Consider the following 44,095-nt stretch of genomic DNA (forward strand, 5'->3'; position numbering starts at 1 on the left):
TGAGTTTCTTACCCATGTTAGGCGATTGGTTTTGGATTTTGTGGTTGGACGCGTTCTCTCGGGTGATGAAGACCAGGTTCCGGACGATTCTGCCGCCGATCGTCTTGATGAACCTACCTCATATTATTTGTTACACCGGCATGATTTCGGCTTTGAGGAAGCTCCTGCCGGTTCATGTATCCTTTATGCTGTTTCATGTGGCCTTTCGGACAGGGAACTTGCCGACACTTGGGATATTGTCAGCTTCACGAAAGGAAGCGCCGGAGAACAGAACGGCGAAGAAGGAATCGCTGAAGAAGCGGCCGATTATGAATGTGAAGAAGAAAACGGCGCATCCGGAAGCAAGGTAAAGCTCAAGAGTTGGGTTCAACGAAAGCGAAAATCGCTCGGGCTTGAATCTCCAAATGGAAAGCCTGTTCCCCTGATCGACCGCGTCCATTGCCTGATGCATCTCTGGAAAGCAGGCGATCTGCATAAAGTCGATGAATATCTTGATGATAACGCCTTGAGGAAGCAGGAGCTCTTCAAGCGCTTTGTGCAGGCGCTCATCGAATTATCTCCTCGCGGCAGTGAAGAGCGCTCGCTTCTGGAAAGTTTGAGCAATCATATGGGGGCAAAGGGCGCAACGAAAGACGACAGGCAGGGAAAACTGGGGCTTCGGGATGCAGAATAGGGGGAGGTATGCCGTTTCAGACACCGATAACGGTCAAAGAAGCTGTTGAATCAATCCATCAGAAGAAGTATCTGCTTCCCGCAATTCAGAGAGAGGTTGTTTGGGAGCCGGAACAAATTACGCGTTTGTTTGACTCATTGATGCGCGATTATCCTATTGGTTCTTTCCTCTTCTGGCATGTTGACAGACAACGTGTCGGCAACTACCAATTCTATGAATTCGTTCGCAAATATCACGAGCGAGATAATCCGCATAACCAAAAAGCCAACGTTGATGGGCAAAGTGACATTGTTGGGATTCTGGACGGCCAGCAACGTCTTACAGCCTTGTACATCGGACTGAAAGGTTCATATGCGTACAAGGAACCGCGCAAGAGATGGGATAATCCTCAAGCCTTTCCTGTCCGGAAATTGTACCTTGACCTACTCAACCCCAAAAAACAAGATGAACAGAGTGATGGCCTTTATAAATTTGCGTTTCTCACAGATGAAGAAGCGCGGCAGGCGGACACAAATGTTTTCTGGTTCAAGGTTGGGGAAATACTTAATCTTCACGAGCAGTTTGAAGTAAACAACTATCTGATCGATAACGCGCTGATGAATCGGGCGGACCAGGAGCAGGCAAAATTCGCCAATAGAACGCTCTTCAAATTATGGAACACCGTTCACGATAGCACAATAATCAATTATTTCCTTGAAAGAGACGAAAGCCTGGATAAAGTGCTGAATATTTTCATTCGGGTGAATAGCGGCGGTACCGTCCTGAGTTATTCTGATTTGCTTCTCTCGGTAGCTACAGCCCAATGGCAGAATAAGGACGCCAGAGAGGTAATCACCACGTTTGTCGATGAAATAAATAACACAGGAGACGGCTTTAATTTCGACAAGGACTTCGTCCTGAAAAGCAGTGTAGTGCTTACTGATACCAAAGACATCGCATTCAAAGTTGATAATTTTAATCGAGCGAACATGAGCAAGATTGAAAATGAATGGGAAGAGATCGAACGAGCGCTCCGAGCTGCTGTGACGCTGGTCTCCGGCTTCGGGTATAGTAGAGATACCCTCACTTCCAATTTTGCAGTCATTCCCATAGCCTATTACTTGAAGAAAATCGGTTGTCCCAGTAACTACGACACCGCCGAAAGATACGTCGAAGATCGTAAAGCGATTCGCCGTTGGCTAACCTTTTCTCTTGTGAAACGGGTATTTGGCGGTACGCCCGATTCTGTGCTCCGGCCAGTGCGGGAAGTTATCAAAGAGAATGGACAGGCTTTTCCTCTAAATCCAATCATCGAGAAATTCAAGGGGGCGCCGAAATCTATAGTATTCACAGAAGATGATATTGAGAATCTGCTCCAGCATAAGTACACCCAAAAGTACACGTTCTCGGTCCTTTCGTTGCTGTACCCTTCACTGGATTACAGAAACAAGTTTCATGTCGATCACATCCATCCGCGCAGTTCCTTTACACCTGCCCGTCTCTTGAGACAGGGGGTTCAGGATAAGGATGTAAGCTCTTGCCTGTCGAATTACGACATGGTCCCGAATCTGCAGTTCCTGGAAGGTGTGCCGAACCAGGAAAAAAGTAATACCCCGTTTGAAGAGTGGCTTGCTCAAACTTGTGGTTCTGCCGACACGAAAGCCTCTTTTATGAGTCGAAATTATATTCCCAACATGGATTTGTCTTTGGCCAAATTTCCGAGGTTTTTCGAAGCTCGCAGACTTCTCATGCATGAAAAACTGAAGAGCGTGCTGATTGATGGTAATTGATGTGCAAAACCCGCATCTGCAGAAGGAGATGAAAGACTCATGAACAAGTTGCCTTGGAAGCCGTGGCACAAGGTTGTGAAACTGCGAGACGATTTGAAGAGCGGAAAGCTGACGCTGAACATGTTTGCCGCGGACCTCTATGAAGTTTCAATGCAGCGCGGGAAGCAGCCTGTCTATGAGAATCCAGAGTCCTTCTTCGCGCTCACGTATCCCACATATAACCTTCGACAGTTGGTCCGTGACGTCGTGCATCGGCTTGACGCCAAAAATGATAAGGCTGTTCGGCAGTTGGAACTGACCTATGGGGGCGGCAAAACCCACACGCTGATCACGCTTCGTCATCTTGTGCACGATCCCGATTCATTGCCTAATCTTCCAGCGGTTCAGGAATTCGCTCAGGAATTCGGACAGAAGCCGCCGAAATGCCGCATAGCCAGCCTCTGTTTCGATAAGCTCGATGTCGAGAAAGGGATGGCCGTTCTCGATCCCTCAGGAAACAAGCGGACGCTGCAACAGCCGTGGAGCGTGCTGGCGTACCAGATTGCCGGCGATGCCGGACTCAAACTTCTGCACGCAAAGGGAAAGGCCGAAGAGCGCGACACTGCCCCTGCGGAAAATCTTCTTTCAGAACTGATCGAGATTCCCACGAAAGAAAACCTCGGCATGCTCATTTTGATTGACGAGGTGCTGATGTATGCCTGTGAGAAAGTTGCGCAAGACGGCGTATGGCGGACAATGCTGATTAATTTCTTTCAATACCTCACGCAGGCTGCGACTAAAGTCGATCGCTGCTGTATCGTTGCCTCTTTGCTGGCGACGGACCCCGCAAAAAGCGATAGTTTCGGCCGTCAGTTACTCGGAGACCTTTACGACATTTTCCGGCGCCAGCGAGAAGAAGCCGTCGAACCGGTGGTAAAGGAAGACGTAGCGGAAGTACTCTGTCGCAGATTCTTTACTCCCGAATCCGTAAAAGACCGTGGAGCATTTCGGCAACATGTTGTGGCGGCGCTGAAAGGGATTCAGGCGGTCGATGAACAAACGAGAAAGCAAGGCGCCGAAGCGGAAGATCGCTTCCTCAAAAGCTATCCATTCCATCCCGATCTTACTGATGTCTTCTATGGCAAATGGACGACCATGAATCGCTTTCAGAGAACTCGAGGGGTGCTAAGGACCTTCGCGCTTGCTCTTCGTGAAGCCGAAAAATGGGACACGAATCCTCTCATTGGGCCTGCCATTTTCCTCACGGCGCCGGATCGGGAAGGTTTATCGGAAGCCACCAGAGAGCTTGTTACGGTGGCCGATACCGAAGAGTCGGAAGGAAAGAAACAGGCCTGGACAGGCATTCTTGATGGAGAATTCTACAGAGCGCGGCAGATACAGGATGAATCAGGCGCTCTCAAAAACCGTGAAATCGAGCAAGCCGTCGTGACCACTTTCCTGCATTCTCAACCGCCTGGAAATTCCGCAAAGACCAGAGACCTGCTTGTGCTTTTGAGTTCTGCTCGTCCCGATAAAATCGAACTTGAGAAGGGACTCTCCAGGTGGGCTCAGGTCAGCCACTGGCTTGACGATTCGCATACGGGGGTGGCGGATGGTCAGTTGCCGACTACCTGGAAGATGGGAAACCGGCCAAACCTCACACAGATGCACACGGTTGCCGCCAGAAATATATCCGAAGACGACGTAAGGGCTCAACTGCTCGATGAGATAAGTAAGGTCAAACCTTTAAAGGATGGCGCATCGGCAGCCGGAGCGCTCGTGCACGTCCTCCCTCTGAAACCTAAAGATATAGCTGATGATGGGGCGTTTCATTATGCGATCCTTAATCCTTCAGCCGCTTCGGATTCCGGAAAACCCAGTGCGGAGGCGGTGAGATTTCTGGATGAGACAACGGGGCCGGACAAGCCTCGTGTTTACCGGAACGCCGTCATATTGCTGGTTCCCTCACGTGAAGGTGTAGATTTGGCGATGATGCGAGTCCGGGACAAGCTCGCATGGGAAATTGTGAGGGAGGAAATAAAGAAACAGCAAAAGGATGGCAACATCGATCCCGCCCGGGCGCATACATTGCAGATATATATAGACAAGGCAAGAGGCCGAGTGCCTGAGGCTATCAGGCAGGCGTACTGCATAGTGGTCACGGTGTCGGAGAAAAATGACGCACAGGCTTTCAAAATTACTGTTTCCGAAGATTTTCATTTCAGCATCATCAAGAACGATAAACGCTCAAGGATACAGGATACGCCGATAACCGCGGAAGCGATTCTGCCCACCGGTCCGTATAATCTTTGGCGTCAAGGCGAGACATCGCGCAGAGTGAAGGATTTATCAGGAGCGTTTGCCCAACTGCCGCATCTTCCGAAAATGCTGAAAACGGCCGCGATTCTCGAAACATTGGCGGCAGGATGCGAGCAGGGAACCTTCGTGCTCAGACTGACAAGGCCTGATCATTCATTCCGTACCTGGTGGATGTCACGACCCGATGAAAACGCCCTGAATGATCCGGCGCTTGAGCTTGTTCTTCCCGAGGCCGCGGAACTTGCCGATCTCCCTCCTGGCTTGCTGGCTCCGGGCAAGCTGCCGGAACTTTGGAAAAACGATGAAATCACGCTGAAGCAAGCCTTGGATTACTTCAACGGGCAGAACGTGGTACAGGTTGATAGAGGAGACTATCAGGAACCTCTTCAGATACCAAAAGCTGAGACTAAAATAGTGAGTGATGCGGTCGCTGCGGCTGTCGAAAAAGGAGACATCTGGTTGATTTCCGGACCGGCCAGCCTGCTTGCCGAAACAATTCCGGCAGGCGTGCTGCAGGAAAAGTCGATCCTCTGCAGGCCTCCAGACTCTGTGCTTCCCGCGGAAATCCTGCCCGGAATTCTGCCGGATGCCTGGAAGAACGATAAAACGACGGCTTTTTCCATTGCTACCTCTTTATCCATGCAGAGAGGAAAGACGCTTCCTTGGAAAACTGTGAAAGACGCCATCTCGGCTGCCCTACAAGCCCGTTTTATAGAGACTGACGAAAAGTCCGGCGATTGGCCGTGCGATTTTTCCGCCGCCAAATCTGCTAAGTTCAAGGTCATCTCCGACGGTGGAAGCGCCGAACGACCAAAGGGAGGATATTCACCGGGCACAAACAAACTATTCGCTTCAGCAGAATTGGAGCCCTCCCAAATTCAGGATCTGGGCGATATCATCCATGAAATCCTTGAAATCAAAGCCAAGAATAATTTTGAAATTAAATTCAACGTGCAAATCGAAATCGGTGACGGCAAACAAAAACCACCTCCAGAAGTAGCCGAAGAACTCAACAAGCTGCTCAAGAATGTAAAAGATGATTTTCAATTGCAGTAAGTATTTGATATATATTTTCAAAGATCACCTTGTGCAAGAATAGGAAAAAGGGATGAAGTATTTCAGCGAAAGAGAATATGGAGAACGGCCGCGGACTGAGGAAGAGATTCCACATGCTGTCTGGGGCGGCATCGTTGCGCTTGTTGAGGAATTAGTCACCAGAGGAGCATTCGGCCAGAGCTTTCCCGAAGAGTGCCCGGATGGTCAGGGTATAATCGGCACTAATGATAGGACTTTGTCTCTCTCAATTCAAGCAGAAATTCCCGGATTCAGTTTTCCATTGAATGCTGATGAAATTCCTGATAATTTAGCACTCTTCGACTTTTTGGAATTCTGTCATTACCATGTTGCCGAACCTATAGAAGGAGGTTACCATAGTTTCTATAGGCATACACATCTTTCCTTCACATCGGGTGGTCAAGAAAGATTTCGTGAAAGAATAAACCGGATTTTTAGACGGAACGGTCTAGCTTACGAGCTTCGTGAAGACGGACAGGTGGAACGATTGGCTCCCCCTGTCATTCAGGAAGCCCTCTCAGGAAGTATTTTCAAATCAGGAGATAGTAAACTAGATGAGTTGCTTGAAACTGCCCGGATCAAATTTCTAAATCCAAATCCTCAAATAAGGCGAGAGGCGCTAGAAAAGCTTTGGGACGCATGGGAGCGAATTAAAACGGTTGAACCTGGCAAAGGAAAGAGAGATTCTGCCTTAGTCATACTGAATAAAGCAGCGACAGAAACTAATTTCAGGGCGCTACTGGAAAAAGAAGCTCGCGAACTGACAGAGATAGGGAACCGTTTTCATATCAGACATTCAGAAAAGGATCAGGTACCTCTCGAATCAGATAATTATGTTGATTACCTCTTTCACCGATTGTTCGCTATGATAACTTTACTGTTGAGGAGGAAATCGAAATGAGCGGAAGAAGGAGGCGAGTGATAATACACCCAACCATCTGGAGCAACGGCAGCGGAACATATGGGATTGCAATTCCTGAACGTGATCTGTGCCACTTTCCACGTCGGTGGACGAAAGTCTCTGTAGAAATTAATGGAGTTGTAGGCCGCTATCCGGTACGTTCTGATCTCCAGGATAACTTTTGGACTACATGTTCAGAGCTTCGTGGAGGAGCAATAGGCCGATGGGTAAGAACGGAGGGTCTGACAACCTGGCCTCCCGGGAATCCTCCGACAGTGCGCCTAGAGCAAATTAGGGATAATCATTTCCGCTTGACCAGATAAACGATTTTCTTGAGGGCAGTCTTTCTTAAATTGGGGTCAATCTTTACTCTTGATGTTTTGACGCGATGTGTTATCTCGAAGGGGTTCCGGGTTCCAAGTTCCAGGTTCCAAGTTCCAAGTTCAAAGTCGAGCCCTCACCTTAGTCCTCTCCCTCAGGGCGAGGAAATGAAGAGAGATTCTTTCCCCGGATCATGTCCGGGGTCAGAATGACACGCGAGGGGCGCGTCAGGGAAAATGCAGGCAGGATGCCTGCGCTACCATGAAAGGACAGTTTCAAGTTCAAGGTTTCAGGTTCAAAGTTTCGGGTTGGAAGATAAGAGAGATTCTTCCCCCGCGAGACGCGGGGTCAGAATGACACGCGAGGGGCGGGATCACGCCAAGGCGTGACTTCGGGGAGCTCAGTGTAGGCGCTTACGCTCAACGTGAAGAGGAAGATTGAGATGACCACGCGAGACGCGTGGCAGGCATGGCGGGACGCCGCGTGTTCTGGATTCCTGGCGGCAGCGGGGGCGCGACCCGAACGCAGCCGGGACATCCAGGAATGACGGCGGGGTCATTTATTTGGCGGCTTGCTCTATCACGTCGAAAATGCGTTTGCTGATTTTCGGATGCAAAATCTTTCCCGCATGAAAGGGAATGATGATCCTTTTTCCGTCCTTCATGTAGATTCTGTGACTGCCGCGACTCCGGATTAACTGGAATCCAGCTTTGAGGAGGAGGGTTTCCGCTTCTTGGGGAGTCAGACGCGGCTGTTTAGGCAACCTTTACCTCGATGGCGGTGGTGAGAATTTCCCGGCTAAGGCGCTCGGTGCGTTCGTCTTCCGATAATGTTTCCAGATAAAGCTCGATGGCTTCTCTTATGTTGTCGAGAACTTCCTCTAGTGATTCTCCCTGTGAATGGCATCCCTCAAGCTCGGGACAGTATGCAAAAAGACCCTGTTCGTCTTTCTCGACCACGACACTCACTTTATATGGCATTTGGTTCTCCTTCTTGCCACCGTCCTGTCTGTAGTGCAATCGCCGACATTCGTCACGCGGGTATCACGCGACGCATCCACATCATATCATTGGGAATAAAGAAAATCAAATGGGCAGACTGGAGCCCAAAGGGGAAAGAGAAAGACCGGAGCCGGCAGTAACGGCAGTTCAAAGTTCCGGGTTCAAGGTTCAAGGTTCAAAGTCGAGCCGAAGCGGCGAGAGCAATGGAAAATCGAAAATCGACGATAGAGAGGAGGAGAAGTTCTTTTCAAGAGCCCTCACCTTAGTCCTCTCCCGATGGGAGAGGAGACGAAGAGAGATCCTTCGGCTGCGCTCAGGATGACCCCGCGAGCGGCGCGGTCAGGGAAAATGCAGGCAAGATGCCTGCGCTACCATGAAAGGACAGTTCCAAGTTCAAGGTTTCAGGTTCAAAGTTGAAAGTCGAGCCCTCACCTTAATCCTCTCCCGATGGGAGAGGAGACGAAGAGAGATTCTTCGCGCTCGCTCAGAATGACCCGCGGGGCGGACGTTTCCGATAAAGCAGAGGTTAGTGCATATTTTCGTGTCGTTTCGTGCGCTTTCGTGGCGAACAGTCTTCGTCATTCTTTGTGCCTTTGTGTCTTGGTGGTTCGATTACAGTCTTTCGGGCACGGTCCCGCGAGGCGCGGGATGCCCCTACATTGGCCGTTTCAAAGAGAGAGATTGTATCTACGGCATAGTGTCGCGGCCCTTCAGCAATTCATAGGCGATGTTGTTTCTCTGTATCTGGGCGGTGCCCCCGGCGATTGTCCAGCCGCGCGCGAATCTGACCAGCCACTCCATCGGATATTCCTTCGAGTAGCCGTATCCGCCGTATATCTCGAGCGCCCTGTTGGTCACCTCGACCGCCATCTCATTGGAGAACATTTTGGCGATGGCCGTCTCCAGACGCGACGGGAATCCGTCCTCGCCATTGATGAGGGCGCGATAGATGAGTAGCCGGGCCGCCTCGATCTTGACTTTCATCTCGGCGAGCATCCACTGGATGCCCTGGAACTTGCTGATCAGTTGGCCGAACTGCGCTCGCTCCTGCGAGTACTGCAACGCCTTCTCGTAGGCGCACCGGGCGGTCACCAGCGACATGGTCGAGTTACCGCACCGCTCGGCGTTAAACGCCATCATCATTTTCTGGAACCCGTTGCGCTCGATGAGCACGTTCTCGGCGGGAACGATGGCATCCTCCATGAAAAGCTGATTCTGATTGATGCCCGCCATATTCGGCTCGGACTTGCCGATGACAAAGCCCGGCGTGTCCCGGTCGATGATGATGGCGCCGATCCCTTCAATTCCCTCGATCTCGCCGAACCGGCAGTACACCGCAAACGCCGTTGCGGTCTCGGCATTGCTGATGAAGCTTTTCGTGCCGTTTACTACATAATGGTCGCCGTTGCGGACGGCGCGGGTTGTCAGATGAGTCGCCGCCGAGCCGGCCTCCGGCTCGGTGATCGAGATGGCCACATGCCCTTCTCCCCGGCAGACCGGCGGGATGTACTTCTGCTTCTGCCGCTCGGTCCCGTAACCCGCGATCGCCCTGATCGGGCCGAAGTTGGCGCCGAAGATGCTTTCGGCAAACAGCGGGTCGACCCTGCCGACTTCCTCCATAGCGATGATGGCGTCGACCGGGCTGCGCCCGCCGCCGCCGAACTCCTCCGGAAGGGTCATTCCGAACAGGCCCATGTCGCGCATTTTATCCAGCAAGTTTCGGGGGATCGGCTCTCTGCCCTTGTCGCGGAAGCTGAAGGCGACGGGACGGATGTCCCTTTCCGCGAAGGCGCGCACTGTCTTGCGGAGCATTTCCTGTTCTTCGTTCCACTTGAAATCCATTTTCCAGACCTCCTTGCTCTTGGTTCGCCGCCGTCCTGGCGCGCGTATCACAAGGCCACCGCTTTCCAGCGGGATATCAATTGTTGTCGACAAGCGCTGTCATCAACCCGTTTGTCTTTCCGAACTGATGGTTTACCCTCCCCTGTGCGAGCGGAATTTGCCATCATGATAATCTATCACGAGCTTCCTGTAAACATTACATGCGATTTCCGAATACTGCTTTTCTTCCTCTGTGGCCTCACGGATTCTCTTCGCCGGAACGCCCATTATCAGTGAACCGTTATCGAATGTCTGGTTGTAGGTTATCAGCGAGTGCGCGCCGACAACGCAGCGTTCGCCCAGAGCCACCCCCGACATCACTGTTGAATTCATGCCTATCATGGTCTTATCACCGATCCGGCACGACCTCAGAACGCATCCGTGTCCCACGGTCACGTGTGCTCCGACGACGACGGGCGCGCCGAGGTCGCTGTGAATGACGCAATTATCCTGAATATTGGAATCCTCGCCTATCAGCACCGCGCCCTCGTCTCCCCGGATTACGGCGCCGAACCAAATACTTGAGCCGGGCCCTATCTCGACGTCGCCCCAGATTTGAGCTCCCTCAGCCACAAAAACCGTCGGATGAATTCTGGGTTCCATTCTTGGTGTCTCCTCCCGGCTCCTTGCGACACGTTCTGCAGTGCGAATATGGATCTGCGATGCGTGATAAACGATGCGAACCCGGCATATTTCGGTTCAACTCTTCAGCGATTGTCCGCCGTCAACGACAATTGCTGTGCCGGTTATGAATTTTGCCTCATCCGACGCGAGGAACAGAGCGGCATATGCGACGTCCCATGCGTCACCCATGTGGTTCATCGGAACGGCCGTATTGCGCATGCGGATCAAATCGTCTCTATCCATTCCTGTCCGCTCCAGAATGGCCTCGATCGCCATTGGGGTATTGATGAAGCCGGGCATGATGCAGTTGCAGCGAACGCCCCGGTGTGCGTACTGCATTGCGATATCGCGCGTGAGGCCGTTGACGCCCGCCTTTGACGCGGTATATGCGACATACGGATACGGCGCGCAGCGGACCGCCGCCAGGGACGAGATGTTGACGATGGCGCCGCTTCCCTGTTTCTCCATGTAAGGAAGGACGTGCTTGCACGTAAGAAACATGCCCTTGAGATTAGTGCCGAAGACCTTGTCCCAGTCCTCTTCGCTTAACTCGACCGGGCCGCCTCCCTCGCCGATACCGACGTTGTTGTGGAGGATATCAATCCTGCCGTAGGTCTCGGCGCATGTGTCGGCCATGCGCTTGCAGTCGGCCGATTTGGTTATGTCGGCGCCGAATGCAAACGACTCGCCGCCATCGTCATCAATCATCTTCTTCGTTTCCATGGCCGACTCGAGCCGGTAATCCACCAGCATCACCTTTGCACCCTCGCGCGCGAAAAGGATTGCCGTTGCCCTGCCGTTGCCCATGGTCTCACCGGGTGTTGAACCCGCACCGACCACAATCGCGACCTTTCCTCTCAAGCGTTGACACATGATTGTTTCTCCTGGAAAAGCTGTGCCTGATTCAGAGTCACTTGTTCAACTCCCGCACGGTGGGTTTGCCCGATACAACGTCTTTCGGGCACGGTCCCGCGAAGCGCGGGATGCCCGTACGAGGGGCATTTTATCAGGTTTCAATAATCCATGTGAATCTGTGCGCTTCCGTGGCTTTGAATTAGTTCAACGTTCAAGGTTCAAAGTTCAAAGTTGGAAGAGAGAAGGGCAGATAACAGTCCACAGTCTTCCTGCGAAATGCGGGATGTAAGACTGACGGTTTCAAAGGGGGATCCTTCGGCTGCGCTCAGGATGACCCCGCGAGGCGCGGTCAGGGAAAATGCAGGCAAGATGCCTGCGCTACGTATTGAAGATGGTTCCAGGTTCCAGGTTTCGGGTTTCGAGTTGGCGGGTGTAGATGTTGCAATCGGGCGGGTTTGAAACCCGCCCCTACAGATTCGGTGACCAAGGACTGGTGTGTCCTATGTGCCGCTTTCCCGCTCAGAAACACTGGCTGGTGCGCGCGATTATTGAATCCTGCAAGCCTTTGGACAGATCAACAAAATAGGCGCTGTAGCCGGCCACGCGCACCAGAAGGTCCTGATATTTCTCCGGGTTTTTTTGCGCATCCAGGAGCTTCTCTCGGTCCACCACATTGAACTGAATATGGCTGATGCCGAGATCGCCCCACGACCGGATGTAATCCATGAAGACTTCTTTCATGTTGCCTTCGAGCGCCTGCGGCAGGAATTTCTGGTTCAACAAATGATTGTAGGTTTTCACGGTGCTGATCTTGGAAGCTGATTTCAGTACGGCCGTCGGCCCGTGCCGATCCATGCCGAAAACCGGCGCAAGCGTCGAGTCGGATAACGGTGTGCCGGCGCAACGCCCTTCCGGAGTCGCCGGAACGGTAGCGCCAGCGGCGTAAGTCGCCGAGATGCCGCTGCCATCGCCCCGACACGCGTACCCGAAGCGCGTCTTGGCTTTCGCCATCGCCTCGGCTGTCCGGTGGTGAATCTCCGCCGCGACCGCGTCGGCATAGTCGTCGTCGTTGCCGTACTTGGGCGCATGCGCCATCAATTGGCGCACTTGCTCATATCCTTTCCAGTTCGCGGCCATCGCCTCAAGAAGAGTCTTCATCGAGACCTTCCTGTCTTCAAAGACGTTTTTCTTTATCGCGGTAATCGCGTCCGCCACATTTGTCGGGCCGATGATGATGCACATGTGGGAGACCGGCGAAGGATAATCGAACTTCTTGCACTCTTTTCCCTGCTCGATGCAGCCTTCAAGAAGAGCGGAATAGAATGGCCGCGGCAGATACTTTTCGTGCAGTGCATGCGAGATGTTTTCGAGGGCGCAGAGGCGTCTGGCGAAAAACTCCACCTGTGTTATGTAAGCGCCGATCAAATCGTCGACCGATTTGAAGGTCAGCGGGTCCGGTGTCCGCGCGCCCACTTGGACGTCGTCCGACCATTGGCTCCTGCCCTGATTCAGGGCGTACCAGAGAGCAAGCGGCAGAACCAGTCCGCCGTAGGCCTTGCGGGAGACATTCTTGCCCGGTATCTCCAGATAGACGCAGCCGGTTATCGCATAGTCGTTCGCGTCTTTTTCCGGAACGTCCCACTGCGCAAGCAAGGGCAGTATCGCTTTATCATTAAAGAAAGAGGGATAGCCGATTCCCGTCTTGATTACGTCAACCGCCTTCGACAGAAGCGCGCGCGGCGTGTTCTCATGATACCGCAGCGCGATGGTCGGCTCGGGCGACCGCATCATTTGCGCGCATTCCAGAACGAGGTAGGTCATCTCGTTCGTGACGTCGTTGCCCTCATCATCCAGCCCGCCGAGAGTGATCGCCTGCAGGGAAGCCACGCCCCCGTAAATAGAGGATAACGTGGGCGAATAGATCAAGCCGAGCTCATGGAATTTCACCCAGAGAAGCTGCAGCAGCTCGAGCGCCTTCTCGCGCGTGATCTTCCCGCTCTTGAGATCATTCTCATAATAGGGGCCGAAAACCTTATCGAAGCGCACGCCGATGCCCAGAGTGGAGTATTCGATGTAACGAACCACATGAAGCAGGAAAAAGGACTGAAGGGCTTCATGCAGGGTCCGCGGCGGATATTCCGGAACTCGATCGCATATCTCCGCGATTTCCTCGAGGCGCGCCTTATGCTCCGCGTCGGCGGCCTGCGCCGCCTTCTTGCGAGCGAGGTCTCGATAGCGGTGAGCGTAGTTGATCACAGCCTCAAGGGCGATAACGACAGCCTGAAGGAAATCCTTTTGATCGACATAATCCAGCGGCACCGTGCGATCGATCTGCGCCAGCCTCGCCTGTGCTTCTTCGATAAGACCCCTGACGCCCACCCGAAAGACTTTTTCGTAATCCGGGATTCCCAGCTCCGACCAGTGAGACCACGTCGCGGCGCCGCTATCGGGAAGTCTCCATGCCCCCAGCACCTTGCCCGTGAACGTCCTCTGTTGGATATCGCTCATGGACTTGCCGTCCCAGTAGGCTATCAGTTCATCCAGCGTTTTTCGGCCGGCATCGTCCAGCAGGGTCCGGCCCTCTTCCTCGTTCACGATCCGCCTCACCGAGCGCCATGCCATGTCTATTCCGAAGTAGAGGCCGTGCGGGGTGGAAACATTATTCCCGACGATCCGCTCATGATCCTGAATATACAGTTCCATCCTGGAGAGAATCCGTTCGAGCGCCCTGGCGCGGCGGATGACCATGGGCCGGCCCTCGGTCTCTTTGTATGACTCTGTCAGGAGAACGGAGCGCTGCAAATCGATTTTGATCTCCGGGCGGTACATGCCCCTGTCTGCGTCCTCTTTCCTGCCGCCCTGTCGTATGTTGCGCACCGCTTTCTTGGTTATTTTCGACCTTATGTAGTCCGCGCTTAAGGCTGGAGACATGATAATCCTCCTTGGCTTTGCCTGCGACTTTGATGGAGGCGCCCTTATGAGCAGATTATACGCGGCTTTTGAATCGCATGCAAGCAGAGAAAGATATAAGAACACCTTCAACGGCAATTCCTCCGCGTTCGGCCATTTGACTCTTATTTGTATCGGAAGTAGAATTGTTTCTCATTGACAAACGTACCAAGCCGAGAAGAGACGAGAATGGATATTATGGATATCGAGGATGGATACTAATGACCGGACTCCGGAAGTTTTCAAGGAAAGAAGCGCTATCGATCATGGGTGCATCTACACTCTTGCCGTTCTTGTTGAGCGGACAGAGGCAGGCATCCGCCGCAGATTTCGAGGCTAAATCTCCCACGCATTTTGTGGATGATTATCTTCCCGGCGCCGATTCCCGTGTCGAACTCAAGAATGGAAGGTTTATCGATGTCTATAACGGACGCTATCTTGAGGCTGGAACCAGCATAATCATCGAAGGCGGGAAAATCGCCGAAATATGCAGCTCACAGAATTCTTCTGGCTCCGCCGGCGCCGCTTTCAGCATCGACCTGAAAGGCAGAACCGTGCTTCCGGCGCTTTTTAACACGCACTGTCATATCGGCATGACCTTTCCGTCGCGCGTGATGAGCTTCCAAGACTTGATGCTCACCCGGAAATATCACGAACGGCAGATAGCCTTGAACATGAGCGGATGCCTCGCCCACGGCATCACCAACATCCGGGACGCCTGGCTGCCGGACCTGCGACTGACGAGGTCGCTCAAGGAGAGGATTTCCCGCGGTACGATGCGAGGCCCGCGGATTCTGCAATCGGTGGTGGTCGGTCCGCCGGAAGGATACCTGACCGGACATGTGGGCTTCATCGACGGGTTCATGCAATTGCTCCTCAAATTTCCATTTGTCGATTATGAGGAACCCGAGGCCGGGGGCGTGCTGTTTCCGATTGATGCAAGCGAGCAGCAGGTCAGGGATGCCGTGAACAGGGCGGTGGACGAGCGCGGCGCCGAATGCATCAAGATTGGAGAGCAGCGCGAGAATATGATTGATTACCAGCCGACTTTGACGATCATGACAAGGCAACAACTGGCAGCCATCGCAGATCAGTCGCGCAAGAGGGGCCTGAAAAGTACGATGCATCATGTTTCCGTGGAATCGTTTCGCCGGGGAGTGGAATGCGGAGTATCCTCGCTTGCTCATGCTCCGTTTGATGACAAATTGACTGAGGCCGATATCCAAATGTTTAATGCATCGGACTGCTTTTTGGAGCCAACGGCGACCGTCGCATATGATTTATGCTGGAAAATCAAGGATGATCCGGTATCTGATCATCCTCAAATGGATTCGATAACTCGTTTCAGGGCCGCCAATCTTTCGGAGCTTGCCGACGAATATTGGGCGAACGGATTGAGCCGCAGCGTGAAAGAAGCCTCCGCCAGAATTGCGGAAGGAAAGCTCAAAAGCCTGGGCTTTTTCGATGTCACGGATTTCTACAAGTATTTTTCTCCCGTGATCGTGAACGGCGGTGAAAATGTGCGCATGCTGTATGAAAGCGGAGCCATTATGGCGGCTGGAAATGACGGCGGCGTTCCCATGGGCACTCCGGCCATGATTGGACATGAAATCAACATGCTGGATTTTACGTTGAACAACGATTCCGGTCAAAACAAATTTCACGGGGCCGACGCCGTCAGAATAGCCACCATCAACAGCGCACGCGCGCTGGGGCTGGAAGATAAATTCGGCTCGATCGAGGCAGGCAAGATTGCGGACCTCGCAATAGTCGACGGAGACCCTCTTGAAGACGTTCACGTAATCGGCGCGCGAGTCGCTGCCCTCTTCATGGACGGCAAGCTCACGATAAATAATTGCAACCTTGAAGTTGAAATTGGCGATCGACCACGTTCGCTGTCGCAGTGATATTCCCCCAGGAAGCGCCTGGACACCATTTCAATTTAATCCATTTGTTCGTCATGTGTTCCATTTAATTTCCGCAATTTCGCAAACGCACCAAGTTGATGATTTCTTGCTAAAAGAGCCGAAATATGGTACATTAAAGCCTTGTAAGGGTTTTTTTGTCAAAGATATAGAAAGAAAAGCAGGCGATCAAGATTTGCTGATGAACGACGAGTATAATTTCCGGGAAATCGAGCCGAAATGGCAGCGATATTGGCGGGAAAACAAGCTGTTCAAGATGGATGAAAGCTCGCCAAAGCCGCCGTTTTACTGTCTGATGATGTTCCCGTATCCGTCGGCCGAGCTGCACGTGGGCCATGGGCGCAATTACATCATCGGCGACGTTCTGGCGCGTTACAAGTTCATGAAGGGCTTCAATGTGCTGGCGCCGATGGGGTGGGACGCCTTCGGGCTTCCGGCCGAGAACGCCGCGATCAAGAGAAACATACATCCGGCGGTCAGCACGTGGGAAAACATCCGCCGCATGAAGAAACAGCTCACGAACTGGGGCGTCGAGTACGACTGGGACCGCGAGTTCGCCTCGTGCGAGCCGCTGTACTGCAAATGGACGCAGTGGCTGTTCCTCCAATTTTACAAGAAGGGGCTTGCATACAAGAAGAAGGCGGCGGTCAACTGGTGCCCATCGTGTGCGACCGTGCTGGCGAATGAGCAGGTGATCAACGGCGAGTGCGAGCGCTGCGGAACCGGCGTGACCACGCGCGACCTGGAGCAGTGGTTTTTCAAGATAACCGCGTATGCCGAGGAACTGCTCGACATGAGCCATCTCGGGAACTGGCCCGAGCGCGTCAAGACGATGCAGAGCAACTGGATCGGGAAAAGCCACGGCGTGACCATCCAGTTCAAGGTTGCGGAAACCGGCGAGCCTGTCCCCTGCTATACCACCCGGCCCGACACCGTCTTCGGCGTTACCTATCTGGTGCTCGCGCCCGAACATCCTCTCGTCGAGAAGCTGACGCGCGGCACTGCGATTGAGAAGGAAGTCAGCGATTTCGTCGAGCGCTGCCGCCGGCTCGACCGGATCAAGCGAACATCGGCCGAACTCGAAAAAGAGGGCATGTTCATCGGCAAGCATATCCTTAATCCGGCCAATGGCGAACGTGTTCCCCTGTGGATAGCGAATTACGCGCTGATGGAATACGGGACCGGCGCGGTCATGGCCGTTCCCGCTCACGACCAGCGCGACTTCGAGTTCGCAAAGAAGTACGGTTTGCCGATTCGCGTCGTGGTGCAAAAACCGGACGGCAGTCTCCATGAAGATACCATGACCGCCGCCTACGAAGATGAAGGCGTCATGGTCAACTCCGCCCAATTCAACGGCAGGCCGAGCGGCGAGACCATCGAGAAGATCGGCGTCTGGATGGAGGAAAAAGGCATCGGCACGCGCACTGTCAATTACCGCCTGCGCGACTGGCTGATCTCGCGACAGCGCTATTGGGGCGCGCCGATCCCGATTGTATATTGCGAGAAATGCGGAATGGTCCCCGTTCCCGAGGAGCAGTTGCCCGTCTATCTGCCGGAGGACGTCGAGTTCAGGCCGACCGGCGAATCTCCGCTCGCGCGCAGCGCCAAGTTCGTCAATACAACGTGTCCCGCCTGCGGCGGACCCGCCAGGCGCGAGACCGACACAATGGATACCTTCGTCGATTCGAGTTGGTATTACATGAGGTACCTCTCGCCGCACGACGAGCAGAAGGTTTTCGATTCGGCGCTGGTGAATAAATGGCTGCCGGTCGACCAGTACATCGGCGGCATCGAACACGCGATTCTGCACCTGATGTACTCGCGCTTCTTTACGAAAGTGATCCGCGATCTCGGACTGATCGATTTCCACGAGCCGTTCCACAACCTGTTCACGCAGGGCATGATCATCAAGGGCGGCGCGAAAATGTCGAAATCGAAGGGCAACGTCGTCGCGCCCGACCCGCTCATCGAAAAATACGGCGCCGACACGGTCCGCGTTTATACGCTGTTCATCGGCCCTCCGGACAAGGATGCCGAATGGAACGACCGCGCGGTCGAGGGCGCGTTCCGCTTCCTCAATAGAGTGTGGAGACTGATCGTTCCGCATGCGGGCCGCCTGCAGAACACAGACGGAGCGATCCCGAAGGACCTGAATGAAACCGAGCGCGACCTGAGGCGCATTGCTCACGCTACGACAAAAAAAGTGACCGAGGATATCGAGGAACGCTTCCATTTCAACACCGCCATCAGCGCGTTGATGGAACTGGTGAACGCGCTGTATTCGGCGGATCTCGAGCAGGTTCGGCCGGTCGTGCTGAAAGAGATTTTCGAAAAGCTGGTGGCGTTGCTGTATCCGATGGCGCCGCACATAAGCGAGGAACTGTGGTCGCGCCTCGGGCACACGCAGAGCCTGCTTCGCGAAGCGTGGCCCGCATTTGATTCCCGCGCCATCAAAGCGGAAGAAATGGTCGTCGTCATCCAGGTTAACGGCAAGGTGCGCAGCCGCGTCACCGTCTCTTCCGATTCGAGCGAAGAGGAGCTGAAAAAGGCCGCGCTGAATGATTCGAAAATCGTGGATTTTCTCGACGCAAAAACAGTCGAAAAGGTGATTGTTGTCCCCAGGAAACTGGTGAATATTGTCGCGAAATAGATCGGCACACAAAAGAGTTGCGGTTATTCTTCGGCCAAAGAGCATACGTTTGCTTGGAGCCGTCGCCCTCCTGCTCCTGATCGGTTTCCGCTCCGGGCATGCCGATGCCACGGTCGCGCCCGAATACGCTGCCGGCTACACGATAGGCGCGGGTAAAAATCCCCACGACATCTTAGCGACACGCGACGGCCGCTATGTTTATGTTGCGGGTTTCGGGGCGGATAATCTCGCCATTATCGATCTCGAGAAACAAAAAACCATTTCCACCGCTCCTGCCGGCGACGGCCCGATTGCGCTTGCCATTGCGAGTGATAACTCGTTCCTTGCAGTCGCGAATTTCTTTTCGAACGACGTGTGGTTTCTCGCGCCGCAAACGGATACCGTCGAATCGAAGATCGAAGTTGCAGAAGGTCCGATCGCGCTTGCCTTATCCGCCGACGACCGCACGCTGTACGTTGCGAATGTGACCGGGCGAAGCATCAGCGTCATTGATACTGCCTCGCGTCAAGCCGCGGCGGTTTTTCCTCTTGAAGACTATCCGCAAGGACTGGCAATATCGCCGGACGGCAAACGCCTCTTCGTATCCATGCGCGAGCGCGGCTCGATTCTCGAATTGAACGCATCGACCGGCGAAATCGTTCGCAGCCTGACTACCGGCGGCTATCCGCGCGGACTTGCGCTTTCACCCGATGGCTCGCTCCTGTTTGCGGCCGATTACGAAGCGGGCGGTTTGATCGTTGCCGATACGGCCGCCTTCGTCGTAGCGCGTGAGGTGAAAACGGGGGACGGAGCGGCTCGCGTCGCTGTCGCCCCTGAGGGCGAGAAGATTTTCGTCGTCAACTCAAAAGCGCGTAGCATCAGCATCATCAGGCTGCCGGATTTTTCCATTTCGACGGTTGCGCTCGATTCGCGTCCTGCGGCGATCAGCTATGTTCCCGAGCGCCAGACAGCTTTTGTTTCCTTGAGCGACGCGAACGAGGTTGTGGCTTTAACCGCCAAAACGTCCCCGCCCCCATCGGCCGCCGTTTTTGAAGAGCCGGTCCAGGCGCTTCAGCCGCAGACGGCTCTCGCAGCGGCCGTGCCTGCGCCTGAATTCGCTCCGATCCTTGAGGACTCGATTTCTCTTCCGCCTGTGGCAGAAAAAGCTTCCTCCGCGACAGTCACACCATTAAAGGAACCGGGGAAACCGTCGCTCGCGCCTGTGGCCGATAGTGCTCGAAAGGAGACGCGCCCGGTGTCAGTCAAGCCTCCGAGCGGGGCCGGCGAACCGGTACTCGAGCCGAGCAAATGGGTGCATTCGGGACGCGCCGGCGCGGAGCGCAGAGAAATCGCGCGGCTGGTGCCGCCACTGGATGAAAAGACGGAACTGGTGGAACAGAAGCGAGGCGCGCTCGGGATTGGCGCATCCGCAATATTTATTATCAATGAGGATAGCCGCGAAATTTCGATCGTGGATGGGCGCTCGCTTGAACGAGTCTCGAGCCTGGTGCTCAAAGACCGGCCCGAAGGAATCGCCGTGGACGCGAACGGAAATCTCCTCTATCTCACCGTTCGATACAGTGACATGCTTTATGCGGTCGACATCCAGACGGGAGAAGTCCGCTCAAAAGTTGCGGTTGGCTCATATCCACGCGGCGTGGCGGTTCATCCGGACGGGCGGACGGTATACGTGGCAAACGAAAACGACGGGACCATCTCGCTGGTGAGCATGCCGGCCGGCGAAGTGAGCGGGGACGTTAAGGTCGGCGAAAAACCGATGTGCCTCGCCATTTCACCCGACGGCAAAATGCTGTATTGCCTGAACGCGTTCTCGGGAACCGTCTCGATGATAGATACCGCCAAGCGTGAAATCGCATCCACAATCAAAGTGGGAAAGGCTCCCCGCTCGATAGCCGTCTCTCCCGACGGCCGCCTGTTTGTCAGCGACTCGATAGGCGATCAGGTGGTTGTTCTTCAGCCGGGAAAATTTGAAACGGCATCTGTTACGGTTGGAGATCGTCCCGAAGACGTTGCCGTCTCTCCCGACGGCCGCTTTCTGTTCTGCGCAAATTTCCTGTCAGAGACGATATCTGTTATAGATGCTAAAACTCTGTCGGTGGTTCGCGAAGTCCCGACAGGAAGCGGGCCGAGCGGGATCGCAGTCAGCCCGGACGGACACTACCTGTACGTTTCGAATCGGCTTGATAATACGGTGTCTGTAATGGACGCGCGGGATTGCGCTGTCCTTGAAACGGTTCCGATCGGCCAAGGGCCGACCCGGATGTTGGTCTTTGCAAGTCCCCACAAGAATTAAACTCCATGGCCAAGCAGACTGGAAATATATACTGCGCTCGTGGAGTCGCCTTCGCGGCCATTTTGACTTCCGGCGCTGCCGCAATCCTCTCGTTGTTCCTGCTTTCAACCGAAGCCTTCGCGTGGGGACCACGCGCCCACTCTCAGATCGCTGAATTCGCGCTTTCTTCGTTGTCGGCCAGACACAGCAGAACTCTGCTGCTCTATAAAGAGGACCTGCTCGAGGGAGTTTCCAACGGGGTCGCCAACCGGCATGCACCCGGCGCCGACACCGATCTTACCGCAGATATCCAACTGCTGATGCTCATCCCTCACAAGAATGAGAACCTTTCTCGTTATTTCGCATATCGACTGGGCGAACTCAGCGTAGTCGTCTCGGATTTCGCGCTGCCGCCCGCCCCGAGCAACGCCACAAACATCGAGATACGAAGAAAGCTCGAAGCGGATATCGACAGTGATGTGACCAATTACCGCGTTTATAATATCCAACCCGCCAATCTCACGTATCCGGTTCTCCATCTCGAGCGCGTCCGCAGTGAAGCGCAGAAATCGGAGAGCTTCGTGAAGACACGGTATCTGGCCGGTGGAGGATACAAAGCATGCAAGGACGACCTGATTGCGTCGGCGTTCCAGAATGCCGTCCAAACGGTTTCCAGTGTATGGGAAACCATTCTGTCGAGAGACCCGGCGCCTGGCTCAATCTCGCCGCCGATCCGGGTTATGTACTACACCAGTCAAATAAAGTTTGCGTCCGAACGCAATTATCTCGATGATATCGAATCGGCGCTTAAAAAATTGTCGGAAGAGGGGAGGAAAATTCCTCTCACCTCAACTTTTGTCGGAGATGCCTTCTTCAAGCTGCCGCCCGGCGACAAGACGAGGGACATTTACGAGCTCGCCTGCGCCGTTGACCCGCAATCTTCGGCTATCGCAAATTGCCTGAAGCAATGCACCGAAAAGATGGCAAGAGCTCCGGTAGAAATTCAGCCGTCCAATGAAAAGAAACGCAGGCTTCCCCGTTACCTGTACGGCGAAAATGGAAAACCGCCGATTTACGTGTATCAGCACACCTCGGGTTTGCTGCTGCTCACGAGCAAGGTGAAAGACGTCGGCCCCGACTATGTGCTGCTGAACTTCGAGCCGATTAAGAAGATCACGAAGACCCAGGTCGTCCGCAAGGTCAAGAATGAGCCGGAAGTCGAGGAGTTCGATCTCGAGGAAATCATTCGCTTCTATTCGAAAGATTATGGCCTGCATCCCGCCCTGGTCAAGGCCGTGATCAAGTGCGAATCCGACTTTGATCCGTTCGCGGTCTCTCATTGCGGGGCCCGCGGCTTGATGCAGCTCATGCCGATGACGGCGATGGAGATGCAGGTGCAGGATAGCTTCGATCCGGAGCAGAATATCGGCGGAGGCGTACAGTATCTGGCCCGAATGCTCGAACTGTTTAACAACGATCTGGAGCTCGCGCTGGCCGCTTATAATGCGGGGCCGGGAAGCGTCTTGAAATACGGAGGCATTCCTCCATTCAAAGAAACGCGGGCGTATGTGCCGAAGGTCATTTCTTATTACGAGCGATATAAGAGGAATTCGAAACCGGTGACGCTGAAAGTTGCTCTGAAGAAAAAGCCTGCGGCCGATTTTCTGCCGGAAGTCGAAGTCGTCGAAATGGTCGAAGTCGAAACCGTTGTGGCTTCGCCACCCCTGCCGCCGCCGCCTGCCGACAAGGTTATTGTCGTCCTGAAAAACGGAAACACGATGCGCGGCAATTCCTATGAGAAGATAGAAAACGGCATCAGGCTAATACTGGAAAACGGCTGGGTCGACATTAAAAGCGAGCACATAACGAAGATCAGTTGATGCTATCGTTCATTCGCACCGCCAGGAAAATCCGTCCCCGTCGTTCCTCCTTCCTTCTTTTCCGGCCTTCCTTTCTTTTCATGCTGATTGTGTGCCTGCTCAGCGCGAGTGCTCTCTTGAGCTGTGGAAAAAAGCAGAATCCGCTCACAATCAAGATATGGGAGTATCCGCGCTGGCGCGAGGATGATCAATCGGTCGATCGCTTTTATTGGATCAAGCAACAGATAACGGAGTTCGAGCGGCTCCATCCCGGCGTATCGATCGAGCTGACCGAGCTGACTTGGGAACACGGTGAAGATAAAAAAAAGATCGCCATCACCGCCGGCGTCGGACCGGATATCATAACAGGGGTTCTACCGGTCCAGCTTATCGAAGGTGGATTCATCGAATCCATCGATGATCACCTCACGCAAGAGGACCGCAGTGATTTTCTCGCGCCGGCACTGGAATCCTTCACTTACAATGGCAGACTCTATGGAGTGCCCTGGTACGTCACCGGCTCGGTCCTGTTCGCAAACCTCGACTTGCTCGAGCAGTGCAAGCTGGAGCTTCCTCGGGACGGCTGGAACCATCCCGAATTTCTCGAGTTTACCCGGCGGCTCACGCGCTGCGGCGGCGACGGCCGCTCTGATGCCGCGGGATTTGCTTTCCTCTTGCGCCCCGGCGACACGGGGGTCTGGCCTTTCCTTTTTCCCGACGGAATGGCTTTAGATGAACAGATCTTACCCCGAGGCTTAGGCGATGCGGCCAACGCCACGTTTCTCTACAACCTTGTTCATGCGGCTCGAGTGGCCCCGGCCGACTGTGCGGCCTGGGACGCGGAGACTCTGTGGCAGCGCTTCGTCGCGCAAAAAAACATAGCGATCGCGCCCCTCGGTATCTGGGCAGTCCCGCGCCTACACGCATTGGGCGATTTCCGATTCGACGTGCTGCCGTATCCCGCTCCTTCAGGAAACGAGACGGCCGCACGGGCATTTATCGGCACATCCGGATTTGTGGTGCTGCGCCAGGACGACCCCCAAAAGCGCCGGCTGTGTATCGAATTCGCGAAGTTTCTCGTTCGTCCCGATGCGCAAAGAGACCTGAGGACATACGGGGTGATCCCTTCACGCCTATCTGCGGGAACAATATATGCGGACGACGCAGTAATGTCGAAAGTCCAGCGGATTCTATCCGCCGGACAGACAGTACCGCGGCATGCTCAATGGGCCAAAATCGACGAAAAATATCAGAGAGAGCTCCAATTGGCTTTTCTCGGAGAAAAATCGCTGATGTCGGCAGTGGCTTCTGGCGGTAAGGAGATTGAAGCACTTATTAAAACGGCTCACGAAAGACAAGCTCCCGAAGGATCCAAAGCATCCTTTAAATCCGTCGCGATTGCCACCGCCGCACTTTTTTGTGCAATCCTGCCCGTCTTGTACCTGGTTCGCCGCCGACTCGAATCACTTTCTGCCTACGCCTTTCTTTTCCCTGCACTTGCGATTTTTGCAGTTTTTCTGCTGTTTCCGCTTGTCTGGGTCCTACTGCTCACTTTCCAGGACTTCACTTTCGCACAGGCTCGACCGAGTTGGGTGGGATTTCGAAATCTTGCCGCGGCTGTCAATGACCCGGTATTCCGCCAAGCGGCGATAAATACCCTCGTCTATACCGTGGTCGTTGTGCCTGTCAATGTTGTCTCGGCTTTAGTGGTTGCGAGCCTGATCTGCCCGCTGTCAAACCGGGTGCGCGGATTCTTCCGGGGGGCCTATTATCTGCCGGGTGTCGCGTCGGTCGTGGTGTTGACAATGGCGTGGCGATGGATGTTCAATGAGAGTTTTGGAATCCTCAACGCCGGTTTGGGATTTTTCGGTCTGCCCGGCGTGCACTGGTTGACCGATTCGCGTATCGCCTTGTGGAGCGTGATCTTAACCAGTATCGCACGGCCTCCAGGCGGACCGGTGCTCATCTATCTCGCTGCTCTTGACGCAATACCGAAATCGCTTTATGATGCGGGAGAATTGGATGGCGCGAGCGCATTCAGCAAATGGTGGCATCTCACTCTTCCATTGCTGCGACCGACAACGCTGTTTCTTGCGCTAACGATAACGATTGCCTCATTTCAGGTTTTTACCCAGGTTTTCATTCTGACGGACGGTGGTCCGGGATATGCCACCGAAGTTGTCGCACATCGGATTTATACCGCGGCCATTCGAGATTTTGAATTCGGAGTGGCCGCCGCAATGTCGGTGCTCCTGTTCGCAATCATCATGCTGGCATCAATCGTGCAATACCGTTTTTTTAGATCTGACGTCGAATACTAAATCCTCAGCTGGGCGCAGATGAGATTCCGAAAAAATGAGGTCCTCTTGGTGTCGCTCCTCTTGCTGGGAGCAGTGATTTCGCTGTTTCCGGCATTGTGGATGCTGTATTCTTCGTTCCGCCCGAACGAGGAACTGAGCTCGATTCCGCCAATGCTCCTGCACCGGAGCCTGACGACGCAGAATTACGCGCAACTCCTTTCCAGCGCGCCTGTTATACGCTGGACAGTCAACTCCTTCTTCATCTGTGCAATCATTACACTCGGGCAACTGCTGTTCGATAGCATGGCGGGATATGCCTTTGCGAAAAAGAAGTTTGCCGGCCGCCAATTGCTTTTCTGGCTGGTCATCGGGACTATGATGGTGCCGGTCCACATCCTGATCGTGCCGCTGTATATTATGATGGTCAAACTGCATCTTGTGGATACTCTTTGGGCCGCAATCCTGCCCGGGCTTGCGGGTTCATTCGGCATCTTTTTCATGAGACAGTTCATTTCCACGATTCCGACCGCTCTTGAAGAAGCCGCACGAATGGACGGCTGCAGCGAGTTCCAGGTTTTCTTTCGAATTATTCTTCCGCTGTGTGCACCCGCACTGGGAGTCCTCGCCATTTTCCTGTTCATATCGAATTGGAATTCTTTTCTCTGGCCGCTCTTGGTGCTGAATAGCGCGCAAACATACACGTTAACTGTCGGGCTCGCGACTTTGCAGGATAAACAGACGCTAGATTACGGCCTGCTGATGGCCGGCGCCGTGCTCGCTTCGCTTCCGATGTTCATTGTCTTCATAATGTTCCAGCGCTGGTTTGTGCAGGGAATGAGAATAGGTGCTATCAAAGGCTAGAAACAGGGAGGAACCATCTTTGGCGCTGAAAAGGAATCATATTGTTTTTTTGCCGTTCGTCCTTTTGCTGTTTTTCGCGTGTGCCCGGCGGCAGACTGCTGTTGCGCCGCCTTCGCCAGTCGACGATGGACCGGTGGTCGAAGAGAGTTGTGTTGCGGAACCCGTTCCTGATCAGACCGCCGCAGATGCAGATGCTTCCGACGTCGGAGAGGAGCTTATTGAGGCGGTGGATGAAGCGCTGATTGAAGAAGTGACTGATGAGGAGGCGGATGAAGGGACCGATGAGGAGATCCAGGTCGTCGAGCCGAAGAAGATCGAGCCGCGGGAAGCGTTCGTCGAACCTACCCTGAAAATCCAGATACTCAAGGAGGCCGACTCTATACTCGTAACAAGCGAATCAGAAATGTACCTGAATTTCGATAGCAAGACGATGAAAGTGGAGCCCGGCCGCCGGATTCGGTTCAGGTTGCGCAGCGCGCGTGTGGGCGTTCAAATGTATCCGGTCGGCGTTGCAACTTTTCGCGGGTCCGAATACGAGAAGGCCTTGCAGTTCGCCGAGAAATGGAAAAGCGACGGCTACACTGTGCGTCTCATTAAAGCGGGGGGTCCTTTCGTCCATGCCGACGGCTCGGTCATGGATACCACGGTCTATTGGGTGGCACTCGGCAGCTTCAAGAAGAAGGCGGACGCCGAGGCTTTTCGGGATAAGATGAACAGGTGGGGCCATTCGGCCTGGATCATCGACGAAAGCGTACTTAATCCCAAGGGGAACATCGAGATTCTGGACGGCACCGATACTGTCTATTCGTATGCCGATTCGCATGTCGCTTTGACTGCGGATCAGCCTATCGAGGTGCATAATGTCCCCTTCGGAGACGGCTTCTGGGTCTCGGGCAACTGCGAAAACAGGCGCTATATCAGCCCGCTCGAAATTTTCATCGATAAGCACGGCAAACTGTCCGCGATAAACCTGGTGACACTCGAGGAATACGTGAAGGGCGTTGTTCCCGTGGAGATACGGCTGAACGCGCCGGATGAGGCGCTGAAGGTGCAGGCGATCGCAGCGCGCACGGAAGCGCTTGCCAAACTGGGAATCAAACATGTGTTCGACCCGTTCGACTTTTGCGCTTCTCAGCATTGCCAGGAATTCGGCGGATTGGCGCGGCGCACTGTCCGAACCGATGCCGCAGTGGATGCAACGCGTGGATTGGTCCTCATGAGAGAGGGCCGGTTGATCGACGCCGTCTACAGCGCCAACTGCGGGGGACATACCGAACACAATGAAAACGTCTGGAGCTCTCGCCCCGCTGCATCGTTGCGCGGCGTCTCTGAATTGTTCAGCAACCCTGAATCCTTCGACTCCCCGCTTAAAGATTCACAATTGGCGAGCTGGCTGAAATGCACGCCGCGCGCATACTGCGCCGATCCGCGCGCCGGCAGCTCAAAGAATTTTCGCTGGCATGTCAGCTTTACCGCAAAGCAGATGAACGCCGCCGTCAACAAATACTACAAAGTCGGCACGGTGAAGGACATCAAAGTCCTCAAGCGAGGCGTGTCGGGGCGCGCCCTCAGAGTCAGAATCGTCGGCTCGCGCGACATCGCCGTCATTTACAAAGAGCTTGAGATACGGCGTGTCTTGGGCAAACTGAAAAGCACCATGTTCGTTCTGGAAATAAAAAAAGATTCGGCCGGGAATCCCGTCAGGTTCAATTTCCTCGGCGGTGGATGGGGGCACGGCGTCGGCATGTGCCAGGCAGGCGCCGAGGGAATGGCCCTCCAGGGATTCCAGCATGACGCGATCCTGAAACACTACTTCACCGGCGCTGAAATAGTCAAATTGTACTAGTGGAAGCATGCACACTGCTCAGCCGGTCACACTCGGCGTCAGTCGCTTACTCCAATACGAGCGCAAACTGCTCGAGGGCGCCCACGTTGGCCTGATCGCGAATTCAGCCGCGAGAAATGAAAAAGGCGTCCCGACCGCGGCGGCACTGATCGGGAACGGAATCAATCTCAAATGCATTTTCGCGCCCGAGCACGGATACGATGTAAGCGCTCCACCCGGCCAGCATCTTGCCGATTCGATTGAGCCTGGTTCCGGCCTGCCGATCCGCAGTCTGTACGGCAGCGCAAAGGAGCCTACCGGCGAAATGCTGCGCGATGTGGATGCGCTTGTCTTTGATTTGCAGGATATCGGTGTGCGCTGCTACACCTATATCTGGACCATGGCGCTCGGCATGCGTGCCGCGGCAATGTACGGAAAATTGTTTGTTGTGCTCGACCGGCCGAATCCACTCGGGGGAATTACCATTCAGGGCCCGGTTCTGGATCCGCGGTTCGCTTCCTTCCTCGGGCTTTACCCGATCCCGCTGAGGCATGGGATGACGGCAGGAGAACTGGCCTTGCTGTTCAATAAAGCATTCGGAGTGGGCGCACATCTCGCTGTTGTCAAAATGCATGGATGGCGCAGGCGCCTGCTTTTTTCCGACACCGGCCTCGCGTGGACGGCGCCCTCACCCGCAATAGTGTCGCCGGAAACCGCGCTACTGTATGCGGGCACGTGCCTGTTTGAAGGCGTTAATCTCTCCGAAGGGCGCGGCACATCCTCGCCGTTCCGCCTGATCGGTTCGCCGTGGCTCGATCCGGCGATCGTGAACAAGCTCGATCCGAAAACAATGGCAGGCTTTGCAGTTTCTCCTCAGCGTTTTACGCCTGCCGCCTCGAAATACAGCGGGAGAGAATGCGCAGGCATTGCTCTTGCCGCCGTCGACAAGAACGCTGCGGACCCGATTGCGCTTGCAGTCGAGCTGCTGTCGAAAATCACGGCGCGCCATTCTCGGGAGTTGCAGTGGAACGAACAACATTTCGATGCGCTTGCAGGAACGGACTCGCTTCGGAAAGACATCCTCGCCGGGCAAACAACCGAAGAAATTCTGGGCGGATGGGTGAAAGACCAGCGTGAATTCGAAGCGTTGCGCGGACCATATCTCTTATACGAGGGATGACAAATGACATCGTTGCGGGAAAGGATCGGCGAGCTCTTCATGATTGGATATCCCGGAACCGATCCGTCCGCCGCGAGCGACCTGATTCAGCGCCACCATGTCGGCGGTATCATCCTCTTCACCAGGAATATCCGCAATGCCGCTCACGCCCGCGAGGTCTGCCTGCATCTGCAGGAATTGCGCGCGCGGGTGAGCGATATGCCGCTCTTTATCGCGATCGACCAGGAAGGCGGCTGCGTCGCGCGGATAACCGAAGGGGTCACGATCTTCCCGGGCAACATGGCGCTCGGAGCGACCGGTTCAGAAGAATTCGCGCGACAGGCAGGACGGGTAACCGCGCGCGAACTCGCGGCGCTCGGCATCACCGTGAACTTTGCGCCGGTCCTCGATATCTCAACGCTTCCGCGAAATCCAGGCGTCGGAGCGCGCTCGTTCGGCTCCGATCCGGCGATGGTGAGCCGGCTCGCCTCAGCTATGATTTCCGGCTTGCAGGAGAACGGGCTCTGCGCCGCCGCCAAACATTTCCCCGGACTCGGCGAAGCAAGAATCGATTCGCACGACGATCTGCCAGTGGTCGATCATCCTCGCGCGCGAATTGAGAAAGTCGAGCTGGCGCCCTTCCGGGCCGCTGTCAAAGCCGGAGTCGCTTTTGTGATGACCGCACACTGTTCGTTTCCCGCATTGGATGAGACCGGTGCGCCGGCCACGTTGTCCGCACCTCTCTTGAAAGACCTGCTACGCGGCCGGATGAAATACGAAGGCGTCGTGATCACTGATTGCCTCGAGATGGGCGCCGTTGAAAAACGGTACGAGGCGCCGCAGTCGGCGCGACTTGCCTTTCACGCCGGAGCGGATATGCTGCTTATCTGTCACACTCGAGAAAAACAGGTCGCCGCAATCGATTCGCTCGCTCGCTCGGCCGAAACCGGTGAGATCGATGAAGAGAGAATTGATCAATCGTCGGCCCGAATCCGATCTATAAAAGAGAACCTGAAAAATATCCCGGCCGAGTCCGCTTATACTCCGCAGACAAAACTAAGCGAAGAGATCGCAGCACGGGCGGTGACACTGGTACAGAATGAAAACAATTTCGTTCCTTTGCGGCTGCGGCACTCGGATCGGCTGGTGGTGGTCACGCCGCGGTTCGAAGTGCTGACAAAGGTGGAGGACGCCGCTCAGCACAACAAAGGATTCCTGAATGAGGTCAAGCGGTTCCATCAGAATCTCACACATCTCGAAATATCTGTCCGACCGGATGCCGGTGAAATCCGCCGGACAATTGAAAAATGCGCGAATGCGGATGTATTAATCATTTTGACATACAACCTCCATTTGAACCCGCCCCAGCGCGAGTGCGTGCAGGCTCTGCTTGACCTCGGGAGACCGGCTGTCGTGGCCGCCGTTCGCGACCCGCACGATCTTGCCTTCATCTCGGGCGCCGAAGCGACCATTGCAACGTACAGCTTCCGCAAATGCTCATTAAAAGCGCTTGCGGGTGTGTTATTCGGGAAAATAAAAGCTGAAGGAAGTCTTCCGATACGGCTTCAGTAGGATATGAAACGACTGATCGAAATCGCCGGACTCCGCAAGCGGCTGGTCGTTGGCCTGATGTCCGGAACATCCGCCGACGGGATCGACGCGGCGCTGGTCGAGATCGAGGGCGCATATACCGATACGAACGTCCGCGTGCTCGAGTTCGAAATCTATCCGTATCCGGAAGAAATCGCCGGCGCGGCGAGAAATCTTAAGGATGGCCAAACCCGGCAAGTCTGCGAGATGAATTTTCGGCTCGGCGAGCTCTTCGCGCAGGCGGCATTGAATATCATAGAGAAGGCCGGCCTGAAGCCGGCTGACGTGCATCTTATCGGGTCGCATGGACAGACGATTTACCATCTGCCGGATGCTCCGCCGCCCGCTCGCTCGACGCTCCAAATCGGAGAGCCGTGCGTGATCGCCGAGCGTACCGGCATCGTTACCGTCGCGGATTTCCGCACGCGCGACGTCGCCGCCGGCGGATACGGCGCCCCGCTTATCCCCTACGCCGACTTCCTCCTGTTCAGAAAACCCGATAAGGTGCGGGCGCTGCAGAACATTGGCGGCATCGCTAATGTCTCCGTTGTTCCGCCGGCGCAGCAGGATGTGTTCGCGTTCGATACCGGCCCGGGCAACGCATTGGTTGATGAGTTCGTCCGCATAATCACCGGCTCAAAGGAACACTTTGACACAAACGGCGCTCGCGCAAGGAAAGGTCGCATTCAGAAAGATATCCTCGAGGACCTCCTCGAACATCCTTATTTCGACGCGCCGCCCCCGAAAACGACGGGCCGCGAGCTATTCGGGCGGGAACTTGCTCAAAAGCTTGCGGCCGCGACACCGGCGAAGAACCACGCCGACATGCTGGCAACGCTGACGGCGCTGACCGCGCATTCCATCAAGCTGAGCTATGAGCGATTCGTTTTCCCGAAAACGAATGTCGACGAGGTCATTCTCAGCGGAGGTGGCTGTCGGAATGTTTATCTGGTAGAATTACTGCAAAGGATTTTTGCGCCGATTCCCGTCACTCTTACCGATGCGTACGGTGTCTCGGCTGACGCGAAGGAAGCAATCGGTTTCGCGCTTCTCGCGAATGAAACGATAAGTGGAAACCCCTCCAATCTCCCTTCGGCGACGGGGGCATCACACGCAGTTGTGCTGGGCAAAATCATCTTGTAACGGCTGGGGAAATCAAATGAAAAAGAAAGCTGCATCTCGACTTCCTTGCATCTCTATTTCTCTCGTTCTTGCGAGTCTTACTCTCGGCGGCTGTGCGCGCCAGGTTGTCGTCACACCGCAAGCGGCTCTGGATTACGGCCAGATCACCCTTCGGCAGGCGCCACCGAACATCGACGTGAGCGCACTGCGCGGCAGGCGAATTGTGCTCGATCCCGGTCACGGCGGCTCATTTGTGGGCGCGATCGGTCCGAACAATCTGCGCGAGGCCGACGTGAACCTGGGTGTCGCGCTGTACCTGTGGGGGATGCTCACGCAGGCGGGCGCTGAGGTGCACCTGACCCGGACAGACGATTCGAACGTATACAAGGCTGCCGATATCGAAGTGAAAAAGGACCTGCATGCGCGCGTTGAATTCGCTCAGGCGCATGATCCTGATTTGTTCGTGTCGCTGCACCATAACGCCGACGTGCTTCCGGGCGCAAAGCGAAATTCGCTCGAGACGTATTTCAAAATGAAAGACCCCGGCCCTTCGCTCGACGCCGCACAGCATATACATAAGCAGCTTGCGCTCAGCCTGAATCAACCGGATAATGCGATTTTGCCCGGCAACTACCACGTGCTGCGCGAATTCGCCGGGCCGGCAGTTCTGGGCGAGCCCTCATTCATATCTCATGCCTTCAATGCATTCCGGCTGGGGCTCGCGCCCACGCAGCGAGTCGAGGCGCAGGCTTACTTCCTTGGAATAGCCGAATATTTTGCGAAGGGCGTCCCGAAAGTCGAGATCATCGAGCCTCTGGCGGCATCTCCCAACGACGCCCGCCCGATGATCGTGGCGCGGGTGACGGCGGACCGTGGAGTTCCGATTGATCCCGCCTCAATCGAGATGCGGATCGATGGCGCACCTGTTTCCGCCACGTTCGATCCGGCCTCTTCACTTGTTCACTACTTGCCCGAACGGCGATTCAGCAACGGGAATCACACCGTCGATATCTCTTTGCGCAATGTCAATGGCAATGCTGCGCGAACGGCCGCAACGGAATTTGACGTCGTAATGCCGCCGGCATATATCCTTCTTGATACGAATATTCGCACGGTTCCGCTCAACAACAAACAGCAGGTGAGGCTGGCGGCAAAAATTTTTGATGCCGATGCCATGCCGATCGCCGATGGGACCCGAGCGGAATTCACCGCGAGCGAGGGGCTGTCCTCGCCGGCCGTCTCGTATACAACCGGCGGCGAGGCGATAGTGTACCTGGCTCCCGGTGGTGCGGGAGGGCCAAGGACAATCAACGCGTCCATTCGTGCCGGCGATCTGTCGCATAACGTCAACCTCTACGTGCGCGACGATGCGCCCTCCTTCTCGGTTTTCCACGTGTTTGATGCGACACGAAACGCACCGGTCGCGAATGCCCTTGTCACCGTAGATGGCCGGCCGCTCGGCTACACCGACCGCGCGGGATATTTTGCCGCCGGCGCCGGAGAAATCAGCGGCTCTTTCCTCACCGTATCAGCTCCAGGATACATACCCAGAACCGTTGATTGCGCGAGCCTTGCGAAACCTTCCTTTGTTAAACTGAAGCCGATCGCCGACGGCCTCTTGTTCGGAAAGAAAATCGCGATCGACCCTCAGCTTGGCGGCGAGGAAAAAGGTCAGACCGGCCCCACCGGCGTTCGCTCGTCTGACCTGAATCTGCGGGCGGCCCGATATCTCGCGGAGTTTCTCAAAGCGTCAGGCGCTCAGGTCGTGCTCACGCGCGAATCCGATATGACCGCGACACTGTTGCGCCGGGTGGAGCTTGCAGAGCAATCCGCCGCCGAACTCTTCATCTCTATCGGGCACGGAGGTCTTGTGCTGAGTCCATTGAACGGGGAATCCGCCGGGGCAGAAACGCGCCCGGCTGATGCCTATTCACTGCATTATCCAAACAGCAAGGACGGGGCGCGGCTGGCCGCCACAATTGCCGGGCATATCGAAGTGCTCGGAGTTGCCCAACGGGCGCTGGTTCAACCGGCCACTGATTTCGTGCTGACGCATACGGCGGCGCCGGCAACCATTGTCGCGCTTCCCGGCCCGTCATCGGCCGAAACCGAAGACCGCCTCCGCGACCCCGACGTGGCGCGGCGAGAGGCATATGCCGTTTACTGCGGCATCCTTGAATACATCGGACTCGAAAAGGAGCGGACGGGTCGCCTCGTCGTTCGGGTGCGTGGGGAAGATAAGTCTGCTCCTGCCTTGATTACGCTCGATGGCGCGCTCACGGTCCGGTGTGCAAGCGGCAGCGACTTCACCTTCAGGTGCCTTGCGCCGGGAGAACACCGGCTGCAAGTCCTGACCGGCGGAAAGACAATTCAGGATTATACCGTTGTCATAGAGGCTAATCAGACAGCCGTCGCGGAAGTGGTGATCACCGCTCTACAGTAAGTTTATTGCTGGTTTCTTCAGAGTCCCCATTTAGGCCCTGAGCTTGATAGGCATGTTGATGCACGCCGATCAGTTGAGCGGAGCGAAATCCCGCGCCTCGCGGTGTCATTTTGAAATCACTTCTGCTGCTCGCGCAGGACGCCCTTCAGGATTTTGCCGGCCGGATTGCGCGGCAGCGCGTCGATAAACACGACGGATTTCGGAATCTTGTATCTCGCAAGCTTGCCCTCGCAGAACCGCTGAATCTCTTCTGCAGTAAGCGATTGGCCGGGCAGCGGGACAACGATCGCGCGCACGCTATCGCCCCACCGCTCGTCCGGGACTCCGATTACGCCCACCTCGCCCACCTTCGGATGCCCCATGATCACATTCTCGACCTCGGCCGGATACACGTTCTCTCCGCCGGTTATCAGCATGTCCTTCATTCGGTCGACGATGAAGATGTAGCCTTCGTCGTCCATCCTCGCAAGATCACCGGTATGGAACCAGCCGTCGGTAAAAGCGGCCTCCGTCTGCTCCGGCATATTCCAGTAGCCTTTCATGATGACCGGCCCGCGCAGCATCAGCTCGCCGATGGCGTTTGGAGCGGCATCCCTGCCGCTGTCGTCCCACACACGCGCGTTGCAATGGAACATCGGCCTGCCGCACGAGCCGAGCTTTCGCTCGTTATCCTCCGGCTCGAGAACGATGCCGGTGCCAGTGCTTTCCGTCATGCCGAATCCTTGACGAATTGTGACACCCCGCTCCAGATACTTCCGCAGAACTGGCACGGGACACGGGGCGCCACCGACAAAAAATGACTTCATCGAGCTGAGATCGTACTCCATGAAACTTGTCACCTGCGACATGAATAGAAGCACCGCCGGCACTGCCAGCATTCCCGCGACGCGCTCGCGCTCGATTAATTGCAGCGCGTGCTCGGGATCGAAGTACCGCTGGAATATGATCGGCTGGCCGCGGTAGACCGTGGGCAACGCCTGCGTCGTGAGGCCGCCGACGTGAAACATGGGAATGCAGATGAGCGCGGGACCTTCGGAATTGCCATGCTGGATTGCATTGAGCGAGGCAAACAACACGTTGCCGTGCGTGAGGATCGCTCCCTTCGGCCGGCCGGTCGTTCCCGACGTGTACATGACGATGAGCGCCGTATCGATTCCGGTCGGAGCCATGCGCGGCTCGGCGGCCGACGAGCGCGCGAGCAGCGCCTCATATGAGAGAAGCGGCTCCGCGGCGCTATCGCCCGTAATGATGTAACGCTCCAGATTCACCCGCTGGCGCAGCTCTTCATACACGTGAGAAAACTCGCTGCCGCACACCAGCAGCTTTGCGCCCGAATCGTTCAGGATGTACTCAAGCTCGGGCGGCGCAAGCCGATAATTCAGCGGAACCACGATCGCGCCCAGTTTCGCGAGCGCGAGCACAAATTCGATGTACTCGTTCGAGTTGAACGAGAGAATGGCGGCGCGGTCGCCCTCCGCTATCCCGAGGCCCGAAAGCGCATGGGCCAACCGGTTCACGCGCTCGTTGAGCTGCGCGTATGTCAACCGTCTCTTGTCAACAACAACGGCTGTCGCCTCAGGTTTCCGAATTGCATGCTTATACACCCACTCACCGGCATTTACCATGGCATCCCCTCTTCTGGTGATAAATGCTCATCTGTTAATAGATATGTAGAATTTGCGATCGATGATATCACAAATTGTTTGAGCACACAATCGCAAGACGGGCGGCAGTATTCGACAGTCCAATTGTCTTCCGGAATCCTTTTTGATAAGCTAATAACCTGATAAAGAGCCGGAGGCCGCCGCAGTGACTCCCCCACCCATCGCTGGTCGGAAGGGCCGGCGGGAAAAGGCTTATTTATAATCCTGAATGCTGTAAATCTGAAATTCACCAGCGAGCGATGCAAATTCAAAACTGTCGGATGCAATTCTCAATGTCAAATCGACGCCCCCCGCGTGTCAGGTCCACCTGCCTCAGGGGCAGGCCTTTGCTATGAGACGCCTGTATAGCGCAGGGCTTGCGGCAGGCGCTTTTCTCGTCTTTGTAGCTGTTTGCCTGCACATCATGCGAGCGGCAGGCTCCACCCCCTATCCCACAGTCGCAAATGCGGACCTCTATGATTACTTCTACCCTTATCTCGTCTTCGCCAGAGAGACCATTGCGGCCGGTTCGTTGCCCTTATGGACGCCGTTTCAGGCAACCGGCAGCCCGGTCTTTGCGGCAATCCAAACGGGTCTCCTCTATCCGTTTAACTGGATCATTTTTCTTTTCGGTGTTCCCGCCGCTCTGACAATCGTGCATTTCCTCAACGTGATGGTAAGCGTTGCCGGCACAATTCTCTATGCGCGCCGCCTGGGGCTCAATGCGCCGGCGGTCGCCTTTGCGGCCGTCTGCGTCGGTTTCACCACGTTTACCAGAGGATTTCATCCCGCCACCGGCGCCACGATCTGCTGGATGCCGCTCATTTTCTTCCTCGCGCATCGTCTGTTTGACAAGCCGGGATTTGCCGGCTGCGTGATGCTTGCGGCCGCATTGAGCATGAGTTTCCTTGGCGGAAACATCCAGTATCTCTATTATATGAGCGGCATTCTCGCCGTTTACTGCGTTTTCATCCTGCTGTTCTCCCGGAATGAATACCGGGTCAGGGGGCTGGCGCTCAGGTACGGCCTCTTTGTTCTGGCGTTCGTGCTGATGGCCGGATTGGTATCGATTCAAATGCTGCCGACGCTCGAGTTGGTGCACAATTCTACCCGCGAATTGTCTCGCACATTTCCGGAAGGGAGCCCGTTCGATTATCTGCTGGCGGCCCCTCTTGCCATCCTGCTCGGCAATTTCACGAGCCTCACGTTAATAGTTGCACTCGCATTCGGTTCGAAGAAACATCTGCGAATCGTTCTGCTTCTGGCAGCGCTGAGGGTATATTCCATCGTGTTTGTCTTGTCGAAGGGAATGCCTGCGATTTCATTTCTGGGGAATCTTCCGTTATCAGATACGTTCCGCTGGCACATACGCATGCTCGATGTCAGCATGTTCATGTTCTCGATTGTTGCCGCGATCGGCGTATCCTCTCTCTTTGACCGCGAGCCTTTCAGGATATGGGATCGAGCGAAAGGCAGGCTCAGCCTCTTTTGGTTTTTCATATCGGGCTTCACCCTCTATCTTCTGTATATGAATTTCAAGAGGTTTCTGCTCAATACCGAAAAGTTTTCGCTTTATCCATACCTGCTGTTCGCCGGCTTTCTTCTCTTTTTTTTCCTGATGATGCGGTCGCCCGGTTTCTCCGGCGTCGCGAAAAAGCGGGCGGCTTGGGCCGTCGCCATCCTTCTCTCTGCAGACTTTCTTTTGCCCATGTTCTCATTTCCGCCCGTTCCCGCCTTCGCTAAACCGCGACCGACAGGTTCACTCGAAGCGCAGTTGGAGTGGATCAGAAAGAATGCGGCCACAGAGCGGGTGTTGTTGATTCCGGGCGACAACTGGTGCACTCCGAACGTCGGTTCGATATACGGATTCTTTAATATCAATAGCTACGAAACGTTCACTCTCTCACGATGGAAGAATTTCCTGCAGTTCGTGATGGGACCGGTTGAAATGGAGGCGAAGGACCTGACGTTTAATGGCGCCATAACCAGGAAGCATCTGGACGCTCTCATCCGTGACGCTCATATGACCGGCCTGACATCGTTGCGCTACCTGGTGGCGGCGGAATCGAGGTGGGGCGAGCTTGTGCAACGTGAGGCGGCGCAGAATCCGGCATGGAAACCGCTCGCCGGCGACGCCGTTCCCGCGGATCTTCTAATGTTTGAAAATCGGATGGCGCTGCCCCGCACCTATCTCGTGAGCGTATACGTGATCGCGCGCGACGAAACCGACAGCTTGCAGAAAATGAGAGAGCTTACCTCCGGCCGATCCAGTTCGGTCGTATTGGAAGGCGGCGCGCCGTCTTTCGCTTCAGCCGTCGCCACTGCAGATTTGGGGGAAATCGAGATAACCGGCTACGACCGGAATGAAGTCACGGTACATGCCGCTACCCGAAGGCCATGTCTGGCGGTCTTGACAGATACCTTTTACCCGGGCTGGGCCGCATATGTTGATGGAGCAAAGGCGCCGATCTGGCGCGCGAACTCGCTTTTCCGCGCCGTCGAGATTCCGCCGGGCGAACACATGATCGCCTTCCGCTATGAGCCGGCCAGCCTCAGATGGGGGGCGAGAATCTCGGTGCTTACCGTCATCGGAATATTGATTGGCTTGTTCTTCGAGCACCGACTATGGAAAAAGAGGAAGAACCGGGAAGTCGCGCACGAAAAGCCGCAATCCGCCGCCGAATCCGCAGCAACTGTCCCTTCAGTATCAGGCCCAACATCAACCGGCGAACGCCTCGGCTGAATTCAGAAAGTATTTCGCTTATCCATTGTGGACTGTGGACTGTGGACTGTTGACTGACTTACTCGTCACTATCGTCGTAAACAAACACATGCCCTACACTGTAGTCGCCGTCGCCTCCAACCGGCCGAATCACAAGCCGATTGAACGGCTTCTTCCGGAGCGATTCCGGCAGCAGCAGGTACCTGATCTGCAATGAATCCTGCTCCATCGCAGGCGCCGTCATCTCATCGAGGAGCGTGTCGCTCAGATAAAACGCGACCCGATATTCATCGTTTCCGCTCGCCGCGATTTCCAGAACCTCACCTGCAGCGGGCGTGTCAAATTCCGCCGTCAGCTCGCCGTCGGCGGGAATCATTACCCTTCCCTCTGCGTCCCACGCCGTGCCGCTTTCCTTGTAGACGCTCAATGATGCCGGCATCGTCGGCGCATGAGGTGCTTTCCCGACCAGCGCAAGCGCGGGCGCCCGCAGAAAATTGCGGAACGCGACGTCGCTCTCCCTGTTGTAAACGTATACCTCGACTCCCGAACAATATTCCGATGCGGCAGGCTCGCCGAACCTCGATTCCACCAGATTCCTTGTTTTCGGCGTGACCAGGATGAAATCGTATTTCGGAAATTTGCCACCTTCTCGCGCGGGCGCCGCCGAATACCACTGGCTGTTGTTGAGCCACCGGTGAAACGTCAGGTCTTCATCCAGTTGATTCACTCGTATGCCTGCCCTTGATGCCACCGATGCATATTTGGCTGACCAGTAATAGCCATAGCCGTACTGCAAGTCATGCTCTTCCGCGAGTGCGTCCATACAACGGACCCATCCGGGATACGGAAACCGCAGGTCCTCCCACGAAAGGCTCGCCAGCGCCGGAACGACCTGAAAAAGCGCAATCACGACGATGGCCCCCGCCGCTATCCTTTGCGCGAGGAGCATGTGCTTCTGAAAGTGGCAGACAGCAAGCGCAATGACAAACAGCGGCATGATGTAAAGCGGCTGGATATAGTAAACACACCAGAACCCCGGCCAGCGGAACGTAGCTATCGGCCCCGCCATCGTTCCGAGCATGGAGAGCATCGAAAAAACAATCAGGAACAGTAATCCATGAATCGGCTGGTATGATCGCTGTTCAACGTTCTTCCGAAAACCGAGCAGAACGCCGCGGTTCTTCACCAGCAGCGCAATCGAAACAGTCAGCCAGATAGCGGCTATCGCCGCGAAAATCGGCAAAAACCTTATATAGATAATCAGGCTCTGCCCGAAATCGATAGCGCTCGAAATCAGCTTGTCGAACGTGAACGTGTAACCCGCGAACGGATTGGAAATGAATAGAGGAGTCGCTGCTCGCAAGCTGTTCAGTATCAACACTGAGAAAATTGGGGCCAGCAGGATTAAGCCGGCGTAGACGAGACCTGTGCTAACGCGAACGAGCCGCAGAATCATGAAAATAACAAACGTAATCAGGAGCGGCAACAGGAATTGCGGCACCAGCAGCAGGTCTGATACGGCAGATAACACGGAAATAATGAGGAAGAGTATGGCCGATGTCGCCGAAACCCCTTTTTGCACGCCCCTGATGGCGATCGCAACCAACAAAAACCCAAACGGAATATGCCCATTATGATTCGCAAAATAAACGAAACGATAGATCAGGTTGGAATAGCCGGGAATCAGCGCGATCGAAACCAGCAACAGGCCAGCCGCCAGCACCGTCACATAGCTCCGGAAAAAGTTCCCGCTCAGCAAGAACGCGAGATAAACGAGAATCGCCAAAAACAGAAAATAGAAGAGGATCGAGCACGCCGTAAACATGTGGCCCGGATCGGAAAAGAAATTCGCGACCGCAACGAACAGAGCTGCATCGGGGAAAAGATAAAGAGTGGAAACGTTCCAATGCAGCAGATCATAGTGATCTACGAATATATCCCGGTACAGGCTGACAAGAACGACTCCGTCGCTCTCGACGACCAGAAGCCATTTGCTGTTGCAGACAATGAGCCCGAGAAAAATTAGCAGCGGCAGGATAATCGATGCGAGGATCTTCAGGTACTGCGGCTTCTTTGAGGTCGCTCGATCTGCAGACTCTTGAATAGCGACCGCGTTCATGAATACCGGCGGCGGGATGGGCGTCCGCCAAATCCCAGGCGCGGTGAGAGAAGGTTGGAATACGTCATAATCTCGATATTTCGGGCACGGCATGCCGTGCCTCTGCTTTATTCGCCAAATTCGATATGTTCGTGTAATTCGTGGTCAAACAACTCTTTTTTTCTGCGAAAATCTGCGCAATCTGCGGATCGAAAAATCTTCTTGATTTTCCCCTGTAAACTGTGGACCTCCGATTTTTAATTTGCGTCCATCGGCGGTTAGAAAAATCTGCGAAAATCTGCGCAATCTGCGGATAATCTCTTTTGGCGGGAAGGTGCAGGAATCGAACCTACCCGGGACCGCTCTCACGGCCCCTAACCTGGATTTGAAGTCCAGTGCCCACACCAGCAGGCCTACCTTCCCAAAAGTCCGCTGTTATTATAACAATCCGGTACGGGGTTTTCCAATTGCGACAGAGCATGGGCCTCAGATGAAGCCGATGGCGTTGGTAAGAAAGGGCATCCTATTCTTCCATAGATGGAGGAGGAGGAAGGAGCGGCTTCAAGATGCCCTAGAAGAGCGGGTACATGAGTCGTGATGAGGGCCCACATGCGTTCCTGCTTAATCTCGCCGTATTCGTGAGCCAGCACGTTCCGCTGAGCGATCATCAAGCGCCAAGGGATTTCTGGGTGCGCCTGCTTAAATGTTTCCGAAACACGGCGCGCCGCTTCTCCGATGATCTCCACGCTGCGTTCGATCGCAAGCTGCAGCATCCGATCTCCGAGATACTGGTGGTACTTGACGCCCGCAGTGAAGTCGCAGATAGATTGCGCCGCATCAAGGATATCCCAGATATACGCCGCATCTCGCTCTTCAGGCCGCATAAATGACCTTTCGCGTGCTCAGGATGGAGTGGCGGCGGAAGGGATTTCTCAATCCGTCTCTTTCCACCAGATCCACCTCGCGGCCGAATATATCTTTCAACTCGTCCTGCATCGCCACGAGGTCAAAAAGACTCCACGACGCATCCGACCCGAACGTTACGAGCACGTCCACATCGCTGTCAGCCCGAAAATCGTCTCGCAGAGCCGAACCAAAAAGCGCGAATTCGATAATCTTCCAGCGGCGACAAAAATCCGCAATCTGTTTTTCTGGAACGTTCAGTTTCTCGCCACCCATTCTTCCGACGTCCTCCGGTAGATCTATCCCGAGTCCGCCTCATTATAGCAGAGACGTTGCGCGTCACGCCAGAGCCACACCGAAAAGAACAAGAACCGAAGATGTGCTCCATTCTTCACTTGTGCTCCTTCCTATCCATGCCGGCATGCCTTTTCTCTTTCCATTTTCCTAGCCTATCGCGAAAACCTCGATTCCCGCCCGGCGAAGGGTTTCTCCGGTGACGCCGTTGCGGTCGCAGGAGGGGCTGCCGCTCTTAAGATATGCTTTGTGTGCGCCGATGATTTGAGCGAGTTCGAGGGTGTATCTCGCGCCGACGATGTGAAATTCTGTCACGTCCTGGCCGGTCTCGGGGGCGATTAGTCGCGCCTTTCCGTCCAGAATGTCAGTCCCGGTTGCTTGTGCCAACGACTCGCTTGTGCGCGGCGTCGGCATTCCTCCAAGCTGTTCGGGGCAGAGCGGGACGAGGACGTACCGCCTCTTCAGTCGTTCGAGGAGCGCGTCGCGCCGGCTCGCGCGCCGTCCATGCCAACGGCACGGGATGCCGAGCAGGCAGGCGCTGATGATTACCGGCTCTTTGGCGACGCCGCATTCTTCCGAGGAAAAGAGAAATCCCTGTGCTTCTCCGGAACTATCGGTCATCTTCAACTCTCAAGAATGATTCGTCGCCAGAACCGGTGTTTCCATCCCATACAGAATCGCAGATTCAGACATTTGCCGCAACGAATGCATCCTTCAATTTGAAGTGTCTTGGTCTTGCGGTCAAATTTCCGGCAAGGAAAGCATATTACTACGCAGTAGCCGCAGTCAAGACAATTTATCATCCTCTTGATAAGAGAATCCGCAATGGTTTCGGGAACATCCCAGAAGCGGATCATGTCTTTCTGACAAAACCAGTTACCCCTGACGGGCGTGAGATGTTTGGTGTTTATCCAAGCTTTATCACGTATTCGATATGATAATGCTCCATTCCGCAGCCGCCTCTTAAACGCGCCCACAGTGTTCTGTGCTCTTAATCTCTTCCAATGTACAAAACCGTGCTTGGCAATTTTTTCTTCCCTGGTCTTATGTTGTTTCTTGTCAGCTGATTTTTCGATTAAGCCGCTCTCAAAGATCAAGTTTTCTATCAGAGCATAATAGCGCTTATGAACTTCGGGAAAGCGATAACGGCCATAGATTTGGCTCTTGGCCTCTGGAGTATAGCAACATATGCAATATGTTCTTTCCAAGTGTTCATAAATGGGATTGAGGGGGAGACCATAACGTTCCTTCAGGATAGTTATTACCTCTTGCTTGCTAAAATCGAGAATCGGGTTGAAACATGGCAAATCTAAGCATGTATATATTTCGAACGGCGAATGCAAGTTATGGCTATAATCGCTTCCGGATATCCCGCGGAACATTACCCCCGAGAGCGGACTGCGCGCTCCTTTTTTTTGGAGCCATTCCAAGAACCCTGTTCCTATAAGCAGTGGTCGACACCATGCCTCCTTTAAAGTTAGGAAACCAATGCCACGATCAATGAGTTCGAAATACTGCAGGAAAGGCTTGACTATTTCAATATTGAAACCGAAAGCCCTCATGCCTTCAGCGTACTGCTCGTATTCCGGAAATTCAAGCTGGTGGTGTGAGTAGAGACAAGGCGGGCTTTCGGAGCCCACCGCTTCATAAAGCAACGCAGCGACGGCAAGACTGTCCTTTCCAGTAGAGAAGGCCACGAATCGATGTTTGCTGTCAAGCCGGGTCCACAATTCGCGCAGATGGGCCACAGTCGCCTTGACTTTATTTTCAAGGGGCTTATCCATTTGCCACCACGAGCAGCCGCTGAAGCACTTTGCCGGCTACAATTGACTTGTCCTTGCCCTTGATGCAGGTTTTCTTTGCATAAGATTCTATCTTTACTTGCAGTGGTTCTTTCATTGTCGGTGGAACCTTGACCGGCAGAATGACATATGATTCACCTGATTCTTCTTTGAGTTGCATATCGAACTTAGCCCAATCGAGTTCAGACTCATTTTGGACACTTTGGGCTTGGGTTTGGTCAAAAATCTGCAAAAACCCCTTATTTTTTGGGGGTTCGATTTTCCGGAAGTCGAAATGTAGT

Annotated in this window: 29 protein-coding genes, 1 tRNA gene and 1 pseudogene; 17 read left to right on the forward strand and 14 right to left on the reverse strand. The window is 54.7% G+C overall.

The genetic code is table 11. The features are described from left to right. The 4 genes from C4520_14365 to C4520_14380 all read left to right on the forward strand — a co-directional run. Window positions 1–673 (forward strand): hypothetical protein (locus C4520_14365; GenBank protein RJP18434.1); only part of this gene is annotated, 673 nt, incomplete at its 5' end. Between the two features lie 8 nt (window positions 674–681). Next, window positions 682–2,442, forward strand: coding sequence for a DUF262 domain-containing protein (locus C4520_14370; GenBank protein ID RJP18435.1), 1,761 nt, complete (start codon window positions 682–684; stop codon window positions 2,440–2,442). A gap of 39 nt (window positions 2,443–2,481) precedes the next feature. Next, window positions 2,482–5,796: an ATP-binding protein gene (locus C4520_14375; GenBank protein ID RJP18436.1), complete on the forward strand. Its 3,315-nt coding sequence runs from the start codon at window positions 2,482–2,484 to the stop codon at window positions 5,794–5,796. 52 nt (window positions 5,797–5,848) lie between these two features. Beyond that, window positions 5,849–6,715 carry a hypothetical protein gene (locus C4520_14380; protein RJP18437.1) on the forward strand — a complete coding sequence of 289 codons (867 nt, stop codon included), beginning with the start codon at window positions 5,849–5,851 and terminating at the stop codon, window positions 6,713–6,715. An 880-nt stretch (window positions 6,716–7,595) separates the two neighbouring features. On the opposite strand, the gene C4520_14385 is transcribed toward C4520_14380, so the two are convergent. Both C4520_14385 and C4520_14390 read right to left on the reverse strand, forming a co-directional pair. Then, a complete protein-coding gene (locus C4520_14385) occupies window positions 7,596–7,799 on the reverse strand; it encodes an addiction module toxin, HicA family (GenBank protein RJP18438.1) in 204 nt (67 codons plus the stop codon). Then, window positions 7,792–8,016 (reverse strand): type II toxin-antitoxin system HicB family antitoxin, encoded by a 225-nt coding sequence (locus C4520_14390; GenBank protein ID RJP18439.1) that lies wholly within the window; start codon window positions 8,014–8,016, stop codon window positions 7,792–7,794. Before C4520_14390 ends, C4520_14385 begins: the two co-directional genes overlap by 8 nt. Window positions 8,017–8,125: 109 nt before the next feature. Here C4520_14390 and C4520_14395 point away from each other — a divergent pair, with 109 nt between their 5' ends. Next, a complete protein-coding gene (locus C4520_14395) occupies window positions 8,126–8,359 on the forward strand; it encodes a hypothetical protein (GenBank protein ID RJP18440.1) in 234 nt (77 codons plus the stop codon). A gap of 365 nt (window positions 8,360–8,724) precedes the next feature. Here C4520_14395 and C4520_14400 read toward each other — a convergent pair whose 3' ends face one another. From C4520_14400 to C4520_14415, 4 genes are all read right to left on the reverse strand, one after another. After that, window positions 8,725–9,879, reverse strand: a complete 1,155-nt coding sequence (locus C4520_14400; GenBank protein RJP18441.1) for an acyl-CoA dehydrogenase — start codon at window positions 9,877–9,879, stop codon at window positions 8,725–8,727. 132 nt (window positions 9,880–10,011) lie between these two features. Further along, entirely contained in the window at window positions 10,012–10,521 is a 510-nt protein-coding gene (locus C4520_14405) for a gamma carbonic anhydrase family protein (protein RJP18442.1), read from the reverse strand. 96 nt (window positions 10,522–10,617) lie between these two features. Further along, a complete protein-coding gene (locus C4520_14410) occupies window positions 10,618–11,415 on the reverse strand; it encodes an SDR family oxidoreductase (protein ID RJP18443.1) in 798 nt (265 codons plus the stop codon). Window positions 11,416–11,916: 501 nt separating this feature from the next. Next, on the reverse strand, window positions 11,917–14,439 hold the full coding sequence (locus C4520_14415) for a hypothetical protein (GenBank protein ID RJP18444.1): 2,523 nt from the start codon (window positions 14,437–14,439) through the stop codon (window positions 11,917–11,919). Between the two features lie 128 nt (window positions 14,440–14,567). Here C4520_14415 and C4520_14420 point away from each other — a divergent pair, with 128 nt between their 5' ends. The 11 genes from C4520_14420 to C4520_14470 all read left to right on the forward strand — a co-directional run bounded on the left by C4520_14420 (window position 14,568) and on the right by C4520_14470 (window position 34,352). Beyond that, a complete protein-coding gene (locus tag C4520_14420; GenBank protein RJP18445.1) occupies window positions 14,568–16,253 on the forward strand; it encodes a hypothetical protein in 1,686 nt (561 codons plus the stop codon). A 199-nt stretch (window positions 16,254–16,452) separates the two neighbouring features. Continuing rightward, complete coding sequence (locus C4520_14425; protein ID RJP18446.1) at window positions 16,453–18,921, forward strand: leucine--tRNA ligase; 2,469 nt, start codon at window positions 16,453–16,455, stop codon at window positions 18,919–18,921. Further along, window positions 18,908–21,214, forward strand: a complete 2,307-nt coding sequence (locus C4520_14430; GenBank protein RJP18447.1) for a hypothetical protein — start codon at window positions 18,908–18,910, stop codon at window positions 21,212–21,214. The genes C4520_14425 and C4520_14430 overlap by 14 nt, the downstream gene beginning before the upstream one ends. Before the next feature lie 959 nt (window positions 21,215–22,173). Next, entirely contained in the window at window positions 22,174–23,073 is a 900-nt protein-coding gene (locus C4520_14435) for a lytic transglycosylase domain-containing protein (GenBank protein RJP18462.1), read from the forward strand. After that, window positions 23,073–25,373 (forward strand): extracellular solute-binding protein, encoded by a 2,301-nt coding sequence (locus C4520_14440; GenBank protein RJP18448.1) that lies wholly within the window; start codon window positions 23,073–23,075, stop codon window positions 25,371–25,373. Before C4520_14435 ends, C4520_14440 begins: the two co-directional genes overlap by 1 nt. Before the next feature lie 18 nt (window positions 25,374–25,391). Next, complete coding sequence (locus tag C4520_14445; GenBank protein RJP18449.1) at window positions 25,392–26,213, forward strand: carbohydrate ABC transporter permease; 822 nt, start codon at window positions 25,392–25,394, stop codon at window positions 26,211–26,213. Window positions 26,214–26,232: 19 nt separating this feature from the next. Then, entirely contained in the window at window positions 26,233–28,059 is a 1,827-nt protein-coding gene (locus C4520_14450; protein RJP18450.1) for a SpoIID/LytB domain-containing protein, read from the forward strand. Between the two features lie 7 nt (window positions 28,060–28,066). Continuing rightward, window positions 28,067–29,218, forward strand: a complete 1,152-nt coding sequence (locus C4520_14455; GenBank protein ID RJP18451.1) for a DUF1343 domain-containing protein — start codon at window positions 28,067–28,069, stop codon at window positions 29,216–29,218. A 3-nt stretch (window positions 29,219–29,221) separates the two neighbouring features. Next, complete coding sequence (locus C4520_14460; GenBank protein ID RJP18452.1) at window positions 29,222–30,769, forward strand: beta-N-acetylhexosaminidase; 1,548 nt, start codon at window positions 29,222–29,224, stop codon at window positions 30,767–30,769. A 3-nt stretch (window positions 30,770–30,772) separates the two neighbouring features. Next, window positions 30,773–31,930 carry an anhydro-N-acetylmuramic acid kinase gene (locus C4520_14465; protein ID RJP18453.1) on the forward strand — a complete coding sequence of 386 codons (1,158 nt, stop codon included), beginning with the start codon at window positions 30,773–30,775 and terminating at the stop codon, window positions 31,928–31,930. Window positions 31,931–31,946: 16 nt separating this feature from the next. After that, on the forward strand, window positions 31,947–34,352 hold the full coding sequence (locus C4520_14470) for a hypothetical protein (protein ID RJP18454.1): 2,406 nt from the start codon (window positions 31,947–31,949) through the stop codon (window positions 34,350–34,352). Between the two features lie 116 nt (window positions 34,353–34,468). On the opposite strand, the gene C4520_14475 is transcribed toward C4520_14470, so the two are convergent. Next, on the reverse strand, window positions 34,469–35,977 hold the full coding sequence (locus C4520_14475; GenBank protein RJP18455.1) for a long-chain-fatty-acid--CoA ligase: 1,509 nt from the start codon (window positions 35,975–35,977) through the stop codon (window positions 34,469–34,471). 370 nt (window positions 35,978–36,347) lie between these two features. Here C4520_14475 and C4520_14480 point away from each other — a divergent pair, with 370 nt between their 5' ends. Next, window positions 36,348–38,738, forward strand: coding sequence for a hypothetical protein (locus C4520_14480; GenBank protein RJP18456.1), 2,391 nt, complete (start codon window positions 36,348–36,350; stop codon window positions 38,736–38,738). Between the two features lie 58 nt (window positions 38,739–38,796). Here C4520_14480 and C4520_14485 read toward each other — a convergent pair whose 3' ends face one another. The 7 genes and pseudogenes from C4520_14485 to C4520_14515 all read right to left on the reverse strand — a co-directional run. Further along, on the reverse strand, window positions 38,797–40,929 hold the full coding sequence (locus tag C4520_14485) for a hypothetical protein (GenBank protein RJP18457.1): 2,133 nt from the start codon (window positions 40,927–40,929) through the stop codon (window positions 38,797–38,799). A 210-nt stretch (window positions 40,930–41,139) separates the two neighbouring features. After that, window positions 41,140–41,238 (reverse strand) — tRNA-Sec (locus C4520_14490). A gap of 100 nt (window positions 41,239–41,338) precedes the next feature. Continuing rightward, window positions 41,339–41,699 (reverse strand): annotated as a pseudogene (locus C4520_14495) (DUF86 domain-containing protein). Continuing rightward, complete coding sequence (locus tag C4520_14500) at window positions 41,689–41,994, reverse strand: DNA polymerase subunit beta (GenBank protein RJP18458.1); 306 nt, start codon at window positions 41,992–41,994, stop codon at window positions 41,689–41,691. The pseudogene C4520_14495 and the gene C4520_14500 overlap by 11 nt, the downstream one beginning before the upstream one ends. Window positions 41,995–42,162: 168 nt before the next feature. Next, window positions 42,163–42,633: a DUF523 domain-containing protein gene (locus C4520_14505; protein RJP18459.1), complete on the reverse strand. Its 471-nt coding sequence runs from the start codon at window positions 42,631–42,633 to the stop codon at window positions 42,163–42,165. Between the two features lie 2 nt (window positions 42,634–42,635). Further along, window positions 42,636–43,796, reverse strand: a complete 1,161-nt coding sequence (locus tag C4520_14510) for a hypothetical protein (protein RJP18460.1) — start codon at window positions 43,794–43,796, stop codon at window positions 42,636–42,638. Next, window positions 43,789–44,095: hypothetical protein (locus tag C4520_14515; GenBank protein ID RJP18461.1), on the reverse strand; the 307-nt coding region annotated here is incomplete at its 5' end. The genes C4520_14515 and C4520_14510, both read right to left, overlap by 8 nt.

Source organism: Candidatus Abyssobacteria bacterium SURF_5 (assembly GCA_003598085.1).
Lineage (GTDB): Bacteria > Abyssobacteria > SURF-5 > SURF-5 > SURF-5 > SURF-5.

Bases quoted from the DNA above. Each gene is read 5' to 3' on its own strand.
- C4520_14370 (RJP18435.1), top strand. From the start codon at position 682: ATGCCGTTTCAGACACCGATAACGGTCAAAGAAGCTGTTGAATCAATC.
- C4520_14375 (RJP18436.1), top strand. From the start codon at position 2,482: ATGAACAAGTTGCCTTGGAAGCCGTGGCACAAGGTTGTGAAACTGCGA.
- C4520_14380 (RJP18437.1), top strand. From the start codon at position 5,849: ATGAAGTATTTCAGCGAAAGAGAATATGGAGAACGGCCGCGGACTGAG.
- C4520_14390 (RJP18439.1), bottom strand. From the start codon at position 8,016: ATGCCATATAAAGTGAGTGTCGTGGTCGAGAAAGACGAACAGGGTCTT.
- C4520_14395 (RJP18440.1), top strand. From the start codon at position 8,126: ATGGGCAGACTGGAGCCCAAAGGGGAAAGAGAAAGACCGGAGCCGGCA.
- C4520_14400 (RJP18441.1), bottom strand. From the start codon at position 9,879: ATGGATTTCAAGTGGAACGAAGAACAGGAAATGCTCCGCAAGACAGTG.
- C4520_14405 (RJP18442.1), bottom strand. From the start codon at position 10,521: ATGGAACCCAGAATTCATCCGACGGTTTTTGTGGCTGAGGGAGCTCAA.
- C4520_14410 (RJP18443.1), bottom strand. From the start codon at position 11,415: ATGTGTCAACGCTTGAGAGGAAAGGTCGCGATTGTGGTCGGTGCGGGT.
- C4520_14420 (RJP18445.1), top strand. From the start codon at position 14,568: ATGACCGGACTCCGGAAGTTTTCAAGGAAAGAAGCGCTATCGATCATG.
- C4520_14425 (RJP18446.1), top strand. From the start codon at position 16,453: ATGAACGACGAGTATAATTTCCGGGAAATCGAGCCGAAATGGCAGCGA.
- C4520_14435 (RJP18462.1), top strand. From the start codon at position 22,174: ATGGCAAGAGCTCCGGTAGAAATTCAGCCGTCCAATGAAAAGAAACGC.
- C4520_14440 (RJP18448.1), top strand. From the start codon at position 23,073: ATGCTATCGTTCATTCGCACCGCCAGGAAAATCCGTCCCCGTCGTTCC.
- C4520_14445 (RJP18449.1), top strand. From the start codon at position 25,392: ATGAGATTCCGAAAAAATGAGGTCCTCTTGGTGTCGCTCCTCTTGCTG.
- C4520_14455 (RJP18451.1), top strand. From the start codon at position 28,067: ATGCACACTGCTCAGCCGGTCACACTCGGCGTCAGTCGCTTACTCCAA.
- C4520_14460 (RJP18452.1), top strand. From the start codon at position 29,222: ATGACATCGTTGCGGGAAAGGATCGGCGAGCTCTTCATGATTGGATAT.
- C4520_14465 (RJP18453.1), top strand. From the start codon at position 30,773: ATGAAACGACTGATCGAAATCGCCGGACTCCGCAAGCGGCTGGTCGTT.
- C4520_14470 (RJP18454.1), top strand. From the start codon at position 31,947: ATGAAAAAGAAAGCTGCATCTCGACTTCCTTGCATCTCTATTTCTCTC.
- C4520_14475 (RJP18455.1), bottom strand. From the start codon at position 35,977: ATGGTAAATGCCGGTGAGTGGGTGTATAAGCATGCAATTCGGAAACCT.
- C4520_14480 (RJP18456.1), top strand. From the start codon at position 36,348: ATGAGACGCCTGTATAGCGCAGGGCTTGCGGCAGGCGCTTTTCTCGTC.
- C4520_14485 (RJP18457.1), bottom strand. From the start codon at position 40,929: ATGCCGTGCCCGAAATATCGAGATTATGACGTATTCCAACCTTCTCTC.
- C4520_14500 (RJP18458.1), bottom strand. From the start codon at position 41,994: ATGGGTGGCGAGAAACTGAACGTTCCAGAAAAACAGATTGCGGATTTT.
- C4520_14505 (RJP18459.1), bottom strand. From the start codon at position 42,633: ATGACCGATAGTTCCGGAGAAGCACAGGGATTTCTCTTTTCCTCGGAA.
- C4520_14510 (RJP18460.1), bottom strand. From the start codon at position 43,796: ATGGATAAGCCCCTTGAAAATAAAGTCAAGGCGACTGTGGCCCATCTG.